Source organism: Streptomyces sp. NPDC002403, assembly GCF_053593015.1.
The window spans coordinates 332,944-390,614 of record NZ_JBSFBQ010000003.1; the positions used below are offsets into that span (position 1 = coordinate 332,944).

The 57,671-nt window shown below is 70.3% G+C and carries 42 protein-coding genes, 2 pseudogenes and 1 riboswitch (2 of these 45 only partly in view); of the genes and pseudogenes, 24 read left to right on the forward strand and 20 right to left on the reverse strand.

Translation table 11 applies throughout. From position 1 onward, the window contains the following. On the forward strand, positions 1 to 457 hold the 3' portion of the coding sequence (locus tag ACWCPY_RS06130) for an ABC transporter substrate-binding protein (RefSeq protein ID WP_451263133.1). Its footprint begins 581 nt before the window's first position; 457 of the gene's 1,038 nt are visible here — the last part of the coding sequence; the start codon falls outside the window, past its left edge; the stop codon is at positions 455 to 457. Positions 458 to 528: 71 nt separating this feature from the next. Here ACWCPY_RS06130 and ACWCPY_RS06135 read toward each other — a convergent pair whose 3' ends face one another. Both ACWCPY_RS06135 and ACWCPY_RS06140 read right to left on the reverse strand, forming a co-directional pair. Next, positions 529 to 1,830, reverse strand: coding sequence for a hypothetical protein (locus ACWCPY_RS06135; protein ID WP_451263134.1), 1,302 nt, complete (start codon positions 1,828 to 1,830; stop codon positions 529 to 531). After that, on the reverse strand, positions 1,827 to 3,941 hold the full coding sequence (locus ACWCPY_RS06140; protein WP_451263135.1) for a transglycosylase domain-containing protein: 2,115 nt from the start codon (positions 3,939 to 3,941) through the stop codon (positions 1,827 to 1,829). Before ACWCPY_RS06140 ends, ACWCPY_RS06135 begins: the two co-directional genes overlap by 4 nt. A gap of 422 nt (positions 3,942 to 4,363) precedes the next feature. Between ACWCPY_RS06140 and ACWCPY_RS06145 the strand changes: the two genes are divergently transcribed. Beyond that, entirely contained in the window at positions 4,364 to 5,578 is a 1,215-nt protein-coding gene (locus tag ACWCPY_RS06145) for an MFS transporter (protein ID WP_451263136.1), read from the forward strand. A gap of 27 nt (positions 5,579 to 5,605) precedes the next feature. Here the strand turns inward: ACWCPY_RS06145 and glpK are convergent, their stop codons facing one another. The 3 genes from glpK to ACWCPY_RS06160 form a co-directional block, all read right to left on the reverse strand. Then, positions 5,606 to 7,123: a glycerol kinase GlpK gene (gene glpK, locus ACWCPY_RS06150; RefSeq protein WP_451263137.1), complete on the reverse strand. Its 1,518-nt coding sequence runs from the start codon at positions 7,121 to 7,123 to the stop codon at positions 5,606 to 5,608. Between the two features lie 46 nt (positions 7,124 to 7,169). Next, positions 7,170 to 8,015, reverse strand: a complete 846-nt coding sequence (locus ACWCPY_RS06155) for an MIP/aquaporin family protein (protein ID WP_451263138.1) — start codon at positions 8,013 to 8,015, stop codon at positions 7,170 to 7,172. A gap of 136 nt (positions 8,016 to 8,151) precedes the next feature. Then, entirely contained in the window at positions 8,152 to 8,625 is a 474-nt protein-coding gene (locus tag ACWCPY_RS06160; RefSeq protein WP_451263139.1) for a MarR family winged helix-turn-helix transcriptional regulator, read from the reverse strand. A gap of 57 nt (positions 8,626 to 8,682) precedes the next feature. Here ACWCPY_RS06160 and ACWCPY_RS06165 point away from each other — a divergent pair, with 57 nt between their 5' ends. Beyond that, positions 8,683 to 9,522, forward strand: a complete 840-nt coding sequence (locus ACWCPY_RS06165; protein WP_451263141.1) for an alpha/beta fold hydrolase — start codon at positions 8,683 to 8,685, stop codon at positions 9,520 to 9,522. A gap of 17 nt (positions 9,523 to 9,539) precedes the next feature. On the opposite strand, the gene ACWCPY_RS06170 is transcribed toward ACWCPY_RS06165, so the two are convergent. Then, positions 9,540 to 9,941 (reverse strand): ArsR/SmtB family transcription factor, encoded by a 402-nt coding sequence (locus ACWCPY_RS06170; protein WP_451263142.1) that lies wholly within the window; start codon positions 9,939 to 9,941, stop codon positions 9,540 to 9,542. Positions 9,942 to 10,044: 103 nt separating this feature from the next. On the opposite strand from ACWCPY_RS06170, the gene ACWCPY_RS06175 reads away from it, so the two are divergent. From ACWCPY_RS06175 to ACWCPY_RS06185, 3 genes are all read left to right on the forward strand, one after another. Next, positions 10,045 to 12,024, forward strand: a complete 1,980-nt coding sequence (locus tag ACWCPY_RS06175; RefSeq protein WP_451263144.1) for a heavy metal translocating P-type ATPase — start codon at positions 10,045 to 10,047, stop codon at positions 12,022 to 12,024. 105 nt (positions 12,025 to 12,129) lie between these two features. Continuing rightward, positions 12,130 to 12,549: a hypothetical protein gene (locus ACWCPY_RS06180; RefSeq protein ID WP_451263145.1), complete on the forward strand. Its 420-nt coding sequence runs from the start codon at positions 12,130 to 12,132 to the stop codon at positions 12,547 to 12,549. 103 nt (positions 12,550 to 12,652) lie between these two features. Beyond that, on the forward strand, positions 12,653 to 13,327 hold the full coding sequence (locus ACWCPY_RS06185; protein ID WP_451263146.1) for a DUF305 domain-containing protein: 675 nt from the start codon (positions 12,653 to 12,655) through the stop codon (positions 13,325 to 13,327). Positions 13,328 to 13,409: 82 nt separating this feature from the next. On the opposite strand, the gene ACWCPY_RS06190 is transcribed toward ACWCPY_RS06185, so the two are convergent. After that, positions 13,410 to 15,080 carry an ABC-F family ATP-binding cassette domain-containing protein gene (locus tag ACWCPY_RS06190; RefSeq protein WP_451263147.1) on the reverse strand — a complete coding sequence of 557 codons (1,671 nt, stop codon included), beginning with the start codon at positions 15,078 to 15,080 and terminating at the stop codon, positions 13,410 to 13,412. Positions 15,081 to 15,684: 604 nt separating this feature from the next. Continuing rightward, positions 15,685 to 15,916, forward strand: a riboswitch (cyclic di-AMP (ydaO/yuaA leader). Between the two features lie 2 nt (positions 15,917 to 15,918). Between ACWCPY_RS06190 and ACWCPY_RS06195 the strand changes: the two genes are divergently transcribed. Beyond that, the gene (locus ACWCPY_RS06195) at positions 15,919 to 16,416 is read left to right on the forward strand and encodes a transglycosylase SLT domain-containing protein (RefSeq protein ID WP_451263148.1); all 498 of its coding nucleotides are present in this window, start codon (positions 15,919 to 15,921) and stop codon (positions 16,414 to 16,416) included. On the opposite strand, the pseudogene ACWCPY_RS06200 reads toward ACWCPY_RS06195, so the two are convergent. Further along, positions 16,410 to 16,697, reverse strand: a pseudogene (locus ACWCPY_RS06200) (FAD-dependent oxidoreductase); the annotation flags it as partial. The gene ACWCPY_RS06195 and the pseudogene ACWCPY_RS06200 overlap by 7 nt on opposite strands. Here ACWCPY_RS06200 and ACWCPY_RS06205 point away from each other — a divergent pair. Continuing rightward, a pseudogene (locus ACWCPY_RS06205) lies at positions 16,697 to 16,925 on the forward strand (TetR family transcriptional regulator); the annotation flags it as partial. The pseudogenes ACWCPY_RS06200 and ACWCPY_RS06205 overlap by 1 nt on opposite strands. A 49-nt stretch (positions 16,926 to 16,974) precedes the next feature. Here the strand turns inward: ACWCPY_RS06205 and ACWCPY_RS06210 are convergent. Then, entirely contained in the window at positions 16,975 to 17,292 is a 318-nt protein-coding gene (locus ACWCPY_RS06210) for a hypothetical protein (protein WP_451263149.1), read from the reverse strand. Between the two features lie 348 nt (positions 17,293 to 17,640). On the opposite strand from ACWCPY_RS06210, the gene ACWCPY_RS06215 reads away from it, so the two are divergent. The 4 genes from ACWCPY_RS06215 (at position 17,641) to ACWCPY_RS06230 (ending at position 22,263) form a co-directional block, all read left to right on the forward strand. Continuing rightward, the gene (locus ACWCPY_RS06215; RefSeq protein WP_451263150.1) at positions 17,641 to 19,038 is read left to right on the forward strand and encodes an APC family permease; all 1,398 of its coding nucleotides are present in this window, start codon (positions 17,641 to 17,643) and stop codon (positions 19,036 to 19,038) included. A gap of 129 nt (positions 19,039 to 19,167) precedes the next feature. Further along, complete coding sequence (locus ACWCPY_RS06220; protein ID WP_451263151.1) at positions 19,168 to 20,232, forward strand: NAD(+)/NADH kinase; 1,065 nt, start codon at positions 19,168 to 19,170, stop codon at positions 20,230 to 20,232. A 380-nt stretch (positions 20,233 to 20,612) separates the two neighbouring features. Further along, positions 20,613 to 21,485, forward strand: a complete 873-nt coding sequence (locus ACWCPY_RS06225; RefSeq protein ID WP_451263152.1) for a hypothetical protein — start codon at positions 20,613 to 20,615, stop codon at positions 21,483 to 21,485. Positions 21,486 to 21,852: 367 nt separating this feature from the next. Then, positions 21,853 to 22,263, forward strand: a complete 411-nt coding sequence (locus tag ACWCPY_RS06230) for a hypothetical protein (protein ID WP_451263153.1) — start codon at positions 21,853 to 21,855, stop codon at positions 22,261 to 22,263. A 252-nt stretch (positions 22,264 to 22,515) separates the two neighbouring features. Here the strand turns inward: ACWCPY_RS06230 and ACWCPY_RS06235 are convergent, their stop codons facing one another. Then, positions 22,516 to 22,983 carry an NUDIX hydrolase gene (locus ACWCPY_RS06235; protein ID WP_451263154.1) on the reverse strand — a complete coding sequence of 156 codons (468 nt, stop codon included), beginning with the start codon at positions 22,981 to 22,983 and terminating at the stop codon, positions 22,516 to 22,518. Between the two features lie 117 nt (positions 22,984 to 23,100). Here ACWCPY_RS06235 and ACWCPY_RS06240 point away from each other — a divergent pair, with 117 nt between their 5' ends. The 3 genes from ACWCPY_RS06240 (at position 23,101) to ACWCPY_RS06250 (ending at position 26,029) form a co-directional block, all read left to right on the forward strand. Continuing rightward, positions 23,101 to 23,259 carry a hypothetical protein gene (locus tag ACWCPY_RS06240; protein WP_451263156.1) on the forward strand — a complete coding sequence of 53 codons (159 nt, stop codon included), beginning with the start codon at positions 23,101 to 23,103 and terminating at the stop codon, positions 23,257 to 23,259. Positions 23,260 to 23,358: 99 nt separating this feature from the next. Further along, positions 23,359 to 25,044, forward strand: a complete 1,686-nt coding sequence (locus ACWCPY_RS06245; protein WP_451263157.1) for a hypothetical protein — start codon at positions 23,359 to 23,361, stop codon at positions 25,042 to 25,044. A 97-nt stretch (positions 25,045 to 25,141) separates the two neighbouring features. Beyond that, positions 25,142 to 26,029, forward strand: coding sequence for an aminoglycoside phosphotransferase family protein (locus ACWCPY_RS06250; RefSeq protein ID WP_451263158.1), 888 nt, complete (start codon positions 25,142 to 25,144; stop codon positions 26,027 to 26,029). A 72-nt stretch (positions 26,030 to 26,101) separates the two neighbouring features. Here ACWCPY_RS06250 and ACWCPY_RS06255 read toward each other — a convergent pair whose 3' ends face one another. Then, on the reverse strand, positions 26,102 to 26,692 hold the full coding sequence (locus ACWCPY_RS06255; protein WP_451263159.1) for a lytic polysaccharide monooxygenase auxiliary activity family 9 protein: 591 nt from the start codon (positions 26,690 to 26,692) through the stop codon (positions 26,102 to 26,104). Between the two features lie 255 nt (positions 26,693 to 26,947). Here ACWCPY_RS06255 and ACWCPY_RS06260 point away from each other — a divergent pair, with 255 nt between their 5' ends. The 7 genes from ACWCPY_RS06260 to ACWCPY_RS06290 all read left to right on the forward strand — a co-directional run bounded on the left by ACWCPY_RS06260 (position 26,948) and on the right by ACWCPY_RS06290 (position 45,082). Beyond that, complete coding sequence (locus ACWCPY_RS06260; RefSeq protein ID WP_451263161.1) at positions 26,948 to 28,456, forward strand: glutamate synthase subunit beta; 1,509 nt, start codon at positions 26,948 to 26,950, stop codon at positions 28,454 to 28,456. Between the two features lie 510 nt (positions 28,457 to 28,966). Further along, positions 28,967 to 29,833 carry a sterol desaturase family protein gene (locus ACWCPY_RS06265; protein ID WP_451263163.1) on the forward strand — a complete coding sequence of 289 codons (867 nt, stop codon included), beginning with the start codon at positions 28,967 to 28,969 and terminating at the stop codon, positions 29,831 to 29,833. Positions 29,834 to 29,935: 102 nt separating this feature from the next. Continuing rightward, on the forward strand, positions 29,936 to 39,349 hold the full coding sequence (locus ACWCPY_RS06270; RefSeq protein WP_451263194.1) for a non-ribosomal peptide synthetase/type I polyketide synthase: 9,414 nt from the start codon (positions 29,936 to 29,938) through the stop codon (positions 39,347 to 39,349). Continuing rightward, positions 39,339 to 41,021, forward strand: coding sequence for a phytoene desaturase family protein (locus tag ACWCPY_RS06275; protein ID WP_451263164.1), 1,683 nt, complete (start codon positions 39,339 to 39,341; stop codon positions 41,019 to 41,021). The genes ACWCPY_RS06270 and ACWCPY_RS06275 overlap by 11 nt, the downstream gene beginning before the upstream one ends. 20 nt (positions 41,022 to 41,041) lie before the next feature. Then, positions 41,042 to 42,766, forward strand: coding sequence for a phytoene desaturase family protein (locus ACWCPY_RS06280; protein ID WP_451263166.1), 1,725 nt, complete (start codon positions 41,042 to 41,044; stop codon positions 42,764 to 42,766). After that, entirely contained in the window at positions 42,763 to 43,818 is a 1,056-nt protein-coding gene (locus tag ACWCPY_RS06285; RefSeq protein ID WP_451263167.1) for an MDR family NADP-dependent oxidoreductase, read from the forward strand. Before ACWCPY_RS06280 ends, ACWCPY_RS06285 begins: the two co-directional genes overlap by 4 nt. Positions 43,819 to 43,921: 103 nt before the next feature. Next, positions 43,922 to 45,082: a cytochrome P450 gene (locus ACWCPY_RS06290; protein ID WP_451263195.1), complete on the forward strand. Its 1,161-nt coding sequence runs from the start codon at positions 43,922 to 43,924 to the stop codon at positions 45,080 to 45,082. Between the two features lie 25 nt (positions 45,083 to 45,107). Here the strand turns inward: ACWCPY_RS06290 and ACWCPY_RS06295 are convergent, their stop codons facing one another. The 5 genes from ACWCPY_RS06295 to ACWCPY_RS06315 form a co-directional block, all read right to left on the reverse strand. Beyond that, positions 45,108 to 45,983, reverse strand: coding sequence for an NmrA/HSCARG family protein (locus tag ACWCPY_RS06295; protein ID WP_451263168.1), 876 nt, complete (start codon positions 45,981 to 45,983; stop codon positions 45,108 to 45,110). Between the two features lie 180 nt (positions 45,984 to 46,163). Then, on the reverse strand, positions 46,164 to 47,420 hold the full coding sequence (locus ACWCPY_RS06300; RefSeq protein ID WP_451263169.1) for an MFS transporter: 1,257 nt from the start codon (positions 47,418 to 47,420) through the stop codon (positions 46,164 to 46,166). A 43-nt stretch (positions 47,421 to 47,463) separates the two neighbouring features. Then, a complete protein-coding gene (locus tag ACWCPY_RS06305) occupies positions 47,464 to 47,925 on the reverse strand; it encodes a hypothetical protein (protein ID WP_451263170.1) in 462 nt (153 codons plus the stop codon). Positions 47,926 to 48,158: 233 nt separating this feature from the next. Next, positions 48,159 to 49,580, reverse strand: coding sequence for an NAD(P)/FAD-dependent oxidoreductase (locus ACWCPY_RS06310; protein ID WP_451263171.1), 1,422 nt, complete (start codon positions 49,578 to 49,580; stop codon positions 48,159 to 48,161). 86 nt (positions 49,581 to 49,666) lie between these two features. Then, on the reverse strand, positions 49,667 to 50,272 hold the full coding sequence (locus ACWCPY_RS06315; protein WP_451263172.1) for a TetR/AcrR family transcriptional regulator: 606 nt from the start codon (positions 50,270 to 50,272) through the stop codon (positions 49,667 to 49,669). Positions 50,273 to 50,476: 204 nt separating this feature from the next. Here ACWCPY_RS06315 and ACWCPY_RS06320 point away from each other — a divergent pair, with 204 nt between their 5' ends. Continuing rightward, positions 50,477 to 51,892, forward strand: coding sequence for a purine-cytosine permease family protein (locus ACWCPY_RS06320; RefSeq protein WP_451263173.1), 1,416 nt, complete (start codon positions 50,477 to 50,479; stop codon positions 51,890 to 51,892). Between the two features lie 66 nt (positions 51,893 to 51,958). After that, positions 51,959 to 53,602, forward strand: coding sequence for an amidohydrolase (locus tag ACWCPY_RS06325; protein ID WP_451263174.1), 1,644 nt, complete (start codon positions 51,959 to 51,961; stop codon positions 53,600 to 53,602). A gap of 103 nt (positions 53,603 to 53,705) precedes the next feature. On the opposite strand, the gene ACWCPY_RS06330 is transcribed toward ACWCPY_RS06325, so the two are convergent. The 4 genes from ACWCPY_RS06330 to ACWCPY_RS06345 all read right to left on the reverse strand — a co-directional run. Then, positions 53,706 to 55,703 carry a discoidin domain-containing protein gene (locus ACWCPY_RS06330; protein ID WP_451263175.1) on the reverse strand — a complete coding sequence of 666 codons (1,998 nt, stop codon included), beginning with the start codon at positions 55,701 to 55,703 and terminating at the stop codon, positions 53,706 to 53,708. Positions 55,704 to 55,810: 107 nt separating this feature from the next. Beyond that, on the reverse strand, positions 55,811 to 56,677 hold the full coding sequence (locus ACWCPY_RS06335; RefSeq protein WP_451263176.1) for a carbohydrate ABC transporter permease: 867 nt from the start codon (positions 56,675 to 56,677) through the stop codon (positions 55,811 to 55,813). Continuing rightward, positions 56,674 to 57,636 (reverse strand): carbohydrate ABC transporter permease, encoded by a 963-nt coding sequence (locus ACWCPY_RS06340; RefSeq protein WP_451263177.1) that lies wholly within the window; start codon positions 57,634 to 57,636, stop codon positions 56,674 to 56,676. The genes ACWCPY_RS06335 and ACWCPY_RS06340 overlap by 4 nt, the downstream gene beginning before the upstream one ends. A gap of 4 nt (positions 57,637 to 57,640) precedes the next feature. Beyond that, positions 57,641 to 57,671 carry the 3' portion of an ABC transporter substrate-binding protein gene (locus ACWCPY_RS06345; RefSeq protein ID WP_451263178.1) on the reverse strand. Its footprint extends 1,232 nt past the window's final position, so 31 of the gene's 1,263 nt are visible here — the last part of the coding sequence; its start codon lies off the right edge, out of view — the gene reads right to left on this strand; the stop codon is at positions 57,641 to 57,643.

Consider the following 57,671-nt stretch of genomic DNA (forward strand, 5'->3'; position numbering starts at 1 on the left):
CGGCATGACCACCGACCCGACGGTCGCCACCATCCTGGACAAGAAGCTGGGCAAGATCCTCATCGACATGCGGACACCCGAGGGGTCCAAGGAGGCGCTCGGCGGGCTCTACCCGTCGTCCAGCCTCTACATGCAGACCGAGTGGGTCGACAGCCACAAGGAAACCGTCCAGAAGCTGGCCAACGCCTTCGTCAGGACGCTGAAGTGGATGTCCACGCACAGCGCGGACGAGATCGCCGCGAAGATGCCCGCCGACTACGCCCAGGGCGGCGGCAAGGCCCTGTACGCACAGGCCATCAAGAGCACGCTGCCCATGTTCACCAAGGACGGCGTGATGCCCGCGGACGGTCCCGCCACCGTCGAGCGGGTCCTGAAGGCCTTCAACCCGAACCTGAAGGATGCCGAGGTGGACCTCGCCAAGACGTACACCACGGAGTTCGTCGAGAAGGCGAACTGACCGCGGGCCGACGGCACCCGCTCCCACGGGCAGCGCGACTCCGGCCGGAGCCGCGCTGCCCGTGCGTACGGCTACTGCTTCCAGTTCGGGGGCTGGGCGGGGTCGAGGGTCCGCCACTGGGCGAGGACCTTGGGGTCCTGCGCGTCGAGCCAGTCGGCCAGTTCGCGGAAGGACACGCAGCGGACCTCCTTGCGGGGGCAGACCTCGCGCATGGTCTCCTCGGCGGCGTCCATGTAGATGCCGCCGTTCCAGTCCTCGAAGTGGTTCCCGATGAACAGCGGCGCCCGGCTGCCGTGGAAGACCCGGTCGAAGCCCGCGACGTACGCGTTCCGTGCCTCCTCGCGCCAGGTCGCGTACTTCGCCGGGTCGCCCTCGGTGCTGCCCCCGGACTGGTTGTAGAGGAAGTTGAAGTCCATGGACAACACCTGGAAGTCCTTGCCGGGGAACGGCAGCATCTGGAGCGGGAAGTCCCAGACACCGTCCTTCTTGGAGGGCCAGATCTGGAAGTCGCCCGGGGAGCTCGCGTCGTAGCGCCAGCCGAACGGCTTGGTCGCCGGAAGCAGCGTCTTCTGGCCCTCCAGACAGGGCGCACGGCCACCGACGACCTCACGGGTGGGGTCGAAGGGGAGCGGGTCGAGGTCCTTGTAGCCGGTGTTGGTCTTCCAGTTCTGCACGAAGGAGTAGAACTGGCTGATCTCGCTGATCCACTCGTTCCTGCTCCAGTCCCCACCGCCCTTCTTCTCGCAGAAGTGGCCGTTGAAATGGGACCCGATCTCGTTGCCCTCCTTCCAGGCACCACCGAGCTGGTCCAGCGTCATCCGGATGTGCTCGCGCGTCGGGTACGAGATCGCGGCGGCTCCGGTCCTGTGCTGGGGCGGCTGGTAGAGGTCCCGCTTCTCCTTCGGGAGGAGGTAGATGCCGGTGAGGAAGAACGTCATGTGGGCATTGCTCTCCTTCGCCGCACGGCGGAAGCGCGAGAACATGTGGTCGTCACCCTCCAGCGCGCCGTCCCACGAGAACACCACGAACTGCGGAGGCCGCTCACCTGGCTTGAGCCGCTCGGCCTTCAGCCGGTTCGGCTGCGGCCCGGTGTAGGACGTGGAGCCGTCCCCCAGGATCTTGACCTTCCCGTCCCAGTTCTCCTCCTCCGCATCCGCCTTGTCCCCGCGGTGCTCGGTGGCGGTCGGCTTCGGCGCGGCGACGGTGCGTGTGCCCTGCTGCGGGGTCCGGCCGTCCGTGTCCTCGTCGGACATCAGCGGGAGGAGTGCCGCGGAACCCGACACCACGAGACATGCCGCGATCCCGAGGACGACCCGGGGCGTGAGCCGGGCCCGTATACGGCGAACAGTGGACTTACCTCTGGTGTCTGTCACTTCGTCATGGCTTCCGTGTATGTGGTCCAGATCTGGGCCGGGAGTTTCCCGTCGTCCGCCGGACCACCGGCCAGCCCCTTGAGCGGCAGTGGCGCGAGGCTCTTCGTCAGGTCCATGCGGTAGACGACGACGGCGGTGGACGCGGCGGGGCCGTATCCGACGTACCAGCGGGCGGTGTCGTCCTCGGTGGTTCCGGTCTTGGCGGCGACCGGTGCGGCGGAGGCGGCACCCTTGCGTCCGTCGGACCGGTCGAGCGCCGCGGTGACCTCGTCGGCGACATCGGAGCGGACGGCGCGCCTGGGCCGGGGCAGGTCGAGCCGGACCGGCTCGCCGTTGCGGGTGACCTTGCGGACCGAGTAGGGGTCCGTGTGCACGCCGTGGGCCGCGAACGTTCCGTACGCGTCGGCCATCCGGATGGCGCTGGGTGTGGAGTTGCCCATCGCGAACGCCGGGACGGGCGGGCCGAAGCTGGAGGGGAGCAGCCCCGAGGCCTCGGCCGTGCCGCGGACCAGCTTCAGGCCCGTGTCCATGCCGAGTTGCAGGAAGGGGGAGTTCACCGACTTCGCCATGGCGTCGTGCAGGCTGATGCGGCCGTAGGAGGCGTCGCCGTCGTTGCGGCCCTTGACCATCTTCCCGCTGCGGTCCCAGTAGGGGCCCTCGGGTGTCATGACGGGGATGTCGTCGTCGCCGTCGTACTCGGTCGACGGTGTGACGGTGGAGCGTGGACCGTTGCGTCCGTGCGTGACCCCGTGCTGGAGCCCGGCGGCGTAGACGAAGGGGGTGAACGCCGAACCGGCCGGTACGGTACCCGCGTTGGACTCGTTGAACGCCTGCCGCTCGAAGTCGGGTCCGCCGTAGACGGCGAGGATCCGGCCGTCCGGGGCGACGGAGGCGGCTCCGAACCGCACGAACCGGTCGGCCTTGCGCTCGTCGGGGTCGAGTGCGCCGCGTGCGTCGCGGACGGCCCGGGTGAGGGCGGTCATCCGCGGCTTCTCGAACGTCGTGTAGATCTGGTAGCCGCCGAGGTCGAAGCGTGCGTCGGAGATGTGTCCGGCCCGCTTGGCGTACGACTCGGCGAGCTGGACGAGATAGCCGTCCTGCCCGCCCGCGCTGTTCGGCCGGTGCGGGGGCTTCGGCTCGGGGAAGGTGGTGTATGTGGCCCGCTCGGCCGGGCTGAGCCTGCCGATCTCCACCATGCGGTCCAGCGTCCACCGCCACCGCTCGACGGCCCGTTCGCGGTTGCGCGGGTTGACGGCCGGGTCGTACAGCGAGGCCCCCTTGAGCAGGGAGGCGAGGAAGGCGCCCTCACTCGCGTTGAGTTGGGTGACCTCTTTGCCGTAGTAGGCCTGCGAGGCGCGCTGGAGGCCGTAGGTGCCGCGGCCGAACCAGCTGGTGTTCAGGTATTCCTGGAGGATCTTGTCCTTGCTCAGGCGGCGGTCCAGTTTGACCGCCATCAGTATCTCGGTGAACTTCCGGGAGAAGGACTGGTCCTGCGACAGATAGACGTTCTTGACGTACTGCTGGGTGATGGTGGAGCCGCCCTGGGTGTCACCGTCACCGACCGTGCGCCACAGCGCGCGGGTGATCCCTTGCGTCGAGATCCCATGGTCGGAGTAGAAGTTGGCGTTCTCCGCCGCGAGTACGGCCCAACGGACGTGGTCGGGGATCTTCGACAGGGGCATCTCCTGGCGGCTCACCCAGCCGGTCCGGGCCATCGGTGTGCCGTCGGCCCAGTAGTAGACGGTGTCCTGCTGGGTGGCGAAGGCGTTGAGGTCCTCGGGTATGTCCGTACGCGCGTAGGCGATGCCCACCACGGTCGCCAGTGTGCCGGTGAACATCAGGACCGAGCCCAGGACCAGCCGCCAGGAGGGCACCCATCTTCGCCAGCCCTGCCGGCCCGCGCGCGGGAAGTCCGGTCTGCGCAGCAGGCGGGTGAACGGGCGCTTCGTCTGTTTCCGGCGCCCCGTTCCCGGGACCAGCACCGTTCGTGCGGCCCGGGCCGTCCTGCTGAATATGTTGTGCTGTGTCATTCCGTCCAGCCATGACAGGCCGGGCCGGCCGCAGACCGCGACCGTGCCCGTGCAGTGGTCATTGAGCGTCAGCCGCCACATGCCGGCACGTCGACTCCACCGGAGTAAAGGCCAAAGCCTGACCGAGAGTTCCGGCGCGAAGTCACGTAAAGATAACAGGCCGCCGGGAGAGCTCCTGCCGGGTCGGCTCTGCTCGTGGCAGCGGCCCGGTCATCGGCCGTTCTGCCGTCCGGGCCACCCGGCATCGAACCGGCCAATTCGATTCACCGTGCCCGCCCGTGCCCGCCGGCACACCGGGCCGTTCCCGCGACCGGCCGGGCCCGGCGACGGCCGGAGGACGGGGACGACGGAGCGTCAAGCGCGTTCCGGCCAAGCGCGGCGAGCGCGCGCACGAGTGCCGTGGTGACACCGGGACCACCCGCCTAAGGTCTGATGGCGCGCTGCTGGGGCCCGCCGGTCGACGCATCGCCGAGTCGGTCGACGTATCGCGCAGGGGGGAAGCAGTGTCCCGTGTGGAACTGGTCTCCGGCCACCGGCAGTACCTGCCGCTGGTGCAGGGCGCCACGCTGATCGAATGGACCGGAACGGGCCTCTTCCTCGCCGTCTCGACCATCTACTTCGTCAAGGTCGCCCATCTCAGCACCTCGTCCGTCGGCACCGGCCTGACCATCGGCGGGGCCGCCGCCGTCGCCTCAGCCGTGCCCATCGCCCGCCTGGCCGGACGCTTCGGGCCGAAGCCCGTGCTGATCGTTGTGATGCTGCTGCGCGCACTGGCCACCGTCGGCTACCTCCTGGTGGACAGCTGGTGGAGCTTTCTCCTCGTGGTCGCCGTCATCGCCGTCACCGAGCAGTCCTCACCCCCACTGGTCCAGGCGTACGTCGGGGCGCGTACCCCGGAGAGCCTGCGCGCGAAGGTCATGGCCGTGCAGCGCACCGTGGTCAACCTCGGGATCAGCCTGGGCGGGCTGATCGCCGGAGTCGCCCTGGGCTCCGGCGCGCCGGGAGCCTTCCGGCCGTTGCTGATCGGGGGCGCGGTCGCCTACGTGGCGGTCGCCGCGGTGTACGCCACCGCGCGGCGGGAGGAGGAAACGGCGGCGACGGCGGTCGGGAGCGCCCGGGTGGCGGACCTGCTCAAGGACCGCCGGCTGCTCGGCTTCACCGCGTACAACGCACTGGTGTCGCTCTGGATGCCGGTGCTCAACGTGGCCTTCCCGCTGTGGCTCGTCACCGAGACGGACGTACCGGAGCGCTGTGTCGGCATCCTGTACGCCGTCAACACCGTGCTCTGCATCGCCCTCCAGTACCCCCTCAACCGCTGCTACGGCACCACGCGCCGGGCCTGGCTCTCGTACGCGGCCGCGGCCCTGCTGCTCAGCTGCGGCGCCCTGGCCTTCGCCGCCGCGCCCGGCCTCGGGACTCGGGAGGCACTGCTGGTGCTCGGCGCGGCCGTCGTCCTGCTGACGTTCGCCGAGCTGCTCCAGGTCGGAGCCTCGTGGACCCTCTCCTTCGACCTGGCACCGGAACAGGCGCGCAGCGCCTACCTGGTGCTGTTCAACACCAGCCGGACAGTGGCCAACCGGGTCGCGGGCCCGGTGCTGATGACCGGCGTCGTCCTCGCCCTCGGCACGGCCGGCTGGATCGCACTCGCCGGTGTTCTGCTGCTCGGCGCGCTCGTCCCCTTCGTGATCCTCCGCTCGGCGGGCACCACCGGCGCCTGAGCCCGCTCCCGCGCGGCGCGTCGACCGTCACTCCACGCTGACCCAGTCGAGGGTGCGCTCCACCGCCCGCTTCCAGTTGGCGTAGCCATCCGACCGCTGCTCCTCGCTCCACCGGGGCTCCCACCGCTTCGACTCCTGCCAGTGCTCCCGCAACTCGTCCTGGTCCCGCCAGAATCCGGTGGCCAGCCCGGCTGCGTAGGCGGCACCGAGCGCGGTCGTCTCGGCGACGACCGGACGGCTGACGGGTACGCCGAGAACATCGGCCTGGATCTGCATGCAGAGGTCGTTCGCCGTGACCCCGCCGTCGACCTTGAGCACGTCGAGATGGACGCCGGAGTCCTGTTCCATCGCCTCCACCACGTCCCGGCTCTGGTAGCAGATGGCCTCCAGGGTGGCCCTCGCCAGATGGCCGTTGGTGTTGTACCGGGCCAGGCCGACGATGGCACCCCGGGCGTCCGAGCGCCAGTACGGGGCGAAGAGGCCCGAGAACGCCGGTACGAAGTACATCCCGCCGTTGTCCTCGACCGTCCGTGCGAGGTGTTCGCTCTCGCTCGCGTTCGAGATGATCTTCATCTGGTCCCGCAGCCACTGCACCGCGGACCCGGTGACCGCGATGGAGCCCTCCAGGGCGTAGACCGGCGGGCTCTGCCCGAACCGGTAGGCGACGGTGGTGAGCAGGCCGTGCTCGGACCGGATCAGTTCCGTGCCGGTGTTCAGCACGAGGAAGTTGCCGGTGCCGTACGTGTTCTTCGCCTCGCCCGGCTCGAAGCACACCTGCCCGACCGTGGCCGCCTGCTGGTCGCCGAGCACGCCGGTGACCGGGATCGCCGCGCGCAGCGGCCGGGAGGTGCGCGTGCGGCCGTACGCCTCGGCGTCGGAGGAGGGCCGGATGGCCGGGAGCATCGCCCGGGGGACGCCGAAGATGTCCAGCAACTCGTCGTCCCAGTCCAGTGTCTCCAGATTCATCAGCATCGTCCGGCTGGCGTTGGTCACGTCGGTGGCGTGGATCCCGCCGTCGGGGCCGCCGGTGAGGTTCCACAACACCCAGCAGTCCGTGTTCCCGAACACGGCGTGTCCCTGTTCCGCGGCCGCGCGGACCCCTTCGACATTCTCCAGGATCCACTTGATCTTCCCGCCGGAGAAGTAAGTGGCCGGAGGCAGACCCGACTTGCGCCGGATGACCTCGCCGTACCCCTCGTTCTCCAGGGCCTTGGCGATCGAGTCGGTGCGGGTGTCCTGCCACACGATGGCGTTGCAGTGGGGCCGGCCGGTGCGGGGGTCCCAGACGACCGTCGTCTCGCGCTGGTTGGTGATACCGATGGCGTCGAGATCCGTGCCGCTCAGACCTCCGGTGCGCAGAGCGGTCTGCATCACCGAGTTGGTGCGCTCCCAGATCTCCACCGGATCGTGCTCCACCCAGCCCGGCCGGGGCAGGATCTGCTCGTGCTCCAACTGGTGTCTTGCCACTTCGTTGCCGCCGTGATCGAAGATCATGAAGCGGCTGCTGGTGGTGCCCTGGTCCACTGCGCCGATGAAGTCCGCCATGGCATGCTGCCTCTCCTGAGTCCGGGCTCGGTGATGGGGCCGGGCGTCACTTCTCCGGGAGTACGGGGATGGTGCCTTCCGGTTCCTCCTCCGCCGAGGGCAGGAAACGGCCGATGAAGGCCTTGTAGACGAATGCTCCCACCAGGCCGCCGACGAACGGGCCCACGATCGGCACCCAGAAGTAGAAGTTCCCGTACTGGTCCCGCCACGCCCCTCCGTAACCGGTGAGGAAACTCGCCAGCCGGGGGCCGAAGTCACGGGCGGGATTGATCGCGTACCCCGCGTTCGTCCCGAACGCCATGCCGATGGCCACCACGATGAGGCCCACGATGAACGGGCTGAGATTGACGCCCGGCGGGGTGTTGAGGAGATCCGTGACCGCGAAGATCAGCAGTATGAGAATGGCGGTGCCGATGACCTGGTCCCGGAACGCTCCCCACTCGTGGACCGGAAGTGCTGGGTTTCCGTTGGCGGGCAGGGTGGAGAACACGGTCTGTGTCTTGATCGTGTGTCCGGGGTCGGCCTTGGCCAGCGCCTCCGTGTAGTTCCAGCGCACCAGCAGGGCCGCGACGAACGCCCCCGCGACCTGCGCGAGGGAATAGGGCGCCACTTTCTTCCAGGGGAAGTCCTTGAACGCGGCGAGTGAGAGAGTCACGGCGGGATTGAGATGAGCTCCGCTCAGTCTGGCCGCCACGTAGACACCCAGCGTGACTCCGAGACCCCAGGCCCAGGCGATGCTGTCGTGATTTCCGAGGCCGCCCGGCGGGTCGGTGAGGGCACCGCCGGCCACGACCTGCGCCACGACACCGCAGCCGAAGAGGATCAGAATCATCGTGCCGAGGAACTCCGCCGAGAGTTCCCCGGCGATTCCGGACTTCTTGAGCCGCTCCATGGAGATCTCGCTTCCTGTCGACCGACGACTCCTGGCGGCATAGATCCACATCCGAGCGTAAGCGGCGGGAATTGGTTCCGCATGCGGTGGCGGACGCGCCGTTTCCGCAGGTGCCGGGGGAGTGCCCCGTGCGGTCTCAGTCCACGTCGACCTGGTCGAAGAGGTCCAGCATCCTGCCGAGCACCCGTACGCAGGCCGTCACCTCGGCGTCGGTCAGATCTCCCTCCACCCTGCGCAGCAGGGACTGCTCGCGGGTCAGGGCGGCGGTGATCGCCGCCCGGCCGCCCTCGGTCAGCCGGACCAGGGAGGACCGCTGGTGCGCGGGGTTGGGGATGGTCTCGGCCAGCTGTCCGGCCACGGCGTCATTGACCATCCGCTGCACGAACTGCCGGCTCAGTGCCTGTGCCCGGCCCATCTGCGGAACCGTCATCGGGCCGTGCTCACGCAGCAGGTCCAGTACGGCGCGGACTCCCACGGACAGGCCCTCGACCGGGGCGGCCTGCTCCACCTTGCGCTGCACACGCCGGTAGAGCGGGCCGACCAGGGCGAAGACCTCCGTGAGCCGGTGGGCCAGTTCCTCGGGTGCCAGGGGCGGATCGGTGTCGGTCATACGGTCATCATGACACCTTGGTTGCCAATGTGGCGAGTAGATGGCACCTTGGTTGTCATGAATGCTGCCTCCGAGTTGAAGTTCTTCGAGACCGACGACGGCCGCCTCGTCTACCGCGACACCGGCAAGGGCCCGCTGGTGGTGCTGTTGCACGGTGGATTCCTGGACCATGGGATGTGGGACGACCAGGTGCCGGAGCTCGCGCGGGACCACCGTGTGATCGTGCCGGACGCCCGCGGGCACGGCGGATCGTCCAACGCGAGCAGGCCCTTCCGTCACACGGACGACCTGGCCGCCCTGCTGCGCCGGCTCGACGCGGGCCCCGCCGTCCTGGTCGGAGTGTCGATGGGCGGGGCCACCGCGCTCGACACCGCGCTCGAACATCCGGGTCTGGTGCGCGCGTTGGTCGTCAGCGGGGCGGGGACGAGCGAGCCCGAGTTCCACGACTCCTGGTCCCGCCGGGTCCTGGCCGAGCAGGCCCGTTCCCTGGCCGCCGGTGACATCGCGGGCTGGATCGACGCCTTCATGCTCTTCGCGGCGGGACCGCACCGCACACTCGACGACGTCGACGGCACCGTCGTGCGACGCCTGCGCGCGATGACCGAACGGACGCTGGCCAAGCACACCGCGGACGAACCCGAGCTGCTCGTGCCCGTCCCCGACACCTGGGCGCGGGCGGCGAAGGTCGGCGTCCCGGTGCTGACCGTCACGGGTGGCATCGATTGCGACGACCACCTCGCCATGGCCCGGCGCCTCGCGCGGACCGTCGCCGACGGCCGCGAGGCAAGCGTCGAAGGGGTGGCGCACTATCCCAACATGGAGCGGCCGGATGCCTTCGGCGAGATCCTCGGGAACTTCCTGACGGACGTGTCCGCCCGGGCGGCCGACGCCGTGTGACGCACGGCCCCAGGGGCTCAGCGCACGGCGGACACCGTGTCACCGGCCTTGGCGGCTCCCTGCACCGGGGCGTCGTGGAGGCCGAGACGCAGATGCTCCACATGGAAGAGAGCCTGGTCGAGGAGTTCGGCCACGTGGTTGTCGTACAGCGCGTAGATCACTGAGCGGCCGCGCCGCTCGCCGGTGACGAGGCCGAGGTTGCGCAGCAGCCTCAACTGGTGGGAGCAGGCGGACTGCTCCATGCCGACCGCCTCGGCGAGCTCGGTCGCGGGGCAGGGGCCCTCCTGGAGGCGGGCGAGGATGCGGAGCCGGGACGGGGTGGCGAGGGCCTGGAGGGTGGACGCCACGTCGGTGGCCCCCACCGCGTCGAGGCGCTCGCGCGCGGTGGCAGCGGTCTTCGCGTCAACTCCGTGGCCCATGCCCTCATCCTACGGAGATGTATACATGAATGCGTGTTCATGTGATCCTGTATCGTGAGAGGGTCCGAGCACTCCGCCTTCTCGCGTGAAGGATCACCCCCCCATGTCATCCACCGTCACCCGCCCGGCCCCCTCGACCGGCCCGGTCCGGGGCGCGGGGGCGGCCGAGCGGCGCACCCGGATCCTGGCCCTTCCGGAGGCCCGCTGGGCCGCGGCCGCGCTGGTGCTGTTCCTGGCGGCGCTGCCGCTGCACCTGCTCGGCACCCCGTGGTGGGCGTGGGGCCCGCTGTACGCACTCACCTATCTCGCCGGCGGCTGGGAGCCGGGCCGTGAAGGGATGCGGGCGCTCGGCCGGAGGACGCTGGACGTCGACCTGCTGATGGTCGTCGCGGCTCTGGGCGCGGCGGCGATCGGACAGGTGCTGGACGGCGCCCTGCTGATCGTCATCTTCGCCACCTCGGGCGCCCTGGAGGCATTCGCCACCGCCCGCACGGCGGATTCGGTACGCGGACTGCTCGACCTCGCACCCGCCATGGCCACCCGGATCGGCGCAGCCGGTGCCGAAGAGGCCGTGCCCACCGAGGAGTTGACAGTCGGGGACGTCATCCTGGTACGTCCCGGCGAGCGCGTCGGGGCCGACGGGCGGGTTCTCGACGGGGCGAGCGAGGTGGACCAGGCGACCATCACGGGCGAGCCGCTGCCGATGCCCAAGGAGCCCGGCGACGAGGTCTTCGCAGGAACCCTGAACGGCACCGGGGCGCTGCGGGTGGCCGTGGAGCGCGACCCGGCCGACTCGGTGATCGCCCGGATCGTCGCCATGGTCGAGGAGGCCTCCGCGACGAAGGCCCCCACCCAGCTCTTCATCGAGAAGGTCGAACAGCGGTACTCGATCGGCATGGTGGCCGCCACCGTCGCCCTGTTCGCCCTGCCGCTGGCCTTCGGTGCGGCACTGCAGCCGACACTGCTCCGGGCGATGACCTTCATGATCGTCGCATCGCCGTGCGCCGTGGTCCTGGCCACGATGCCACCGCTGCTGTCAGCCATCGCCAACGCCGGACGGCACGGGGTGCTCATCAAGTCCGCCGTGGTGATGGAGCGGCTGGGCCGGATCGACGCCGTGGCGCTCGACAAGACCGGCACCCTGACCGAGGGCACCCCGCATGTCACCGACATCCGTCCGCTCACGTCCTCGGGCCTGACCGAGGACGCCCTGCTCACCCTCGCGGCGGCGGCCGAGCACCCCAGCGAACACCCCCTCGCACGCGCCGTCACCGGAGCCGCCCGGGCCCGTGGCCTCGTCCTGCCCCCGGTGGAGGACTTCGACTCCACCCCGGGCATGGGCGTCACCGCCACCGTGGACGGCCAAAGGGTCGCGGTCGGCAGCCCGGCCCGTCTGCGGGACGCCCGGACCGGCGCCGAAGGAGCGGCCGCCGGGCTCGCCGCCCGGCTGGAGGAGGACGGCCGCACCGCCGTACTCGTCGTACTCGACGGCACGCCCGTCGGCGTCCTGGGCATCGCCGACCGGCTGCGCCCCGATGCCCGGACCACCGTCGCCCGCCTCAGCGCACTCACCGGCAGCACCCCGGTGCTGCTGACCGGGGACAACCCGCGAGCCGCCGCCCGCCTGGGCGCCGACGCCGGGATCGTCGACATCCGGGCCGGACTCCTGCCGCAGGACAAGGTGCACGCGGTCAAGGAGATGGAGAGCGCCGGGCGGAAGGTGCTCGTGGTCGGGGACGGAGTGAACGACGCCCCGGCACTGGCCGCCGCCCACTCGGCCATCGCCATGGGCAGGGCCGGCTCCGACCTCGCCCTGGAGACCGCCGACGCCGTGGTCGTCCGCGACGAACTCGCCACCGTCCCCACCGCGGTGGCGCTCTCGCGCCGGTGCCGCCGCCTCGTCGTGCAGAACCTGGTGATCGCGGCCGTCTTCATCACCGGCCTCGTCATCTGGGATCTCGTGGGCACCTTGCCACTCCCGCTGGGTGTCGCAGGGCACGAGGGCTCCACCGTCATCGTCGGCCTCAACGGCCTGCGCCTGCTGCGCGACGCCGCCTGGACGCGGGCCGGTGGCGACGCCTGAGCCCCACACCGGCACGGAGGCGGGGCGCCACGCCACGGGAAACCCGGTGGGGGTATCGTCGGGCCCGCACCGCACGACCCGTACGACCGAGCATTCGAGGCAGCCGTGGATCGCGGACGGACACGCACACCGGGCACGTCCCGGCTGCTCGTGCTGTGCGCCGTCCTGTGCGGGCTGTTCCTCATGCACGGCGCGCCGGCGAGCGCCGCGGAGGGCTGTCATGACGTGATGGGCACGAGCGCGGCGACGCCCATGTCCATGACGACCGCCGACGGCCACTTCGTGGTGCGGGGCGAGCACGGCTCCGCGCGCGTGGCCGCCGCCGTGCCCGCGACGAACGGGGAGTCGTGCGTCTTCACCCATGCCCGTGACCGGGTACTGCCGCTGCTGATGGCGTCGGGCCTGGTGCTGCTGGCCGTCGGGATGCTCGCCGGGCACCGCACGGCCGTACGCGGTCCGGCCCGGCGGGGACCGCCGTTCGCCGGCAGGGATCTGCTGCTCCAGGTGTGCGTCGCGCGGACGTGACAGGAATCCGCCGGTCCACGGACTTTCGGGCCCGGACCGGCCGGACGGCCCTGTACCTTTCGCGCGCCATGGATGTGGCGCGTCCACCTGGAAAGAACCTGTGATGTCCGCTTCCCTGTCCCTCGCCGCCCGCCGCCGCCCGCTCGCGGCCGCCGCAACCGTGGCCGCCCTCGCTCTGGCACTGGCGGCCTGCGGCACCTCCGACGGCTCGGAGTCCGACGGCTCGTCCATGCCCGGCATGAACCACGGCTCGGGCAGTGCCTCCGCACCGGTCACGCCCGGCGGGACGTTCAACGACGCGGACGTGAAGTTCGCGCAGCAGATGATTCCGCACCACCAGCAGGCCATCGAGATGGCGAAGCTGGCCGATGGCCGCGCTGCGGACCCCGAGATCAAGAAGCTGGCCGCCGCGATCGAGAAGGCCCAGGACCCCGAGATCAACACGATGAGGGGGTGGCTGACTTCGTGGGGCGAGCCGCTGCCCTCGGACTCGTCCTCGATGGGTGACATGCCCGGGATGGACCACGGCACGGACGGTTCGGGAATGCCCGGAATGATGTCCGACAAGGACATGAGCGACCTGTCGGCCGCCAAGGGCAAGGACTTCGACAAGAAGTTCGCCCAGCTGATGATCGGCCACCACCAGGGTGCGGTCACCATGGCCGAGGAGGAGCAGAAGAAGGGCGACAGCGCCGACGCGAAGAAGCTCGCCGGCGCTGTCGTCACCGCTCAGACCGCCGAGATCGAGCAGATGAACAAGATCATCGACAGGCTCTGATCGCAGCGCGGGTGCGGGCCTTCGCACGGCCCTCCGGAGGGAGTCGTGCGAAGCCCCGCATCCCCTGGGCCTTGCGTTCGGATCACACCGGGCTCGTGTGTTCCGGAGCCGCGAGCAGAGCGACCACCTCCTGAGCGGTGGTCTCCCGGAGTTCCTCCCCGACCAGCAGCCACCGGGTGATGCCGAGCGATTCGAGGAAGGGCAGATCGTGACTGGCGATCAGGAGCGCCCCCTCGTAGGACTCGAGCGCACCGGTCAGCTGCCGCACGCTGGCGACGTCGAGGTTGTTGGTCGGCTCGTCCATCATCAGCAGCTGCGGCGCCGGTGCGGCGAGCATCGTCGCCGCGAGGGCGGCACGGAAGCGTTCTCCGCCCGAGAGGGTGCCCGCCGGCTGCTCCGCGCGTCTCCCCTGGAACAGGAAGCGCGCGAGCTGGGCACGGATGTGGTTGTCGGTGACCCCGGGGGCCATCCGGGCCACGTTCGCCGCGACGCTCAGCTCCTCGTCCAGCACGTCGAGCCGCTGCGGAAGGAACCGCGTCGGAACGAACGTCCTGGCCTCGCCGGACAAGGGGGACAGCTCACCGGTGAGGGTGCGCAGCAGCGTCGTCTTCCCGGCGCCGTTGCGGCCGACGAGCGCGATCCGCTCGGGCCCCCGTACCTGGAGGCTGCCCTCACGGAGCCTCCCGAACCGCGGGCGCAGCTCGTGCAGGCTCAGCACGGTGCGTCCGGCGGGCACCGCGGTGCGGGGAAGGTCCACGCGGATCTCGGCATCGTCACGGATGGCCTCCGCGGCCTCCTCACGGCGCTCGCGCGCCTCGCTGAGCCGCTCCTCGTGGACGCCGCGAAGCTTGCCCGCCGACTCCTGCGCGGACCGCTTGCGGCGGCCGGCCAGGATCTTCGGGAGGCTTCCTTCGGCCTCGGTCCTCCTCCCGTTTCTCTGGCGTCGGGCCAGCTTCACCCGGGTCTCCTCCAGTTCGCGTTTCTGGCGGCGAAGATCGGCCTCCGCGGCCCGCAACGTCCGCCCGGCGGACTCCTGTTCAGTGGCCACGGCTTCCTGGTACGCGGACCAGCCACCCCCGTACCAGTTCACGGATCCGGCGCGCAGTTCGGCGATGCGGTCCACACGCTCCAGCAGTTCGAGGTCGTGACTGACCACGACCAGCACGCCCGAGCGCCAGGAGTCGACGGCCTCGTAGAGCCTCCGGCGGGCGAACACATCGAGGTTGTTGGTGGGCTCGTCCAGCAGCAGCACGTCGGGACGGTCCAGCAGCAGTGCGGCCAGGCGCAGCAGCACGGTCTCGCCACCGGACAACTGGCCGACCGTGCGGTCCAGTCCGATGTCCCCGAGCCCGAGCTGGCCCAGGGTCGCCAGGGCCCGTTCCTCGACGTCCCAGTCGTCGCCGATCGTCTCGAAGTGCTTCTCGTCGACGTCTCCGGACTCGATGGCGCGCAGCGCCTCGCGCCGCTCGGCGATGCCCAGGGCCCGGTCCACCCGCAGTGTGGTGTCGAGGGTGATGTTCTGCGGAAGGTGGGCGAGGCTACCACTGACGGTCACCGACCCCTGGGAGGGGCGGAGTTGACCGGCGAGCAGTTGCAGCAGTGTGGACTTTCCCGCGCCGTTGGTACCGACGAGGCCGACGCGGCCCCGGCCGATGGCGAGCGAGAGTCCTTCGAAGACGGTCGTGCCGTCCGGCCGGCTGAAGGACAGGGCCGAGCAGGTGAGGGAAGCGCCGGGGGTGATGGGTGTCGCCATGGTGTTCCTCGCATTCGCAAGCGCGGTGAGTGGGGGCTTCGTATGCGAGCACCACGCGGCGACCGAGCAGCGGAGGAAGGTACGGCGGCCCTGGAGATCGAGGGACGGCTCATGCACCGAGGTCGCATCCACGCGGGGTCACGGGCAGTGCGGAGCACTGCTACGGCGTGACAGGCGTACGGGCGGTGCCGTACGGCGTGATGTTCGCAGACCTCAGATGCGCAACGTCCACCTCTATCGGAGACAACAGGACATCAGCACCATAACGGTGGAGGGGGAGGGATGGCAATGCCTCCGGGCGTCGGGCAGGGCCGGCGAGGTGAGCTCCCCGTCGCGATATATCCGTCCCGTTATGGGTGGTTCGAGCGAATTGCCCTTTTAAATGCTTGGCGAAATGCACCTTTTGTGAATTCGTGGCGCGAGTCACTTTCCATCCTCCCGGAGTCGCGTCACGCGATGCGGAGCCCTTTCCGCGCAAGGAGGGGGGAGTGCTCGATGTGAGCTGGATTACCACTGTTCCCGTGACTTGATCTTGTAAGTGAATTGCGTGTGGAAATCAGGGTCTTGTCCCTTTCGGTCCCTCTCGCCTACGGTCACCGTCAATCCGGACGGAACGCCGAATCCTGCCGCCGCCCGGACATCCGACCCACTCGTGTACGGCAGGAGCGGGGGACCCAGGTAAGCCGCCGGCCCGGTATCCGGAACGGCTGGGGTCTTTCGTCTGGATCCGGCCTGATCCAGACGAAAGGCCCCTGGGGTGAAGCCGCGCTCAGCGCGGCCAGGCATCTCCAGCCTGAACCCGACAGCTCACCTCGCAGGCGACGGAGAGGAATTCATCATGTCCGCAACGCCTACCTGCCGTCGTCGTAGGTCCACCTCGCTGACCCGGGGCTTCATAGCCGTGGGCACGGGTGCGGCCGCCCTCCTGCTGCCGTTGACCGGCGCCGCCACGGCCTCCGCGGCGCCGGCGCAGTCCGTCAGCGCCGTGGCGCCCGCGGCGCAGCCCGTGACGTACACGAACAATCTGGACGGCTGGATCAAGGAGTCGCTGGCCGTCATGGCCAAGCACGGCATTCCCGGCAGCTACGACGGCATCCACCGCAACGTGATGCGCGAGTCCTCCGGCAACCCCTTTGCCATCAACAACTGGGACTCGAACGCCGCCGCCGGAACGCCGTCCAAGGGTCTCCTCCAGATCATCGACCCGACCTTCCGGGCCTACCACGTGCCCGGAACGGCGATGGACGCCTACGACCCCGTCGCCAACATCACCGCGGCGTGCAACTACGCGGCCCACAGGTACGGCTCCATCGACAACGTCTTCGGGGCCTACTGAGGTACGGAATCCAGCCGCGGTGGCGTCCAGTCGGCATGGCGCAGGATCGTGCGGACGGTGACGCGGGACGGTGCGAGGCGCAGTGCCGTGTTCCGCAGCGCGACGGCCGCCGGACGGGACAGCTGCTGACCCATCCGGCCGGCCCGGCGGGCGGCCCGGGCGACCGACTGGCTGCGGGGCCGGCGCTCGGCGTCGTAGCGGCCGAGCGCCGACTCGACGGTGGGTCCGGCGCGGAGCGCGGCGGCCGGCGTCGCCGCGTCCTCCAGTGCCTGGCAGGCTGAGCCTGCGCCACCCGGAGTTGCGCGAGATTCTCGTAACCGCGCGAGAACGCGGCACGCGAGGCCGTGCGGGCGTTCCTGGACGCGCGGGGCGTGGCCGACGCGGAGGGCCGGACGCTCACGATGCTGGCCTGTGTGGACGGGCTGGTGTTCGACCGGCTGGTGGGTGGCGGGGAAGTGCCGAGGGACGAGATCGCGGGACTGGTCGCCGCGGCGCTGCGCGGCGCCTGACCATCGCCGCGCGGGCACCTCCCCGCACCGGTTCGTCCGCGCGGGACCCTCACTCCGGGGCGCGCTCCACCGGCTTCGCCGGTCCTGAGCGGGGCATCACGGGAACGGTCGCCGCCGCCCCGGCCCGGACCGCCTGCACCACCGCGTCGTGCAGGCGACGGCTGTCCTCCTCCGAACGGCACGCGACGGGGCTGCCCGACATGGTGAACCAGTCGATCGCGCCGGTGTACTGCACAGTGACCTGGGCCATGTCCTGCGCCCAGGTCGTGTGAACGGTCAGGTCCCCGGACAGGACACCGACCTCCTCCGTCAGCACGCCACCGTGCCCGGAGAACACACCGCGAGTCGTCCATGACGCCCAAGCCATGACTCCAGGCTGGCATCAACACCGAGGATGCGCGACCCGCGGGCTCGCCGCCCCGTCCGTGCGGAAGGCGGCCCCGCCTTCCGGATGCTGGATACGGGCGAAACTTTCCGTCTGCCCGGGCTGCGGTTCCCGCACCCCCCGATCCCCGGACTATGACGCGTTGTTAACGCCAAACCGTCGGATTCGGCCCTCCGAACAACGAATTCCGAAGGTGAACGCCTCTTGACCTGCGGAACACGTCGGGATTGCATATCGCGCTGGGAGCGACGAAACCACTCACCACGTCCTCGTCTGGAGGCGATACCGCTCCCGTGCTCAGACACCGCACCTGTTGATCGGAACCGCACGATGACCGACACGCTCAGCGCTCCCCAGGCGCTCGCCCCAGCGACCGGCCCCACCCCCCAGAAGCTCAAGCGTTCCATCGGCGTCGTGGGCGGCACACTGCTCACGCTCTCCTGCGTGACGCCCGCCTCGACCCTCTTCGTGGTCGTACCGGACCTGTTCTCCACCCTCGGCACGTACACCGCCCTCACCATCGCCATCGGCTCGCTGCTCTGCATCGCGGTCGCCTTCTGCTACTCGGAGCTGGGCACGCTCATCCCCAGCGCCGGCGGCGAGTACGCCATGGTGTCGACCATGGCGGGGCGGCTCGCCGGGTGGCTCGTCTTCGTGCTCTCGCTGCTGGTCGTGATGATCGTTCCCCCGGTGATCGCCATGGGAACGGCCGACTACCTCGCGCCCATCGTGCACATCCCGGCCCCCGTCGCGGGTGCCGGCGTCATGTTGCTCGCCACCCTCGCCGGCCTCCTGGACCTGCGCGCCAACGCGTGGATCACCGGAATCTTCCTCGTACTCGAAGTGATCGCGGCAGGCGTCGTCGCCGTTCTCGGCTTCGCCCACTCCGAGCGAGGCGGATCGGCGCTGGTGCACGGGTCGGTCGCCTCCTCCGGCGGCACGAGCTCGACCGTCACCGCGATGATGGTGGTCTCCGGGCTCGCGATCGCGCTCTTCATCACCCAGGGCTTCTCCACGGCCGTCTACCTCTCCGAGGAACTGGAGAACCCGCGGCGCAACGTGGCCCGCACCGTGCTCGCCACCCTCGCCATATCCACGGCGGTCATCCTCGTCCCGGTCATCGCGATCACCCTGGGCGCCCCGGACCTGGAGGCCCTGACCTCGGGCGACCTCAACACGATGGTGGCCGCCTGGTCCAACTCGGCCGTCGGCACCTTCGTCAGCCTCTGCGTCGCCCTCGCGATCATCAACGCGGGCATCGTGATGGTCATCCAGAACTCCCGGGTGCTCTTCGCCTCCGCCCGTGACAAGGCCTGGCCCGCACCGATCAACAACGCCCTCGCCCGGCTCGGTCGGTTCGGTTCCCCATGGGTGGCGACCCTGGTCGTCGGCATCCCCGGCGCGGCGCTCTGCTTCGTCAACCTCGACACGCTGTACGGCGTCACCGGCGTCTCCGTCACCGCCATGTACCTGCTGGTCGCGGTCGCGGCCCTGCTCTGCCGCCGCGGTACGCACCGCGAGGCGCCGGCCTGGCGGATGCCACTGTGGCCCGCGATCCCCGTGCTGCTGATCGCCGTGCTGACGTACATCCTCACCCAGCAGGAGACCGAGTACCTGCTGTGGACCGGCGGGATCACGGCAGTCGCCACGCTCTACTGGGCGTTCTACCTGCGGCCTCGCCGGGAGACCCGCTGGCTGGTCAGCATTCCGGAGGACGCGCAGTCCTGACCCTCCCCGGACGCGTTCCGCGCGGTGTCCGGCCCGTCGGCGAAAAGCGGCCGCCGACGGGCGAAGACACCCCCGATGCCCTCACAGTGGAGTGAGGGACGTCATCGGAACACGGGGAGTCGTGGCGGGATGAGTGTCGAGCGGGTCGGAGTCGTCGTTCACCAGGGCCGTCCCGAGGCCTTCGTCGCGTCGGGAGTCGTACGCGACTGGTGTGCCCGCGAGGGCATCCCGTGCACGGACATCGACGTATGGCGCGACGACGAACGCAGACGCGGCGGGCGCGAGGAGGCCGATGTCGCGGGCAACCCCGATCTCATCGTGACGCTCGGCGGCGACGGGACCTTCCTGCGCGGTGCCAGGATCGCCGCCAAGAACGACGGCGCCGTCCTCGGGATCGATCTGGGCCGTGTCGGCTTCCTCACCGAGGTACCCGTCGAGGACGTGGTCCGGGCGCTCGACGCCGTCCACCGGGGCAGGGCGGAGGTCGAGGAGCGCATGACCCTGACCATGAGAGCCTCCCGCGTACTCGAAGTGCCCCCGGACATCGACGCCCTGATGGGCTACGGACAGCGCCCCATGCTGCCGCCTCCCCAGGTCGCCCTCGACGAGGAGGCCGCGGCGGAGGGCTGGGGCGTGGCACTGGATGTCACCGCACTCAACGATGTCGTCGTGGAGAAGCTCGCCCGCGACCGGCAGGTGAGCCTCGGCGTGTACATCGGCGGCCGGCTCCTCGCCTCGTACTCCGCCGACGCGGTCATCATGGCCACCCCCACCGGCTCGACCGCCTACAGCTTCGCCGCGGGCGGCCCGGTCGTCTCACCGCGCATGGACGCCGTCCTCTTCACGCCCGTGGCGGCTCACATGACCTTCGACCGCACCGTGGTCGCCGCGGCCGACGAACCCATCGCGGTACGGGTCCTGCCGCACTCGGGACAGGGCGCGGTGACCATCGACGGCCAGCTGCGCGGCGTACTGGCCGCCGGGGACTGGCTCGGCGTGTACGCGGCACCGAGCCGCCTGCGGGTCATCAGGCTCGGCCCGAACGACTTCTACGGACGGCTGCGCACCCGCCTCCGCCTCACGGACGCCCCGGCCACGGCGGCCGACGGCGAGAGCGCACCGCTCTTCCGTCACGACGGACCGGTCCCGCACGACCTGGCCCATCTCCATCTCTCCCCGGCGGTCAGGGAGTAGGGCCCGCCCGGCGGATCAGGGCAGCAGGGCCGAAGTGCCGTACGACATGGCAGTTCTCAGGCCCGACAGCGCCGGTCTCCCCACGTCCACCGCCCTGCCGGTTCCCGACACCGCACCGGCCTCAGCGGCAACCCGGTCGGAGCGTTACGTGCCCGGGTTCGAGCGCGGAAACTCCGTGGGCACGATACTGGATTCCGCCCGGCCCGAGTGACGGCAACGAACAGGACTCGCGCCCTGGTGGAGACGGCACCCGTCGTTATAGTTGGCGCCTACAGGAAAGTGACGGTGCGGAGGAGGGCCGTGCGGGATCAGCGAGTCCGGCCACGCCACGCCCCTCGCCCCTCTCGCCGTTCCTCCGCCACCCACGGAAGGGCCACGCGATGCCGGCCGTCCTCGTCCTGCTGCTCTCCGGAACCTGGCTGCTCTCCGGTGCCCTGGTCACCGGAACCGATCCGCTGATCGTCGCCGTGGGCCGGACCGCCGTGTGCTGCGCGGTGCTCACCGCCGTCGCCGTCTCCACCGCGGACGGCCGGGCCGACCTGCGCCGGGCCGCCGCCCGGCCGGCCACCGTGTGGCTGCTGGGCCTGCTCGGATTCGCCGGGTACGCGGCAGGGACCCTCCTCGCCATCCCGCGCATCGGGACCTCGCTCACCAATCTCGTCGTCGCGCTGATGCCGTGCGCCTCGGTGGCGGTCGGCGCCTTGTTCTTCGCCGAACGGTCCGGGCCGCGCAGGGCGGCGGGGGCGGTGCTGGCCTGCGCGGCGGCCGCCGGATACGCGGCGCTCGGCGCGGACGCGGGCGATGCGGACGGGGTGGGGCTGCTGCTCGTGGCGGCGGCGACCGTGGCCTTCGCCGTCTACGGATTCCTGTACCGGGCGCGGCTGTCGGGACTGCCGCCGCTCGCCGTGCTGCCCGTGCTGCTCGCGGCCGCCACCTGTCTGCTGCTCCCGATGGCCCTGCCCGCGCTGATCGCCCACCCGCCGACCCCTGCCGCGACCGGGGGCATCGTCGTGCTGGGCGCGGCCGTCTACGCACCCGCCTATCTCGTGCAGCACCGGCTCATCCTGGTCCGCGGTCCGGTCTTCACGGCCGCCGTGCAACTGGCCGTTCCCTTCACCGTCCGACTGGGCGACTGGGCGCTGAACACCGCGCCCGCTCCCTCTCCCGCCGAGCTGCTGCTCCTCGCGGTGTGCTGCGGCGGGATCGCGCTGGTCACCGTCCAGCCACAGGCCCGACTCGCCACCGCCGAATGACCGCGGGACGGTTGCCGGGGGACGCACCGGGACCGGCGCGGGCGGAACGGGCACCGGCGGAGGAGGGACCGGCTCAGATCCGGGGCTGATTCCCGGCTGTCGTCGCGCCGACCACCAGTGTGCACGGGTGGGCGTGCATCCCGGGTGCGTCGCGTCCGTCGGCCACCTGGGACGCGGCGGCGGCGCCCAATCCGGCCAGCGGGAATACGGTCCCGCCGCCGGCCACCCGCACTTTTCGTGCCACCGTCGACGGAGCCTCCGCCTACGCCGCCCGGCCCGTCGAGGTGACCGCGAGACTCACGGACAAACGCACCGCACACGACAGCGACTCCTTCGGCCTCAGCCCGATCGCCAGGGCCACGCCGCGGTGGACGGCCGGCTCACCGGACTGGAGAATGTCCCGAAGGCGGACCTCTCCGAAGTCGGCTCGTACAACGGCATCGAACCCTTTGCCGCCGACGGCGACATGTGGGCAACCTGGGACGACAAGAGCCTCTACGTGTCCGCGGTCGTCCGGGAGAGCGACCACCGGACGGCGCGGAAGATCGCCTGGCTGCCCGCCGGTGACAGCATCGGGATCGGGGTACAGCCGGGCGAACCCGGAGAAGGTCCGGGTGCCTGGGGTGCGCACTGGTACATGCTCTACGCCGGTGACACCGTGGCGGAGGGCCGGGTGTATTCGCTGAATCCCTGCCGAAGGACTGTCCGGTGGGGTCCGCGGAGAGCGCCGACGTCCGGGTCGCCCGCGGCGTCGGGGCCGGGACGACGACCTGCCTGATCGCCGTGCCATGGAAGCGGATCGCCCCGCTGCCGCCCGGCACCCCTCGTTCTCGCTGACCTGTCTGTAAGCACTTGTTTTGGCTCCAGTGCACGGATCTGTTTTGGCTCCATGGGCAGGCTGGAGGGGCGTGAGGCGGTGTGATTCACGCCGCTGTAGCAAGGTGATCTGGCTCCACTTCGACCGAGTGGTTCCGCTGGCCTTGAGCACGTCGCAGACCTGTCCTCCGGCCCACTCGCGAACAGTGGTGCCTCAGTTCTGGATCAGGCCGCCGACCGGGACAGGAGCGACGTGGCCGGTTGCCGGAACGGTCTGTGCTAGGTCGAGGCCGACATCGACTAGCGATGACCGGCGCAGGCAAGCGACATCGGGGATCGGAGTCCAGACGGACTCGGCGATATCGCCGTTCGGCTCAGGCCGCAGTTGGCCGCCGGTGATGCGGACCTGGTAGTAGATGCCGACATTCTGGTGCTCGATTCCCCTACGCGCGGCGACCGCGGGGATCAGCCTCGAGTCCACGCCCAGCAGGCGTTCAACCACCGCGTCGCAACCGGTCTCCTCGGCGACCTCCCGGATCACCGCATCGAACGGATCCTCCCCGTGCTCGACCCGACCGCCCGGAAGGGTCCAGATGCTCTCACTCTTCGGTTGTACGCAACGGGCGAGCAGCACACGCCCGTCCTCGACGCACACGGCGTACGCCGCCAGCCGGAAACTCATCCCCCACACCCCTGTCCAACGTCCAAGATCCGCGCATCACTATGAGCGCAGAGTGGAGCCAGATCAACTTCTTACGCCCTGGAGCCACTTTCATTCCGTGCGGTGGAGCCCAAAGAAGTGCTTACAAACACGCTGACCCTGACGGTCAACAAGAACGACGGTGTGCAGCGGGAGAACAACTACCGCTCGCTCGGTCTGGACGGATGGCAGACCTGGGGCGACGGGCTCAACAACTGGAAGCTGGTGCGCTATCAGCAGGTGCAGCTGACACGCTGACCCGCACCCGGCCGGTGGGCGCCGCGACAGGCCGCGCCCACCGGCCGTCGTTCCCGGCAACCGTGACGTCCACCATCAGCAGCGAGAGGCGAGACCACCATGACCCGCACTGCCATCGGCACCGACGACGTGTCCGGCCCCCGACGCCGCAACCGGCCAGGTCCACCCCGGCGCTCACGCTCCGCCCGCATACCGGCCCTCGCAGTCGCGTCGGCCCTCGCACTCTCCCTGCTCGTGGCCCTTCCCCCGTCCGCCCCCGCCGCGACGCACACCCTGTCGGTCACCTCCCCGAGCCTGATCTTCCAACAGGGTCAGGGAGGAGTGGAGTTCGGCTCATCGGCGGCTTCGGTGTCCTGGGCGATCACCGATGAACAGGGAACCCGGGTACGCGGCGGCACCAGCCGGCTCTCCGGCGGGAAGGCCACGATTCCCGTCGCCGACCTCGCCCCCGGCTACTTCGAACTCTCCCTGCACGCGGGCTCCTCCACGGAACCGACCGACCTGCGCACCTCGTTCGCCGTCATCGAGCCGGTGCCGGACGACGTGGTCGGCCCCTCCTCCCCGTTCGGCGCCGCCGTGCACATCGGACGCGCCGGCTGGGGCCTGAACGTACTGGACGAGGCGCGCAGGACAGGCATTGCGCACATCCGTGAGGACGCCTGGTGGAACCGGTTCGAGACCACGAAGGGCAGCTACACCTTCCCGGCCGCCTTCTCCGCCGAGATGGCGCGCGCCCGCGCGCTGGGCATCACTCCGATGATCATCGCGAACGGCGCCAATCCCCTGTACGACAACGGCCGTACGCCGAGCAGCCCCGAAGGCATCTCCGCCTTCGGGAAGTTCGCCGCAGCGGTGCTGAAGCAGTACGGCCGGAGCAATGTCGAGGTGCTGAACGAGTACAACGCGGGCACCTTCAACAACAGTGCCTGCGGGAAGAGCGCCGCCTGCTACCTGGACGTACTCGAAGGGGTGTACCGGGCGGTGAAGGCCGCGGACCCGGGCGCCTCGGTCGTCGGCCCGGCCACCATCGGCATCGGCAACTGCGTGGCCGCCGAAGGCACCAAGTGCTTCGCGCCGGACCTGATCGACCGCGGCGCACTGAACTCGATGGACGCCTACAGTGTCCACCCCTACCACTACCCGGGCGGACCGGAGTGGCTGGGCGGCTCCGGCGACACCGTCGCCGGCCTGCGGCAGCGGATCCGCGCCGCCAATGGCGGCAAGGACAAGCCGATCGTCCTCAGCGAGATGGGCTGGCCCACCGACACCGCACACGGCACCACCGAACGCCAGCAGGCCGACAACCTGATCCGGCTCTACGCGATCGGCCTGGCCAACGGTGTGACCCGGGTCTACTGGTACGACCTGGTCGACGACGGCAGCGACCCCGCCGAAAAGGAACAGAACTTCGGAATGCTCCGGCAGCCCGTGACCGCCACCACCGCGAACCCCGTCTCGGTCACCGCCAACGCCCCGAAACCGGCCGCGGTCGCCCAGGCCGTGGTGGCCCGGATGCTCGGCGGCAGGACCTACGCGGGTACCGATGGCCTCTCCGCACCGGCCTACTCCCTCCGCTTCACCGGCAGCGGCACGACCCGCGTTGTCTGGGCCACCACCGCCCGCGACCTCACGGTGTCCGCGACCGGTCCGGTCACCCTGGTCGACTCCTGGGGCCGACGCACCGTCAGGCAGCCGGCGGACGGCCGTCTCACCCTGGAGGCGGGCCCGTCCCCGGTGTTCGTCGAGGGCCCCGTGACCGGAGTCGGAGCCGTGACTCCGCAGTGAGACCGGCAGGGAAAACGAGTCGACAGACGAGTGCCGGGCACGCTGTGATGGCCGGCACTGCCCGCCGCACGGAGCGGGCCGGAGGCAGGAGCCGGCCTTGACCGCCGAGCGAACGGTGGACATCCACCCCACGATCGACACCGCACTCGTCCGGCGTCTGGTCGACACACAGTTCCCCCGGTGGGCGGGGCTGCCGCTGAAACGGCTCGACCGGGCCGGCTCGGACCATGTGATCCACCGGCTCGGCGAGCGGCTCTCCGTCCGGCTGCCCCGGCGCGCCGGGGCGAGCGGGCAGGCCCGCAAGGAATCCACGTGGCTGCCCCGGCTCGCCCCGCGCCTGCCGCTGGCCGTCCCCGTGCCGATGGCGGTGGGGGAGCCGGACTTCGGCTACCCGTGGCCCTGGGCCGTGTCCCGCTGGCTGGACGGCGAGGTGGCGACCGTCGAGGGCCTCGCGGACTCGGCGGAAGCCGCCGTCGGGCTGGCGGGGTTCCTGGCCGCGCTTCAGCGGACCGAGCCGGGTGAGGATCGCGAGGGCCTGGCCGCGCAGTCGCTGGCCGACCGGGACGGTGCGACCCGGGCCGCCATCGCGGAGGCCGACGGTACGTTCGACGCGGCGGCCATGACCGAACTGTGGGACGCGGCGCTCGACGCGCCCGGATGGGACCGCCCGCCGGTCTGGTTCCACGGCGACCTCCACACCGGCAATCTGCTGACCACCGACGGCCGGCTCAGCGCAGTCATCGACTTCGGCGGGCTCGGGGTCGGCGACCCGTCCTGCGATCTGACCATCGCCTTCACCCTGATGTCCGCGGGCAGCCGGGCCGTCTTCCGCGAGGCACTGGACGTGGACGAGGCCACCTGGACCCGGGGGCGGGGCTGGGCGCTGACCACCGGCCTGAACGCCTACACCTCGTACGCCGACGACGACCCCCGGATCGCCGCGCAGACCACCCGCCAGATCACCGAGGCCCTCATCGGCCGGTGATCACCGGACGGTCCCGATGCCGGGGCGGGGGCCCACCCCGGGCATCGGACACCATGCGGATGCGTACCGGGCTCAGAAGGTGACGTCCGAGCAGGCGTAGAACGCGTTGCCGGTGTCGGCGATCGTCCAGACGCCGAGAATCAGGTGCTTGCCGGACTTCTGCGGCAGGACTCCGGCATGGGTCACGGTGGACCCCGGCAGACGGCCCCCGAAGGGCACGGTCAGGAACGGCTGCGGCTCCAGGTCGGCCCGGGTGAGCGGCTTGGTGGGGTCGTAGCCGTCCTTGGTGATGTAGTAGCGGAAGTCGGTCGTGGCGTGCCGGGCCTCGATGCGCCAGCGGAAGGTGTAGCTCTGCCCGCCGGTCACCTGCGTCGCGGGCCAGGCGCCGCCACGCGGGTCGTCGAGCTCGGAGAACCGGCCGTTGCCACCGGCGCAGATGGTGCCGTCGACCGGGCCCCGGGCGGGGAAGCCCTTCGGGCCCTCGACGCTCGGCGGCTCCCACTGGATCTGGCCGCAGTTGCGCACGGTGCCGTTGCCGCAGAGCTGCTGACGGCTGATGGGGGCGTCGGTGTAGCCATGGCTCTGTGCGCTGCCGGTGGTGACGAGTAGGGAGGCCCCGGCGATTCCGAGACCGAGTATTAACGAGGTGATCCTTCTGCGCATGCTTCGCTCCTGAGGGAGGTGTGGGGGCGCTGCGAGACGAGTGGGGTGGGCGCTCCACCGCACTAGGTCTAGACCAACTGCGAGATTAGCCAGGACATTTGGTCATGTCCATACCAGCAATGCGCCGCCGCGCGACCCGCCGGTAACCGTTCCGGCCGGACCGCTGGGGCGCCAGCGGCACACTGGGCCGGTCGGCAAAGCAGGCGTATGCTGACAAAAACGCCTGCACACCGCGAGTGAGCGATGGAGGCGGCCATGACCGACCCGCACGGCTTCCTCAAATTCCCCCGCCGGCCCGTCCCGGCACGGCCGGTCCAGGAACGGCTGCGCGACTGGAACGAGGTCTACGCGGGACAGGCGAGGCTCCCGCTCGTGTCCGAGCAGGCCGGGCGCTGCATGGACTGCGGGATCCCGTTCTGCCACAGCGGCTGCCCGCTGGGAAACCTCATCCCCGAGTGGAACACGTACGCCGCACGGGCCGACTGGCGGGCCGCGGCCGAGCGGCTGCACGCCACGAACAACTTCCCGGAATTCACCGGCCGGCTGTGCCCGGCACCGTGCGAGGACGCCTGCGTGCTGACCATCAACGCCGACCCGGTGACCATAAAGAACGTCGAGCAGGCCATCGCCGACCAGATCTGGGAACGCGGGTACGCGTCACCGCGGCCGCCCGAGCGGCTCAGCGGGAAGACCGTCGCCGTCGTCGGCTCCGGTCCCGCGGGCCTGGCCGCGGCGCAGCAACTCACGAGAATCGGCCATACCGTCGCCGTCTACGAGCGTGCCGACCGCATCGGCGGACTGCTCCGCTACGGCATCCCCGAGTTCAAGATGGAGAAGCGCCATCTGGACCGCCGCATCGAGCAGATGCGGGCCGAGGGCACCAAATTCCGCACCGGGGTGGACATCGGCAACGACCTCGACGCCGCCGAGCTCACCGAACGGCACGACGCGGTCGTGATCGCGGTCGGCGCGCGAGGACAACGGGAACTGCCCGTCCCCGGCCGTGAGCTGTGCGGCATCCATCAGGCCATGGACTATCTGACCCTCGCCAACCGCGTCACCGAGGGCGACTGCGAAGCGCCCGCCGTCACCGCCGAGGGCAAGCATGTGGTGATCGTCGGGGGAGGGGACACCGGCTCGGACTGCATGGGGACCGCACTGCGCCAAGGGGCCCTTTCCGTGGTGCAGTTGGACATCAACCCGGAGCCCGGTGACACCCGGTGCGACAGCGAACCCTGGCCCGTCCGCCCGAAGGTCTACCGGATATCCCATGCCCATGAGGAGGCCCGGGGGCGGGAGGGGCGAGACCCACGGGTCTTCGCCTCGGCCACTCTCCGCTTCGAGGGCGACCGCTCCGGACGGGTGCGGGCGCTGCGCCTCGCGGAAGTGGAACCCGAGGGCCGAAGTCCCCGCCCGGAGACCGGGCGGAGCATCCAGGCGGACCTGGTGCTGATCGCCCTCGGCTTCTACGGCCCCGAACACGGCACCGGGCTGATGAGACAGCTCGGACTCGCACTGGACGACCGGGGAAACTTCGCCCGGAACGCCGGCTTCGGGGCCGAGGCGAGGGAGTTGTCCGGGTGTCCGGCGCACACCCGGACGGAAGGGATCTTCATCGCCGGAGACGCGGGGCGGGGCCAGTCCCTCGTGGTGTGGGCCATCGCCGAGGGGCGGTCCGCCGCCGCGGCGACGGACCGCTACCTGAGCGGTTCCACGGTGCTTCCGGCCCCGATCACACCCGAGGACCGGCCCCTGGTGGCCTGAGTGGCCGGGTGCGGCCCCGGGCGTTCCCCGCCGTTCCTCGCTGTTCGGTGATCGGCGCCCGGAAGAATCAAAAGGACTCGTCGGTATTACTAGTAATTCATATTCACGGCGGATCGGGCGATTCGGCTGTCAGTCGCTATTCTTGCCGTGGTCGCCGCTGCCCATCGCCGGGTATCGCGACGAGGCTTGAATTCGACGGTTGAGGTCGCCGGGTAGGGAAAAATTAGTAGAGCGGGCCCACGGCGACAGCAGCTGGGGTCCGCGGGGCCCACGAGACGGCTCGCACCACACTTCATCCCACATTCCCCGCACGTGACCGGTGGCGTCCAGTGCCCCGGTCCCGTGCGTCCGCAGGTATTCATCAGTTTCTCTTTCACGGTCCGTGCGCTCTGCCGTGCACGTTTCCGTGCTGGTTCCTTTCGTGAAGGTGCTTGAGTGGAAAGTTGCGAGCCGCTGCCCGGCGGTGATCCGGAGGTGAATTCCGGTCGGGCCCGGAGGTATGGGGCACCGATGCCCTCCGTGCGCGCTGTCGTGCGCGTATCGGCGTACCCGTTCCTGCTGATGGGTACGGTTTCGGTGGCCGCGGCGGCGTTGTGTCTCGACTGGGATCCCGATCGTGTGAGCCCGCTCTTCCTGCTCGGTGTCATTTCCTATCTCACGGCGCTCGAACGCCTGATTCCGCACCGGCGGTCCTGGCACCCGAACGCCGGTGAGTGGCGTTGGTACGGCATCTATTTCCTGCTGACGATGGTGGCCAGTGCCTTTGCGCAATATCTGGTCTCCGCGGTCGTCTCCGTGGTGTCGCCGAGCGAGCCGGCACTCAATCTCTGGGCGGAAATCCCCGCGGCTCTGCTGACCGGCTCACTGGCCAGTTATCTGGTACACAGGCTCGGCCATACCAACGCGATACTGTGGCGTGTGCACGGTGTGCACCATGTGCCGGAAAAGGTCAACGTCGCCAATAACGGCGTCAACCACGTACTCGATATCGTGCTCGCGCAGGGAACCGTCCAGCTGGCTCTGGCCCTGGTCGGCTTCTCCCGTGGCTCGGTGCTCGTCGTGGGCCTTTTCGTGGCTGCCCAGGGCTATTTCGTCCACGCCAACATCGACGTGCGTATCGGCCGGCTCAACCATGTTCTCGCCAGCCCCGAGCAGCACCGTCTGCACCACAGCACCGAACTGTCCGAGGCGGGCCACTACGGCTCGGACCTGTCGATCTGGGACCACTTCTTCGGCAGTTACACCTGGCGGCCCGGCCGTGAACCGGCCGCGGTCGGCCTGGGCGACCCCGCGTCCTTCCCCCGTACCGGGGAGATCGTTTCCAGCCTTCTCCACCCCTTGCGCCGCGCGAAGGGGCCCGGGACCGGCTCTGCCTGAACTGCCCTTCCATATGCCGTGCCGCGGCGCCACGACTCTAGGAGTACAGCCTTGCCCGACGTGAACAGTGCCTCTGTGAGCGACAAAGTAGCGATCATCGGCATGGGGTGCCGACTGCCCGGCGGTGCGTCCGACCACCGCGCGTACTGGCAGAATCTCATGGAGGGCAAGGACTGCATCACACCGACACCGGCCGACCGCTACGACGTCGGCAGCCTCGGCAGCAGACACAAGGAGAAACCCGGACGCCTGATCGGCGGACGCGGGGGATACATCGACGGCTTCGACGAGTTCGACCCCGCCTTCTTCGGCATCAGTCCGCGCGAGGCCGACCACATGGACCCCCAGCAGCGCAAGCTGCTGGAGGTCGCCTGGGAGGCGCTGGAGGACGGTGGCCAGCGACCCGCGGAGCTCGCAGGCAGCAACACCGCCGTGTTCGTCGGCGCGTTCACGCTGGACTACAAGATCCTTCAATTCTCCGACCTGGGCTTCTCGTCACTCGCCGCCCACACCGCAACCGGCACCATGATGACGATGGTCTCGAACCGTCTCTCGTACTGCTTCGACTTCCGCGGGCCGAGCCTTTCGATCGACACCGCGTGCAGTTCCTCCCTGGTGGCGGTGCATCTCGCCTGCCGGAGCCTCACCGACCGGGAGACCGACCTCGCGCTCGCCGGCGGTGTACTGCTGCACATGGCGCCGCAGTACACCATCGCCGAGACGAAGGGCGGATTCCTTTCGCCCGACGGCCGTTCACGCGCCTTCGACGCCAACGCCAACGGCTACGTACGGGCGGAGGGCGTCGGTCTGGTGGCGCTCAAGCGGCTGGACGACGCCCTGCGCGACGGCGACCCCATCCACGCGGTGATCCTCGGCGCGGGGGTCAACCAGGACGGCCGCACCAACGGCATCACCGTGCCCAATGCGGACGCCCAGGTCTCGCTCATCCGGCGTGTCTGCGGCGAAGCCGGCATCACGCCCGGCGACCTCCAGTACGTGGAGGCGCACGGCACCTCCACGCCCGTCGGCGACCCCATCGAGGCGAACGCACTCAGCCGGGCGCTGGCCGAGGGCCGCCGACCGGACGCCCCCTGCTACGTGGGCTCCGTGAAGACGAACATCGGGCACACGGAATCGGCGGCCGGCATCGCCGGGCTGATCAAGACCGTGCTCTGCCTCAAGCACCGCCTCATCCCGCCCCACATCAACCTGGAGCAGCTCAACTCCGCCATCGACCAGAGTTCCTCCCCGTACCGCATCCCGACCGAGCCGACCGCGTGGCCCCAGCACGAAGGACCCGCACGGGCCGGGGTGAACTCGTTCGGATTCGGCGGCACCAACGCGCACGTCGTGCTGGAACAGGCACCGGAGCGGGGCGCACTCCCGGCCGCAACCGGCGAACGGGCTTGGAACCTCCTCCCGTTGACCGCCCGTGTCCCGGAGGCCCTGCCGGAGGTCGCGGCCGGCATCCGCCGCGAACTGGCAGGCGTGGACGGGCCCGGGGTGTCCCTTCCCGACCTGGGCCACACACTGGCCCACCGCCGTCAGCACCTGGAGTCGCGGCTCTCCGTCGTGTACTCCTCACGGTCCGGACTGGACGAGGCACTCGCCGCCTTCCTGCGTGGCGAGCCGCACCCCGGGGTCGTCCACGGCAGGCAGCTCGATGCCGAACAGCGCGGCCTGGTCTGGGTCTTCACCGGCATGGGGCCGCAGTGGTGGGGGATGGGCCGCCAGCTGCTGGAGGGCGACGAGGTGTTCCGGGACGCGGTCACCCGCTGCGACCGGGCCATCCGCTCGATCGCGGGCTGGTCCCTCATCGAGGAGATGAAGGCCGACGAAGCCGGGTCGCGCATGGGCGAGACATGGCTCGCACAGCCGGCCAACTTCGCCGTCCAGGTGGGACTCGCGGCCATGTGGCGTCAGTACGGCGTGCGGCCCGACGCCGTGGTCGGTCACAGCACCGGGGAGGTCGCCGCCTTCTACGAGGCCGGGGTCTACACCCTGGAGGACGCGGTGAAGGTGGTCGTGCACCGCAGCCGGCTCCAGCAGAAACTCACCGGCACCGGCACCATGCTCGCCGTGAGCCTGCCCGAGGCGGAGGCGCAGCACCGGGTGGCGGCGTTCGGGGACCGGGTGTCCGTGGCCGCGGTCAACAGTCCCTCTGCGGTCACCCTGGCCGGCGACCGCGACGCGTTGGCCGAGCTCGCGGACGGGCTGCGCGCGGAACAGGTCTTCAACAAGTTCCTCACGGTGCAGGTTCCGTACCACAGCGCCGGCATGGAGTCGATCAAGGACGAACTGCTCACCTCGCTGGACGGACTCGACCCCCGTGCGGCCATGGTTCCGGTGTACCTGACCGGGCAGGAAGGCACGGCCCACGGCAGCGAACTGGACGCGGCCTACTGGTGGAAGAACGTCCGTCACCGGGTCCGCTTCCGCTCCGCCGTCGACCGGCTCGCCGACGACGGGTACGGGCTCTTCCTGGAGATCGGCCCGCATCCGGTGCTCGGCCACTCCATCCGCGAGTGCCTCGAAAGCCGGGGAGCGGCCGCACGGACCCTTCCGTCGATCCGCCGCCAGGAGAACGAACCGGAGCGATTCGCCGCCTCGCTGGCGGAGCTCCACAACCTGGGCGTCCCCATCGACTGGGACACCCTGCACCCGTCGGGCAGACCGGTGGTCCTGCCCCGCTACCCCTGGCGACGCGACCGCTACTGGACGGAGCCCGAGCCCGTCGCCCAGGTCCGTCTCGGCCGCGCCGACCATCCTCTGCTGGGCCGCCGCACCGACGACACCGAGCCGACCTGGCACGCCACGCTGGACACCGAGCGGCTGCCCTACCTCGACGACCACCGCATCCAGTCCACGGTGGTCTTCCCGGCGGCGGGCTACCTGGAGATGGCCACGCAGGCGGTTCGCGCCCTGACCGGCGGCACCCATGTCGTCCTGACGGACATCGAGTTCCGCAAGGCCCTGTTCCTGCCCGAGGGCGAGGACCGGGCCGTACGCCTGACCCTCTCCTCGCAGAACGCCGCATTCACGATCGCTTCGGCGAGTCAGGACGAGAGCGCCCGGTCGGTGCATGCGAGCGGCGTCGTGCGCTCGGGGCAGCCGCGCCCGGCCGGACCCCCCGCCGACACCGAAGCCCTCCGGGCGCGCACCCGGCGCCGGCTGGGCGGCGAGGACTGCTACGCGGCCCTCGCCGGCCTGGGCTACCACTACGGGCCGGCGTTCCGGGCCATCGAAGAGGTGTGGATCGGCTCCGGAGAGGTCCTCGCCCGACTCCGTCCGCCCACTGCGATCGGTGACGACGCCGCCGGACACCACATCCACCCCGTGCTGCTCGACGCCTGCTTCCAGTCGCTGCTGACGACACAGCTGCCCGACACCGGAGCCGAAGGCGCGGGTGAACCGGACCGGCGCTCGACCGGTATCCGCCTGCCCCTGGCGATCGACGAACTGCGCCTTGCCCCGGTGGGGGACCGGGCGATCTGGGTGCACGCGACGGTGACCCGCGGCGACGAGGACGAGCTGGTCGGGGACATGGCCCTCTATGCGGAGAGCGGCGAGCCCCTCGGCGGCATTCACGGCTTCCACGCGGCCGACGTGGAGAAGGCGTCCACGACGGTCGGCCTCGGCACGATCGATTCCTGGCTCGCCGAGACCGTCTGGGTCGAGAGCCCCTCCGAGTCCGCCGAGGAAGCGGCCGAGGACGGAGCCGTCCACGGCGACGGCTCCGTCTCCACCGGCGGCGACTGGCTGGTGTTCGCCGACCGTGAGGGCCTCGGCGACGCACTGAGCGACCTGCTCACCACGCGCGGCGAGCGCTGCCACCTCGTGCGTCCGGGTGACACCTACCGAAGAGGCGGCGAAGGCAGCGAGTTCACGGTCGTCCCGGGATCCGCCACGGACCTGGAGCGGCTCTTCGCCGACCTGGGCGAGGGAAGCGAGGGCAGCGGCGGCGGGGCCGTCGGCCACGTCGTGCATCTGTGGAACCTCGACCTGCCCCACCTCGCCGAGGCCTCACCGCAGGACCTCGTACGGCACGGCGGCAGCGGGGCGTACTCGCTGATCGCGCTCGCCCGCACGCTGCTGCGCCGCGAGGCGGTCGGCCGGCTGCACATCGTGACCCGAGGCGCGCAGAACGTCGAGCCCGGCGAGACCGTCGAGCCGCTGGGCGCGCCCGCGTGGGGAGTCGGGCGGGTGCTCCGGCACCAGGAGCTGCTTTCCCACCCCGGCAAGCTGATCGACCTGGACCCCGGCGCGCAGTGCGACGACGACGGACGCCGGGCCGAGGCCCGGGCGCTGTTGCGCGAGTTCCTGACCGACGACGAGGAGGAGATCGCGCTGCGTGGCGCGGGCCGCCTCACCTGCCGGATCAGGCAGGCCGAACAGCTGACGCACCCCCTACCGCTGCGACTGCGCACCGACGGGAACTACCTGGTCACCGGTGCTTTCGGAGCGCTCGGCCGGCTGCTCTGCCGGACCCTCGTCCGGCGTGGGGCGCGCAGCCTGATCCTGGTCGGACGCACCGTCCTGCCGGAGCGCTCCACCTGGCGGGCCCTGGACCCCGGCACCACCGAAGGCCGTGCCACCGCCTTCGTCAAGGAGCTTGAGGCGCTCGGGGCGCGGGTCGTCCTGGCACCGCTCGACATCACCGACGAAGCGGCGTTCACGTCCTGGCTGGATGCCCACCGGCGCACCGACCCGCTCCCGGTCCGCGGCGTGTTCCATCTCGCCGGCCAGGTCCGCGACACGCTCGTCGAGGACATGGACCGCCGGACGTTCGCCGAGGCCCACGACCCCAAGACCGTCGGTGCCTACCTGCTGCACCGCCACCTTCGGGACGAACCGCTGGACCACTTCGTGCTGTTCGCCTCGATCGCCTCCCTGCTGACCACGGCGGGCCAGACCAACTACGCGGCGGGCAACGCCTTCCTGGACGCGCTGGCCCACCACCGCCGGGCACTCGGGCTGCCGGGGCTGAGTGTGGACTGGGGCCCGTGGGCCACCGGCATGATCGAGGAGCTGGGGCTCGTCGACCACTACCTCCACAACCGAGGGATGAGCTCACTCGCCCCCGATGTCGGCATGGCCGTGCTGGAACGCGTCATCGGCCAGGACCGCGCCCAACTCCTCGTCGCCACGGTCGTCGACTGGCCGGTGTTCCTCGCCTGGTACGCCTCACCGCCCTCGCTGGTCGCCGATCTGGCGGAGGCGGCCCCCGCCGGTACGGCCACCGGGCCGGGTGAGGGCGTCCTCGACACGTTCCGCGACGCGGACCCGGTGGAACGACTGTCCCTGGTGACCGGACGTTTCATCGCGCTGACCGCCTCGGTGCTGCGGACGGGGCCCGAGCGGATCGACGCGCAGGCGGGGCTCAACGCGCTGGGACTCGACTCGCTCCTGGCGATGGAGCTGCGTGCCCGGCTCAGCTCCGAGCTCGGCGTCGCCCCGCCCGTGGTGGCCCTGCTCAGCGGAACTCCGGTTGTCGAGCTGATCACTCAACTCCACGACACGCTGGCCGAGTTGATCGCCCACCAGGCCGGAGACGCCGACACTGCCGCGGTGGAGCTGTTCGAGGACGAACTCCGCCACCCGCTGACGCAGAACCAGAAGGCCCTGTGGTTCCTCAGGCAGCTCAACCCCGAGGGCTACGCGTACAACATCGGCGGCGCGGTCGAGGTCCGGGTCGAGCTCGACCCCGACCTCATGTTCGAGGCTGTCCGCTGCCTGGTGGCGCGCCACCCCGCGCTGCGGACCAACTTCCTCACCGTGGACGGCGTCCCCATGCAGCAGGTGTCGCCGGCGGCGAGCGCGGACGTCGCTCTGTTCGACGTGCAGGACCAGGAGTGGGAGCAGATCCACGGCACGATCGTCGCGGAGTACCGCAGGCCGTACGACCTGGAGCGCGATCCGCTGTTCCGCTTCCGTCTCTTCAAGCGCGCCGACGACCGCTGGGTGATCATGAAGGCGGTGCACCACATCGTCTCCGACGCGATCTCCACCTTCACTTTCATCGAGGAGCTCCTCGCGGTGTACGAGGGGCTGCGCCAGGGGCGCGCGCCCTCGCTGCCGCCCGTCACCGCCCGCTACCTGGACTTCCTCAACGCCCAGAACCGCTTCCTGGCCGGGCCCGCCGCGCCGCGCATGCTCGACTACTGGCGCTCGCACCTGCCGGCCGAGGTCCCGACCCTGGAACTGCCCGTCGACAAGCCCCGTCCCGCGGTGCAGACGCACAACGGGGCGTCGGAGTTCTTCGTACTGGACACCGAGCTCACGGACCGGGTGCACACCCTGGCCCGTGAGCACGACGTGACCCCGTTCATGGTGCTGCTCAGCGCCTACTACCTGCTGCTGCAGCGCTATTCCGGCCAGGACCAGGTCATCGTCGGCAGCCCCGTGACCGGCCGGACCGAGCAGGAATTCGCCTCCGTCTACGGCTACTTCGTCAACCCGCTCCCGCTCCACGCGGACCTGTCCGGTGACCCCTCGGTCGCCCGGCTGCTGCAAGAGGTCCGAACGACCGTGCTGGGCGGCCTGGACAACCAGGAGTACCCGTTCGTCCTGCTGGTCGACAAGCTGGGACTGCAGCACGACCCCAGCCGCTCCGCGGTGTTCCAGGCCATGTTCATCCTGCTCACCCACAAGGTCGCCACCGAGAAGTACGGCTACCGGCTCCAGTACATCGAACTCCCCGAGGAGGAGGGTCAGTTCGATGTGACGCTGTCCGTCTACGAGGACGAGGCGGAGCGCCGCTTCCACTGCGTCCTGAAGTACAACACCGACCTCTTCCTGCCGGAAACCATGCGGCGGATGGCATCGCACTACACCGCACTGCTCGACAGCATGACGCGGGCCCCGGCGGACCGGCCCACTTCCCGGCTGGAGATGCTGGACGCCCGGGAGCGCGAGCTGCTGGTCGGCGAATGGAGCGGCGCCGGGCTCACCGCGCCGCCCCCGGGGACGGGAACGGGTGAGGCGGACGCCTTCCGGCCGGTGCACCGGCTGATCAGTGAGGTTGCCGCCCGGGTCCCGGACGCGGTGGCCGTCACGGCCCCGACTCCCCACGGGGCGACTCACCGGATGACGTACGGAGAACTGGACCGCAGGTCCGGGGAGCTGGCCCGGCGGCTGCGAGGCGTCGGGGCCGGCGCCGGCTCGGTGGTGGCGCTCTGCCTGGGCAAGTCGCCCGAGCTCGTCGTCGCGCTGCTCGCGGTCCTCAAGGCCGGCGGCGCCTACCTCCCGGTCCCGGCCGACCATCCGGCCGACCGCGTCGCCCAGACCGTACGGGCCGCGGGCGCCACCCTGGTCGTCACCGAGGACGATGCCGGCCGCGACCGGATGGCGGGACTCCCGGTTCCGACGCTGACCCTGCGCGAGCTGCACGGGGCCCCGCCCGCAACGGACGACCGGAGCGGGACCGAGTCCGGCGCCGAGGCCCCGGCCGGCCCCGACACGCCCGCGTACGTGATCCACACCTCCGGCTCGACCGGCATCCCCAAGGCCGTGCGGGTCAGCCACCGCAACCTCGCCTCGGCGTACGGAGCCTGGCTCCAGGAGTACCGGCTGGACCGCGATGTGCGGGTGCACCTTCAGATGGCCGCCCCGTCGTTCGACGTCTTCACCGGGGACGTGGTGCGCGCGCTGTGCTCGGGCGGCAGCCTGGTGCTGGTCGACCGGGATCTGCTCTTCGACACCGAACGCCTCTACACCACGATGCGCAAGGAGCGCGTCGACTGCGCGGAGTTCGTGCCCGCCGTCGTGCGCGGCCTCATGGACCACTGCGAACGCCGGGGCCTGCGACTGGACTTCATGCGACTGCTGGTCGTCGGATCCGATGTGTGGAAGGCCGGGGAGTACCGCAGGCTGCACGATCTGTGCGGGCCGGGGACCCGTCTGGTCAACTCCTACGGGGTCACCGAGGCGACCATCGACAGTGCCTGCTTCGAAGGGCCCGTCGACGACCTGGAACCCGGACGGACGGTGCCGATCGGACGGCCTCTGAGCAACAGCACACTCCATGTGCTCGACCGGCACGGTGAACCGGTGCCGCCCGGGGTGCCCGGCGAGCTGTGGATCGGCGGAGACGGCGTCGCCCTCGGCTACGCGGGTGACCCCGAGCTGACGGAGCAGCGCTTCGTCACCCGGACCCTGAGCCGGGAGCCGGGCGCGAGCCCCGTACGCCTCTACCGCAGCGGGGACGCGGCGCGCTGGGACGCCGACGGGCGGGTCCATCTGCTCGGCCGGGTCGACGGCCAGATCAAGCTCCGGGGCCACCGGATCGAACTCGGCGAGATCGAGGCCCACCTCGCCCAGTGGCCGGGCCTGGTCCGCGCGGTCGTCACGGTGCGTCCCGACGCCCGGGGCGAGGACGTCCTCTGCGCCTACTGCGTACCGGCCGAAGGAGCGGCACCGGACCGGCGTGCGCTGCGCCGGCACCTCGCCGACCGGCTGCCCGGGTACATGGTTCCGGCACACTTCGTCACCCTGCCGGAACTGCCGCTGACCGCCAACGGCAAGGTCGACCACGCCGCCCTGCCGTCGCCCCGGCTCGAGGCGGACGACGAGCCCGAGGAGAAGCCGCGCACACCCTTCGAAGTGAGCATGGCCCGGCACTGGAAGGAACTGCTCGGACTGGAGCGGGCCGGCCTGACACACGACTTCTTCGAGGTCGGCGGCAGCTCCATCAAACTGATCGAGCTGATCCACCGGCTGCGCAAGGAGTACGGCGTCGGCATCCCCGTCAGCCTGCTGTACCGGGTGACGACCCTGCACGGGATGGCCGCGTCGCTGGAGCGCATCGCCACCGGATCGGACTTCGAGGACCTGCCCTGCCTCAGCTTCAACAGTGATCAGGAACGGACCGTGTTCTGCTTCCCGCCGGCGGGCGGCCACGGACTCGTCTACCGGGAGTTCGCCGCCAGGCTGCCCGAGTACCGGCTGATCGCCTTCAACTACGTCCCCGGCGCCGACAAGGTGGCCCAGTACGCCGACCTCGTCGAGGCCGACCGGCCCGAGGGCAGATGCCTGCTGCTCGGCTACTCGCTCGGCGGCAACCTCGCCTTCGAGGTGGCCAAGGAACTGGAGGGCAGGGGACGCGAGGTCGCCCATGTGATCGTGCTGGACTCGCACCGCATCCTCGAACCGTACGTACCCGGCCCCGAACACATCGAGTTCTTCGAGGCGGAACTGGCCGAACACCTGCGCAAGCACACCGGATCGGACGCCGTCGCCCGCGAGACGCTGGACCACGCGGCGGAGTACCTGGCCTTCAGCGGCCGCACACCGAACCTGGGAACGGTGTCCGCGACCGTCAGTGTGGTCACCGACCAGGAGAAGAAGGACCTCTACGCCGCCGACGCACGCGGCACCTGGCACGGCAGCTCGATCACGGCCACGTCCGTGCTGCGCGGCTCGGGGATCCACGCCGACATGCTCGACCCCAAGCACGCGGCCCGCAACGCCGAGCTGGTGCGCGGCATCCTCCGGGAGGGCGGCGCCGATGCCCGATGAGGCGGCGGACGAGTGGAGCACCCGTGACCGGGCGGAGGGCGGCGGCCCCCGGGTCATCGTCATCGGCGCCGGCGTGGCGGGAATGTCCACCGGGTGCTACGCGCAGATGAACGGGATGCGCTCCCGCATCTTCGAGAAGCACGTACTGCCCGGCGGCTGCTGCACGGCCTGGTCGCGCGACGGCTATATCTTCGACTACTGCATCGAGTGGCTGATCGGCACGGCCGCCGGCAACGAGGCCAACCAGGTCTGGCGCGAACTGGGGGCGCTCGACGGCAAGACCATCACCAACTTCGAGATGTTCAACCGGGTCGTCGACGAGACCGGTCGCTCCGTGACCTTCTACAACGACCCCGACCGGCTGGAACGCCATCTGCTCGACGTCTCGCCCGCCGACGCCCGGCTGATCCGCTCATTCTGCCGGGATCTGCGCAGGTTCATCGACATCGAGCTGTACCCGTTCCTGACCGCCCCCGCCCTGCGGACCGTACGCGAGAGAGCGGCGCTGCTGCGCACCGTCCTGCCCGCGTTCCGGCTGTTCTGGCGCACGGCCTCGACGCCGATGCACGCGTTCGCCGACCGGTTCCAGGATCCGCTGCTCCGCCGGGCGTTCCGCAACATCTTCTTCCAGGACCCGGAGGGCTTCCCGCTCCTGCCGTACCTGTTCAACATGGCCGGCGCCCACCACAACAACGCCGGTTTCCCGCAGGGAGGTTCGCTGGGCCTGTCCCGTTCGATCGAGGATCGCTACACCTCGCTGGGCGGCCGGATCAGCTACCGGGCGCGCGTCGAGCGGATCCTGGTCGAGGACGGGCGCGCCGTCGGCATCGAACTGCGCAACGGCAGGCGGTACTACGCCGACCACGTCGTCTCGGCCTGCGACGGCCACACCACGATCCACGGCCTTCTGGAGGGCCGGTTCACGGGACCGCGGATCGACAAGCTGTACGACGAACTGCTGCACCGCCCCGGCACCCTGTTCCCCGCGGTGGTCTCCGCCTTCGTCGGAATCCGGGGCGAGCTGGGCCCCGGCCGTCCCCACAGCACCACCTATCTGCTCACCCCGCAGGACGCCGCGCGGCTGCCCGGCGCGCTCCAGAGCAGTGTGGTGGTGCAGCTGCGCTCCGACTACTCGGACGGATTCGCCCCGCCCGGCAGATCGGTCGTCCACTGCACCTACTTCAGCGACTTCGGGTACTGGAAGGAACTGCGAGCAGCCGACCGCAAGGAGTACCGCGAGAAGAAGCGCCAAGTGGCCGACTTCGTCAGGGGATTCCTGGAGCGCCGGCTGCCGGGGGTGGGGGAGCGCATCGAGCTGGTCGACGTCGCCTCCCCGGCGACCACCCGGCGCTACACCGGCAACCACGACGGCTCCATCCTGGCCTGGAAGGCGTTCTCCGAGGCCGACGACATCGCTGCCAAGCTGGTCGGCAAGGACCGCATGCGCCTGCCCGGCCTGAGCGGATTCTCCATGGCCGGGCAGTGGGTCGGCATGGGCGGACTGATCCGCGCCGCGTCCACCGGGCGATTCGTCGTCCAGTACCTCTGCGACGAGCTGGGGCGCGGGTTCACGGCGTCCGAGAGCCGGGGCACCGAGCCCTGGCACACCGGGAAGCTGGGCCGGCTGCCCCAGCTCGACAAGTGGTCCAGGCGTGGTGACACCCGCACATGAACACCGAGGAGAACAGGGACATGCCGCGTACCGAACGAGAGTCGATGATCATCATCGGCGCAGGGCTGGGCGGTCTCTCCACCGGCTGCTACGCCCGGATGAACGGCTACCGCACCCATGTCCTGGAGATGCACGAACTGCCCGGCGGCTGCTGCACCGCCTGGGACCGCGGAGACTTCAGGCTGGACCCCTGCGTCAGCTGGCTGCTGGGCAGCGGCCCCGGCAATGAGATGCACCAGATCTGGCTGGAGCTCGGCGCGCTGCAGGGCAAGGAGATCCGGCACTTCGATGTGTTCAACGTCGTACGCGGCAGATGCGGCCGGGCGGTGTACTTCTACTCCGACCCCGACCGGCTCCAGGCCCATCTCACGGAGCTCTCACCCGCCGACTCCGCCCTGATCAGGGACTTCTGCAGACAACTGCGCGCCTTCCGCAAATGCCTCGCCGTCTATCCCTTCCTCAGACCGGTCGGCCTGATGCCGCCGATGGAGCGCTGGCGGATGCTGGCCTCCTTCATCCCGTACTTCAACGTCGTGCGCAAATCCATCGGCGTCCTCATGACCGATTTCTCGGCCAGGTTCAAGGACCCCCTGCTGCGCGAGGCGTTCAACTTCATCCTGTACGAGAAGCACCCGGCCTTCCCCGTACTGCCGTTCCACTTCCAGCTCGCCTCGCACGCCAACCTCTCCGCAGGCGTCCCCGAGGGCGGATCGCTCGGACTGGCCGAGTCCATCGAGCGGCGCTACCGCGGGCTCGGCGGCGAAGTGACCTACAACGCCAAGGTCGAGGAAGTACTGGTCGAGGACGACCGCGCGGTCGGGGTACGGCTCAGCGACGGGCGTGAGCTGCGCGCCGACGTCATCGTCTCGGCCTGCGACGGACGCACCACGATGATGGACCTGCTGAAGGGCCGCTACCTCAACGAGGCCTACCACCGCCTCTACACCCGGACCATCGAACAGCCCGGCATGGTGTTCCCGGGATACTTCACACTCTTCCTCGGCCTGCGCCGGGAATTCCCCGACGCCGACCCCTGCACCACCTATCTGCTCGACGAGACCGAAGCGGCCGGACTGACCGGCATCCGGCACCCCAGCATCAACGTCCAGTTCCGCAACAGGCACTACCCCGAGCTCTCCCCGCCCGGGACGAGCGTCGCGTACGTCACCTACTTCTGCGACATCGCCCCCTGGCGTGCCCTGGACGAGGGCCCGGAACAGGCGACCCGGACCCGAGGCGGGAAGGAGCTCCACACGCTTCCGGTACGCCACGGCCGCGGCTACTACGCGGCCAAGCGCCGGGCCCGCGAGACACTCGTGGCATTCCTGGAGCGGCAGCACCCCGGCATCTCGGACGCGATCGCCGTGCGTGACGCGTCCAGCCCGCTCACCCAGGTCCGCTACACGGGCAACTACGACGGCACGGTGCTCGGCTGGCAACCGTTCGTGGAGAGCGGGGAAACGCTGGAGGAGCTCGTCAAGAAGCACGGCCCCGGCCTGCCCGGGCTGCGGAACTTCTACCAGTCCGGTGTCTGGGCCACCACGGGCGGTCTGATCCGCGCGGCGGCGGCCGGCCGGCACGTCATGCAGTTCATCTGCCGCGACGACGGGCGCGAGTTCACCGCGTCCGTCGACCGGAGCGGTCCGCCACCGACCCACCGGGTCATCGAGGTGGGGCCGCGGCCGGTGCCACGGCCCGTCGCAGAGGGCCGCCCGGCCCTCGTCGAGAGAGAGGGAACGGGATGAGGGCCAGGAAATGGGTGGTGCGCGAGCACATCGAGGGCGTCCCCGACGTCGAAAGGGTCTACGGACAGGTAGAGGAGGAGATCGACACCGAACTGGCCCCGGACGAGATGCTCCTGAGGACGCGCTACGTGTCGGTGGACCCCTACCTCCAGGGCATCGCGCTGGACACCCCGCTCGGGGCGCACATGGGGGCCGACTCGATCATGGAAGTGCTGGAAGCGGGTCCGCGGGCGGCCCATCGCCCCGGTGATCTGGTGCAGGGGTTCGGCGGCTGGCGCACCCATCTCGTGAGCAACGGCGCGCCCACCCCCTGGCAGACCGGGACGTTCCCGATGGTCTTCCCGGCCTACCGCCGTCTGGATCCCGGCTGGTACGACGACGCGCTGCCGCTCCCCACCGCGCTCAGCGTCATGGGCGGCCCCGGCATGACCGCCTGGGGCACCCTGACCAAGTTCATGTCGATCCGCCCGGGGGACACCGTCGTGGTCAGCGGCGCCTCCGGCTCGGTCGGCTCACTGGTCGGCCAGCTGGCCAAGCTCGCGGGCGCCCGGGTGGTGGGCACCACCTCGACGGCGGAGAAGGCGGACTACCTCGACGGGCTGGGATTCGACGCGGTCATCGTCTACCGCCACGGAGACAGCAGCGAGGCCGTCCGGGACGCCCTCCTGTGGGCCGCGCCGGACGGCGTCGACAAGTACTTCGACAACCTGGGCGGCACCGTCACCGACGCCGTGTTCTCCATGCTCAACATCGACAGCCAGGTGGCCGTGTGCTGGCAGTGGGCCACCCAGGTCGGCCGTGACGTCACGGGACCCCGGCTGCTCCCGTACATCATGTTCCCGCGCGCACATGTGCGGGGCATCTTCTCGCTGGAATGGTTCACCGACGAGAACTGGCGCGCGCTCCACGACGAGCTCGGGGGCCTGGTCCGGCGGGGCGAGGTTCGCTGCGGACACACCCTTCACCACGGCTTCGAGAACATCCCCGACGCCTATCGGAGTCTTTACCAGGACACCGGAGCCAGCCGGGGCAAGGTGCTGGTCGAACTCTGACGCCCGCCCCGCGAACTCCGCATCCCGCCCGTACCCGCGCAAGCCAGGAGGTCCCGTGTCCTGCCCCGCCGACGCCGAAGCCCACGTCAGCCCCGGCCCGCCGATGCCCCCGCTGCACGGTCTGGCGTTCGACCCACCCGGCCCGCCCCGGCCCGTCGAGTTACCCGATGGAACACGGGCCTGGCTGGTGAGCCGCTACGCCGACGTCCGCAAGGTTCTGACCGACAGCAGATTCGGACGCGCACGGCTGCACCCGCCGGACGCCCCCTCGCTGTCGGGCGAATCAGGGCTGGTGAGCAGCCTCGACCTGATCTTCAATCAGGACGGCGAGGACCATCTGCGCCTGCGTCGTACCATGCGGCGTGCCTTCACCCCGCGGGCCGTGGCCCGCTGGCGGCCCTGGATCGAGTCGATCGTCGAACAGTGCCTGGACGAACTCGCGGACGGCGAACGGCCGGTGGACCTGGTGACCGGCTTCACCCTGCCGCTTCCGGTCGCGGTGATCAGCAGACTGATGGGGCTCGACACTGGCGCCCGGGAGCAACTGCGTCACTGGAGCCAGTACGCCTTCTCCGACGGCTCCCACCCCGAGGAGGAGATGGCCTCCGCACTGTCGGAGTTCGCCGCCTTCGGAGCGAAGCTGCTCTCCGAGCGACGCAGCACACCGGGTGAGGACCTGACCAGCATGCTGGTCAGGGCGGCCGACGAGGAGGGCGGCATCCCGGAGGGACAACTCGTCGATCTGGTATGCGGGTTGGTCGTCGGCGGTCATGACAGCACCATGACGATGCTGGGCAATTCGCTGCTCTATCTGCTCAGTGAACGGCCGGAGGTCTGGCCCCGTCTCGGGGCGGACGAAAAGGCCGCCGGGGCTTTGGCGGAGCGGCTGCTGCATCTGATTCCGCTCGGTGACGACCGGGGGACCGCGCGCCACGCCGCCATCGACACGGAGGTCGGCGGCGTGACGATCCCGGCGGGTTCGGTGGTGCTCGCCGACTGCGGGGCGGCCAACCGCGATCCCGATGTGTTTCCGCCCCGGCCGCTCGACGACCTCTTCGCACCCCTGGCGGCGCCCACCCTGGCGTTGGGGGCGGGCGCGCACTACTGTCTGGGGGCCTGGCTGGCCCGGCTGGAGCTCCAGCTCGCCCTGCACCGGATTGCCGCCCGATTCCCCGGTCTGCGTCTGGCCGAGCCTGCCGAAGAGGTCGAGTGGCACCTGGGCACCACTTCCCGCAGCCCGCGGCGGATCGCCGTCACCTGGTAGGAGTGGCCGTTGGCGTGGGCGGGTGTCAGGCGGGCTTCGGCCAGTTCTGTGCGTCCGCCCACGCGGCGTAGGAGGTCCAGGGGACGGCGGGGAACTGCGTCCGTAGCGCCGCCATGTCCACCTGGTAACCGCTGTCCACGAAGAAGCTGTACATGGCAAACATATCGGGGTTCGCGGTGCGGAGGTCCTCCAGCGAAGACTGCCGGAACGCGACCGTGCCACCTGCGGCCCGCCCGATCTCCGCAGCCATCCGGACCGGTGTGGGATCGTCGCCCGCCACCTCGATCCGCTGCCCGATCCAGCGGTCCGGATCGGCGACGACCGCGGCCACGACACGGCCCAGGTCCTGTCGCGCCACCTGCTGGATGGGGGTGTCGCCGGGAACCGGCATGGTGAGCAGACCGGCGGCCACCTCGTCCATGGCACCCAGGGCGTTGTCGTAGAAGTAGGTCGGTGCCACCACTGTCGCCGGCAGCCCCGAGGCGGCCAGCAGCTTCTCGGTCCTGGCCTTGGTCTCGAAGTGCGGGACACCCGTGTCGCGGTCCGCACTGGCGACGGAAGCCATCACCAGATGCGGCAGAGCGACGTCCGTTGCGGCCCGTACGATCGCCGCGCCCTGGGCGACCTCGGCGTCCAGACCGTCCTGGAACGGGGTGGTGACGGCGAACGCGGCGCTGGTGCCCCGGAACGCATCGGCGAGCGAGGCCGCGTCGAACAGATCCCCCGGCACGACCTCCGCCCCGGCCGCAGCCAAGGCCTTGGCCCGTCCGCTGCCGGGATCGCGCACCACGGCGCGCACGGCGCGTCCCGCCTCCAGCAGGGCGGCAACCACCGCACCACCCTGGCCACCGGTCGCGCCGAGCACCGCAACGGACATGAGATCTCCCTGGTCGATCGACATGTGAACATGTTGGCCAGAACCGGCCTTGGCTGCCACCGGGATGGATCAACTGCCGGAAACGGCGGCGTCGCGCCGGACGGTGAGGCCCGGAGCCATGCACGTACTGGGGTGGTGCCGCTCGATCCGGGTGCCGGCGCCTTGCACGAGAACGGGCCGGCGGTGCCCGTTCCGGCCTCGTACTCAGAGCCGGGAGGACGCCGACGGCGGTGAGCCAGGTTGCGGATCCGGGTCGGGCGGCAGCCTGCGGGCCGCGTACGTGCCCGCGCACGCCGCCAGCAGGATCACACAGCCCGCGAAGATCAGCCCGGCCTGGCGCAGCCCGAGCCAGGTGGCCATGGCGCCGACCCCGACCACCGGCAGGGAGATCCCGCCGTAGGCGACGACGAAGAACGCCGAAATGGTGCCGCCGCGATGCTGCGCCGGAGCCGCGCCGCTGATCAGGGTGAGCGCGGCACGGAAGGCCAGGCCCTGGCCGGTGCCGCCGCACAGGGCGCCCAGGACCAGCAGGGGCAGGGACTCTGCGAGCAGTGACGACGCGACCAGCAGCAGGCCGACGACGAGGACGCCGCAGCCGACCGGGAGCGCGAGACGTGCGCCGATCCGCTCGGTCAGGGACTGCCCGGCGGTCGAGGCGAGGAAGACGGAGAAGACCACGGCGCCCGATACGGCCAGATTGTGCACACCCAGCGTCCGCGCGGCGAAGCTCGGTGCGACCGCGGTGAACAGGCCGAGCAGCGCGAATCCGGCGAAGGCCGCCAGTGAGGCGGGCAGGAAGACCCCCTTCACCTCGGGGGGAACGGACAGCCCCTGCGGCTTCAGGGGCGGGCGTCGCTTCGGCTCGGCAACGGTCTCCGGGAGGAGCCAGGTGACGCCGCAGGCAAGTGTCACCAGTCCCAGATGCACCCAGAACGGAAGCGTCAGTGGCCAGGGCGTGTACTGCGCGAGGATCCCGGAGAGCAGCGGCCCGCAGCCCAGACCGCCCATGTTCGCCGCGGTGGCGGCGAACCCCGCACGAGCCTTGTGCCCGGGCCCCGCCAGTTCGATGACGGCCGCCGTCGCGGCGCCGCTCAGCAGCCCGGCCGCGCAACCGGACAGCAGCCGCCCCGTGAAGAGCAGTGGCAGACCTCTTTCCAGCAGGAAACACCCCGCGCTCGCCGCCGACAGTGCCAGCGCGCACAGCAGCACAGGTCTTCGGCCGGCCTCGTCGGAGTAGTTCCCCGCCACCAGCAGCACCGTGATGACCGCGATGGCGTAGACGGCGAACACGACGGTCACCATCAGTTCGGAGAACCCGATCTGTTCCTGGTAGAGACCGTACAACGGGGTGGGCAGGGTGGTGCCTGCCATTCCGACGGCGAACACCAGCGCCGCTGCCACGTAGCCCGGCCGCCACCTCCCACCGGGAGGCTGTGTGCATTCGCGAACCCTCACGCGCATCACCTCACGGCCGGTGCCCCGTCGTGGCCGGGTCCGGGGCGGGTCAGTCCCAGAGTTCGTGGGTCATGACCCGCTCGGTGTACGCCGGCCTGCCTTCGGTGTAGACGAGATGGAGTCGGGTGAACTGCCGCAGTTCGGGATGGGACTGCCAGGTCTCCGGGCGGTCCAGCCGGATGATGACGGGGTACGAGTGGAACTTGCCGGCCGCGCAGTAGGGCTGACAGTCGTTCACCGCGTCGAGCGCCGTGCCCGTGGCGGAGTTCGGCCCCCAGCGGGACCAGTGGATGTCGATGAGGCGATTGTTGCCGTCCCCGCAGGCGAGCAGGAAGTCGCCGGGGCGTACCTGTGCGTTCGAGAAACAGTCGACGGCCACGGTGCGAGCCGATGTACGGGACTCCGTGGACGCGGGTGCTGATGCGGAAGCGGATGCCGGAGCGGGAATCGCCGCTGCGAACGCGGCGGCGGCGCACAGCATGACCGCTGTCCTGAGGTTGCGTAGTTGCATATCGGCTCCTCGGCTGCCTCATGTAGGGCCCACACCGCCCGGGGCGGTCGCCGGGTGTGACGCCCTTCTTCCAGCCGTCGTTCCTGAATCGACAATATGGCCACACCCAGTGATACACCACCCGTAAGGGTGGTAACAGTGCAAAAATGGTGCGAAAGGTGTTCGGCATGTCGCCCGGATGCTGTCGTTACCGGATGGCCCTATCTTCTGGTCACTCTGGTCATTGTGGGTGTTCAGGCAGTGTGGTCCGCGCATCCGGTGGCCGACTCCCACTCCGTACGTGCGGGGCCGTCGAACGCGGGCGAGAAGTCGGGATGTTCGTCGAGCCACTGCGCCAGCCGGGCACGTATCTCCTCGGTGCCGTATGCCTGATCGGCCGTCAGGACGAGATGGCGGACCTTCGCCCGTGCGCGCATGACCAGCGGGTCGTCGAAGGCGCAGGCGGCGAGGGCGGCCCGCTCGCGACCGGCCGCGGTGGCAGGTTCCGTCGCCGCCTGCGTGGGATCGCCGAGTCGAGCCGCATCGGCCCGGTCGGCGGCGACCTGGGCGTCGAACCACGGGCGCAGGTCGCGCGCCGCCCATCGGTGGTATCCGGCGGTGAACGACGCCGGGTCCGAGGCCGTGTCCGCATGGTGGGCCACCCACTGTCCCGCCCGCAGTGCCATGGCCACTCCCTGCCCCATCGTGGGATTGGTGTACGCGAGCGAGTCCCCGATGCCGACGAGACCGGTGACCACGGGGCCGGCGGCGTCGGTCAACGAGGTCCAGCGATTGTGCAGGCCGCCCATCGTGAGTACACCGGAGACCGGCTCGGGCTCCAGGCCCAGCCATGCCGCGATGGCGGGAAAGGTCCGGGCGGCTCTTTCGAACACGGCGGGGTCCCGCAGGGCCGCGCGGGTGGGATCGGCGGTGGAGACCGTCATGGACGCCGCGAAGATGCCGTTGTCCGACGGGAACACCCCGCCCACCGCGAAGGCCGAGACCGAGCCCGGTCTGATGCGTCCGGGATCGCGCGGCCCGTCGGCGCGCAGTCGGTACCAGCGGCAGAAGTACGCGATCGGGACGCGGTGGTTCTCCACGACCGCGTCCCGGCAGCCCTCCTCGGAAAGCCACCGGGGCACCGGGGACCGGCGCCCGCCGGCATCGAGCACCAGATCCGCATGGTGTGCCTGCGAAGCGGACCGCACCCCCGTGACCTGCGGGATGTCGCCGTGTCGGTCGACGATGAGCCCCTCGGCGGCCTCCCCGAGCCGCACATCGACGCCCGGTTCGCGGTGCACCGCGTCGTGCAGAGCGGCCTCCAGGACGATGCGCCGGGTCCGGACCGTCACCAGATCGTCGTCCCCCGGGCGGGCGGACGGACGCTCGGCGAACCAGTCGAGCTCGTTGTGTTCCCGGGCTCCCATGCGCAGCATCGTGCGGTACGCGTCCGGAGCCTCTTTGCGCAGCACGGTCCGGACGGGGGCCAGAAGGCCGTGAGGCTGGACCGCCTGCGGCACACCGGGACGGTTCCAGTCGAAGAAGTCCCTGTCGAGGTCACGCCCCGGCCGGTGGCCGTCCCGCTCGAAAACGGTCACCCGATGGCCCCGACGGCCCAGGAACAGAGCTGCGGCCAGGCCGCCGATCCCGCCGCCGACAATCGCAACCCGCGTCAATGTGGTTCCCTCCACGCCGTGTTGCCGACCCACCGTATCCCAGGGTCCCCGGGGGGGTGAGGCATCAGGGCGGGGCGATGGAGGGATCAGCTCCGTTCCACCAGCCGCTCGGTCGCCGACAGTGCCATGCGCAGCGCACTCGCCCGGTCCGCTCCACGCTGGCCCAGGACGACCCTCGTGCTCAACCCGTCGAGCAGGGCGAGGAGTTCGGAGGCACGCACCTGCGTATCGAGGTCCGCGGCGAATCGGCCCTGCCGCACGCCCCTGGCCAGGAGTGCTTCGAGGTCCTCCTGCCAGCCGCGGTCGATCTCGGCCTGGGCCTGTCGCAGCGGCTCGTTCGACGCCGTGCGCGCCCACAGCTCGATCCACAGCGTCCAGCGTGGATCCCGGGGCCCACGGGGGAGGTACAGCTCAAGGAACTGGGCGAGCTCGCGTTCGGTGCCGGCCCCGCTCGCCAGCAACGCCCGGCGCTCCTCGGCGAGCGCGCTCTCGCTCCAGCTCAGCACCTCCAGGAGCAGCCGGTCCTTGCTGCCGAAGTAGTAGAGGATGTGGCCGCCGCTGGTGCCGAGGCGCTTGGCGAGCGCCGACATGGTGAGTGCGGCCAGGCCGTCCTCGGCGATGGCCGTCATCGCCTCCTCCAGCATGCGTTCCCGGGCCAGATGCCCGTCCCGCCGTCGCGCCGTCGCCGCCACGCCACCCCTCCTCGTCCGTGAACCCCGGTGACGACCTTAGGCCCTGCCGTCGAACAGGGCCGAGCCCGCCTCGGCCCACTGATTTCGGCAGAGGTCTTGACGGACCCCCGCAGACGCATCTTGAATGCCGTTCTAACTTTTAGAACGGCATTCAAAGTACTGCTCCGGGACTCCCGGAGCGCGCACGGATGAGGGGCAGGCCGCATGACGCAGCAGGAGACGACCGCGAGGGCGCCCGGCGGGACCACGGCCACCGACCAGGCCTTCCAGGTCGAGACACACGGCATCGACCCGATTCCCGACGAGGAGCGCCACGGCAGCGCGAAGGACCTGTTCTGGCTCTGGTTCGGCTCCAACCTCACCTTCACCTACGTCATCAACGGCGCCCTGGCCGTCGCCTTCGGGCTCTCCTTCTGGCAGGCGACCGGTGTCGTCGTCATCGGCGGACTGGCGTTCTTCGCCATCAGCGCCGCCGGACTCAGCGGCGTACGCACCGGCACCGCCACCCTGGTGATCTCCCGCGCCCCCTTCGGCGTCCGCGGCAACTGGCCCGCCGGCATGCTCAACTGGGTGGTCAGCATCGGCTACACGATCCTCAACACGGTCGTCGGCACGCTCGCCCTCGAAGCGTTCCTCGCCGATCTGGGCTGGGCCTCCGGCCACACGGGACGCGCCCTGGCCCTGCTGATCACGCTTGCGCTGACCTTCTTCGTCGCCCTGTGGGGCCATGCCACGGTCCAGCTCGCCGAGCGCTGGATCGCCTACGTCCTCGCCGTCGGGTTCGCCGCCCTCCTCGTGTTCCTGCTGCCGGGCGCCGACACGGGCGGGGCGCCGGTCCACCCCGGCGCGTCCGGGTGGAGTCTCGCCTTCGTCGTGATGCTGGCCGGGCCGTTCTCGTACGTCCCCATGCCCGCCGACTACACGCGCTACCTCCCGAAGACGACCTCGATGCGCTCACTCACCTGGTACGGAGCCCTCGGTGGCTTCGTCTCCTCGGTGGCCCTGGGCGTGGCCGGGGTGGCGGCCGCCACACAGACGGACATGACCGACGCCGTGGCGGGCACCGAGAAGCTGCTGCCGGGATGGTTCCAGCCGCTCTTCCTCGCCCTCGTCCTCGGCGGCTCGGTCACCAACTCGATCGTCACGCTCTACTCGTCGAGCCTGAATCTCCAGGTGCTGGGCGTCCCCTGGAGCCGGTCCAAGGCGATCGTGATCAGCGCGGCCGTCACCGCGGCGGGCTCCCTCTGCGCGCTCTTCCTCACCGACTTCACCAGCTCGCTGCTGTCCTTCCTCTCCCTGCTCATCATCGTGTTCGCGCCCTGGGGCGGAGTGTTCCTCGCTGACATGATCATGCGCCGCTGCCACTACGACGCACCGGCACTGCACGCCGGACCGGACGGCGCCTACTGGTACCGATCCGGGTACCACCCCGCCGGCATGACCGCGCTGCTCACCGGAATGGTCTTCGCCGCGCTCACCTGCGACTCCGAGCTGTGGACCGGCCCGCTGGTCGCACCCCTGGGCGGCGCCGACCTCACCCTGCTCGGCGCCGCCGTCTCGGGCCTCGTCTACTGGCTGCTCGCCCGCCGGACCGTCGCACCGCACACCGGGTCCTCCTGACCGGCGGCCACGCCCCGCCCGAACCACCGACCGACCGCACGACCGCACCACAAGGAGTCACCCCATATGGCCAGCCCCGCCCACCTCGTCCTGCGCAATGCCCGCATCCACACCGTCGACCCGGCGTATCCCGAGGCACAGGCCATGGCGGTGGTCGACGGCCGCATCGCCCGGCTCGGCACCGACGAGGAGGCGAAGGGATGGACGGGGCCGGAGACGCGGGTGATCGACGCCGGGGGCAAGCTCGTGCTCCCCGGTTTCATCGACGCCCACAACCATGTCCGGCTCGGCTCGGACGACGCCTGCGTCCAGCTCTCCGGCGCCCGGACCCTCGACGAGGTACACGCCCGCATCCGCGCCTGGCACGGGGCCAACCCCGGTGCCGAGTGGATCGAGGCGGAGGCCTTCGACTACTCGGCCATCCCGGACGGCCGGATGCCCACCGCCGCCGACCTCGACCCGGCCACCGGCGACGTACCGGCCTTCGTGCTCAGCTACGACGTGCACACCGCCTGGGTGAACACCGCCGGCCTGCGCCGTCTGGGCATCGACCGCGACCACACCCAGCTGCCCTTCGGCGAAGCCGCCACCGCCCCCGCCACGGGTGAACCCACCGGATTCATCAAGGACTTCGCGGTCAAGGGCCTCTCCCGCGACGGCCACCGTGCGCTGCGGGAGCTCGGCGTGCCGTGGGCCTCGCCGGACCGGCAGTACGGGCGGCTCGCCAAGTCCCTCGACGACGCCATCGGCTTCGGCATCACCACGGTGGTCGAACCCCAGAACTCGCTCGACGACCTCTCCCTCTTCGAACGCGCTCGCGCCGAGGGCCGGCTCAAGTCCCGTATCGTCGCCGCCCTCTTCCACCCCCGCGGCACCACCGACGCCGATCTCGACGACTTCGCCGCCGCGGCCCACCGCCACGACGACGACCGGATCCGGGTCGGGCCGCTCAAGCTCTACATCGACGATGTCGTCGAGCCGCGTACCGCCGCCCTCCTGGAGCCGTACGCGGGCTGCCGCCACCACCGCGGCGACACCTTCTACCCGCCCGAGGAGTTCGCCGAGCTGCTGACGAAGCTGGACGCCCGCGGCTTCCAGTGCTTCGTCCACGCGACCGGCGACCGGGGGATCCGTACCGTCCTGGACGCCGTCGAACGGGCCCGTGCGGTCAACGGGGCGAGGGACGCCCGCCACCAGGTCGTGCACGTCGAATGCCTCGACCCCGAGGACACCCCGCGCTTCGCAGCCCTGGGCGTGGTCGCGTGCATGCAGCCCCGGCACAGCGCCCCGGAGGTCGCCGGCCCCGGCAAGGACTGGGCGCAGAACGTCGGGGCCGAACGCTGGCACAAGGCATGGCCCATGCGCAGCCTGCACACGGCGGGGGCCGTGCTCGCGCTCTCCAGCGACTGGAACGTGGCCGAGATGGACCCGATGATCGGCATCCACACCGCCGTCACCCGGCGCCCGCTGGGTGGTGGCGAGCCCTGGATGCCGCAGGAGACGATCAGCGTGGAGGCCGCGGTCCACGGGTACACGATGGGCTCCGCGTACGCCAACTTCCTGGAGAACGAACGCGGTTCGCTCACCGTCGGCAAGGCCGCAGACTTCGTGGTCCTCTCCCGGGACATCCTGCGCGCCGCGCCCGAGGACATACCCGGCACCGTGGCGGAGACCGTCGTGGTCGGCGGTGTCGTCGAGCACCGCGCGTAAGAGGCCCGGAGGCCTCCCGGACTCCACGCTGCCGCGTGTCCGGGAGGCCGTCAGGTCGTTCTGCGTTTCACGGTGCTCGGGACCGGCCGCGGATCAGGGCCGGTCAGGCGGCCTGGATCTCGTAGACCGCGAAGTTGCCCCACTGGAGATGGGCGTCGCGGACCGTCAGACGCAGGCGCTCGGTCGTGACCCGCTGCGGCAGGTCGATCGTGCGCTGCTCGACGGTCGCCGTGTTGCCGGACCAGGCCGGCTGCTGCCCGGCGACCTGCGTCACCCACGACGAGCCGTTCCACGTCTGCACGTCGAGCTGCTTGACGCCCTGTCCGGTGGCGAAGGCGGTGCGCAGAGTGACGGAGCCGATGCTGACGGGCTGCCGGTAGTCCACGTCGATGGTGCCGGGGAAGGTGATGCCTTCGGCGACGCTGCTCCAGGCGGTCGAGGCGTCGCCGTCGACCATCCGGTAGGCATGGCTGTTGCCCAGCGTGGGGTACGAAGTGGTGACGACCGGCCGGAACGGTGCCCCGGTGAACTGGTGGAAGCCCCGGTCGGGAGCGGTGGCCGGGACCGGGTTGCCGAAGTAGTCCTCGATGCCCTGCGCCACCGTCGCGCCGCGCCCCCTCGCGGGGGAGTCGGCCCGGAGCCTGTAACCCGCAGGGTCGGTGCCGATGGAGACCAGCTTCGGGTCCGCCTTGACCGCGTTGATGTCGCCGGACGGGGCGACGGGCGTGTCCGTGCCCCAGTAGAGGTTGGAGTCGTAGACGGTGGCGTTGGCGGTGTCGTAGCCGGCGGTGGTCCGGTTGTAGAAGATGTTGTTACGGATCTCGATGCCGCTCGCGTTGTTGTAGATGTGCACGATCCTGCCGAGCGGATAGTCGCCGGCCCCGGTGTACGGGGGATGCACGGTGACGACCCGGCCGCCCGCGTAGACCGTGTTGTTGTAGATGTAGGTGCCCGACGTCTCGGTGGAGAGGCTGAAGACCTCGTAGCCGTCGTCCTTGCTCAGGTTGTAGCGGACCACGGTGTCCTTGGTCGGCGCGCCCTTGAAGGAGACGGTGATGAAGAACCCGCCGTCGTTGTCGTGGCTGTAGTTGTACTGGACGACGCTGTGGTTGTTGTCGGCGTCCGCGTCGAAGCCGTGGCCGTCGGTGCCCGGCCCGTTGAAGCCGGTTCCTGACACCTCGTTGCGCTGCACGAGCAGGTCGTCGTTGCCCTGCCACCAGATGGCGACGTTGCCGCCCTTGGTGTTGAGCCGGCCGCCGGCGGCCTTGTGGACCCGGTTGCCCTCGACGACGGCGCCCTTGGTGTGCATGGGAGTGATGCCGCCGGCCGTCACGTCATGGACGTAGTTGTCGCGGATCGCGACGTTCGTGCTGGGCGTCCAGGTGACGACCTCGCTGTCGGGAATGCCGGTCTCCACCGGGTACAGGCTGGTCATGCCGTTGCGCCGGGACCAGGTGGACCAGGTGATGATCCCGTACGAACGGACCCTGCTGACCTCGTTCTTCTCCACCACCAGGTTGTCGAAGTACGTGGGTGTCCGGCTGCCGCGGATGGAGACCAGCAGCCCGGCCGAGCTGACGGTGCTGCCGCCCGGGCCGTCGATGTCGTGGATGTTCAGATTGCGCAGGGTGACGTTGGACAGCTTGCCCGCGTCCTTGGCGAAGAGGTTCACACCGGAGCGGGGGGTGATGCTGTCGCTCCAGTTGGTCACCTCGAGGCCGTCGAGGGTGAAGTCGTGGACGTTGTTGAGCTTGACGGCCACATCGGTCGTGCCGCCGCCCTCGATCACGGGCTTGGCGCCGCTGCCGTACGAGCCGACGAGCGCGGGGGAGCCGGCCGCCCCCGCGCCCTGGACGTCGAGCCGTCCCTTCCACCGTTGACCGGCCTTGAACAGCAGCCGGTCACCGGGGCCCAGCGTCAACTGGCTCGCCCTGGTGAGGGACTTCCAGGCGGCCGCCTCGTTCCGGCCCGACGCGCTGTCGTTGCCGGAGTCGGCGTCCACGTAGTACGTGGTGCCCGCCACGCGTGGATGGGCCCGGGCCGGGGACGCCGCCTGCGCGGGCCCCGCCGCCACCGCGGAGAGCGGGAGAGCGAGAGCCACCAGGAGCGCCCCTATGAGCCGCCTCTGCCGGGCGGGTGGGGTACTCGGGATACGTGAGGTACGCAAGTCTCGGTCCTTCCGATCGGATTGCCGGTCGCTGGTGCGCGTTACTTACCGATCCCCGCAGTCATGCCCTCGACGATGCGACGGCCCAGCCAGAGGTAGAGCACGATCATGGGATAGACCAGGATCACGATTCCGGCGAACAGGGCGCCCCAGTCGGAGCTGTACTGCATGGAGCCATAGAGGCTGAGGAGGGCCGCGGGCAGCGTCCGCTCCTCAGGCGTGGGGGTGATCAACAGGGCGAGCAGGGTCTCGTTCCACAGGCCGATGACATTGAGGATCAGCACCGTCATCACGCCCGGCTTGGCCACCGGCAGCACGACCTGGACGAAGGCGCGCAGCGGACCCGCGCCGTCCAGCTCGGCCGCCTCCTCGATCTCGTGCGGCAGCGAGCGCATGTAGCCGGTGAGCACGAACACGGCGAACGGCAGTGACAGCACCACCTGGAACACCAGGAGCGTGATGCGGTTGTCCCACCAGCCGGTCACCCAGTCGATCATGAAGGTGGACACGGACAGCTTGATCACGATGATCGGGATCACGATCGTCTGGACCGGGATGCTCAGCCCCATCGCGAAGTACCCGGTGAGCCGCCCTGCGGCGCGCCGGTCGGAGCGGGCCAGGACGTACGCGGCGGGTGCCGAGAGCGCGACGATCAGCAGCGATCCGACCAGGGTCAGGACGGTGCTGTTGAGCGCCGCGGCGGAGAAGCCGGCCGCCTTCCACGCCGCGGAGTAGTTGCCCCACTCGATGGTGTCGGGCAGCGCGAACGGCGAGAGCCAGACCTGCCCGGAGTCCTTGAGCGACTGGAGGCCGACCCAGGCGACCAGCGCGAGGTTGAAGACGACCCAGACCCACAGCGCGACGGCGGTCGCGCGCGGCACCAGGATGTCGCCGAACAGGCGCCTCATGAAAGCTCCACACGTTCGCGGCGGGTGACACGCCGGGTCAGTACGATGAGGATCGTCGTCACGATCAGGATGACGACGCCCATGGCCGCGCCCGAGCCCAGTTCGGGCACACCGCCGCCGGCCACCGAGGCGTACTGCTGCACCGCCACGGTGCGGGCCTGGATCGGCGGGCTGGCCGGGGTGCCGGCCGTGGTGAAGGCGATCACGATCTCGAACACCTTCAGGCTGTTGACCACCCACAGCACCGCCGACACCGCGAACACGTCCCAGGTCAGCGGCAGTGTGATGTGCCGGAACTGCTCCCACTTCGTGGCGCCGACCAGCTTGGCGTCCTCGTAGAGGTAGGGCGGGATGGAGTCGGCGGCCGACATCATCAGCGCCACGTAGAAGCCCGTGCTCGACCACACGAGCCCGGCGACGATGCACTTGAACACCATGTCCGGGCCCAGCCACGGCCGCCCCTCGACGCCGATCCAGCCCAGGACCGTGTTGACCGCGCCGTCGGGGTTGAGGAGGAAGCCGATGGCGACGCCGACCGCGATCACCGAGATGATCATCGGGAGGAAGATCACGGACCGGATGAAGGCCCGGCCCTTGAGCTGCCGCAGCACCATCATGGACAGGAAGGTGAAGGCGAAGACGAGGGCCCCGCCCCCGAAGGCCAGCACGAAGGTGTTGACGAAGGCGGTGCGGAAGGCCTCGCTGCGCGTCAGTTCGAGGTAGTTGCCGAGGCCGTTCCACGTCATCGCCGAGCCGGGCCCGGCCCATTTGTTGAAGCTGACCCAGAAGCCGAACAGCGACGGCAGGACGAAGAGGGCGGAATAGGCGATCAGCGCGGGGAGCAGGAAGGGCCAGAAGGCCCTCTCACGAGCCGGCCGTACCCCTCCGCCCTTCTTGCCCGCCTTCACCGCGGCGGGCGGTGCCGCTGTCGCGGGCGGGGTGAGTGTTGCTGTCCCCATGGGCTCAGCCCTTGCTGGCGAGGTAGTCGGCGGCC

Coding starts and splice junctions, on each gene's coding strand:
- ACWCPY_RS06185 (WP_451263146.1), top strand. CDS start 12,653: ATGTCCGCTTCCCTGTCCCTCGCCGCCCGCCGCCGCCCGCTCGCGGCC.
- ACWCPY_RS06280 (WP_451263166.1), top strand. CDS start 41,042: ATGCCGCGTACCGAACGAGAGTCGATGATCATCATCGGCGCAGGGCTG.
- ACWCPY_RS06155 (WP_451263138.1), bottom strand. CDS start 8,015: ATGGAGCGGCTCAAGAAGTCCGGAATCGCCGGGGAACTCTCGGCGGAG.
- ACWCPY_RS06245 (WP_451263157.1), top strand. CDS start 23,359: ATGACCCGCACTGCCATCGGCACCGACGACGTGTCCGGCCCCCGACGC.
- ACWCPY_RS06175 (WP_451263144.1), top strand. CDS start 10,045: ATGTCATCCACCGTCACCCGCCCGGCCCCCTCGACCGGCCCGGTCCGG.
- ACWCPY_RS06215 (WP_451263150.1), top strand. CDS start 17,641: ATGACCGACACGCTCAGCGCTCCCCAGGCGCTCGCCCCAGCGACCGGC.
- ACWCPY_RS06140 (WP_451263135.1), bottom strand. CDS start 3,941: ATGTGGCGGCTGACGCTCAATGACCACTGCACGGGCACGGTCGCGGTC.
- ACWCPY_RS06160 (WP_451263139.1), bottom strand. CDS start 8,625: ATGACCGACACCGATCCGCCCCTGGCACCCGAGGAACTGGCCCACCGG.
- ACWCPY_RS06275 (WP_451263164.1), top strand. CDS start 39,339: ATGCCCGATGAGGCGGCGGACGAGTGGAGCACCCGTGACCGGGCGGAG.
- ACWCPY_RS06195 (WP_451263148.1), top strand. CDS start 15,919: ATGTCCGCAACGCCTACCTGCCGTCGTCGTAGGTCCACCTCGCTGACC.
- ACWCPY_RS06220 (WP_451263151.1), top strand. CDS start 19,168: ATGAGTGTCGAGCGGGTCGGAGTCGTCGTTCACCAGGGCCGTCCCGAG.
- ACWCPY_RS06340 (WP_451263177.1), bottom strand. CDS start 57,636: ATGGGGACAGCAACACTCACCCCGCCCGCGACAGCGGCACCGCCCGCC.
- ACWCPY_RS06325 (WP_451263174.1), top strand. CDS start 51,959: ATGGCCAGCCCCGCCCACCTCGTCCTGCGCAATGCCCGCATCCACACC.
- ACWCPY_RS06300 (WP_451263169.1), bottom strand. CDS start 47,420: ATGCGCGTGAGGGTTCGCGAATGCACACAGCCTCCCGGTGGGAGGTGG.
- ACWCPY_RS06255 (WP_451263159.1), bottom strand. CDS start 26,692: ATGCGCAGAAGGATCACCTCGTTAATACTCGGTCTCGGAATCGCCGGG.
- ACWCPY_RS06260 (WP_451263161.1), top strand. CDS start 26,948: ATGACCGACCCGCACGGCTTCCTCAAATTCCCCCGCCGGCCCGTCCCG.
- ACWCPY_RS06335 (WP_451263176.1), bottom strand. CDS start 56,677: ATGAGGCGCCTGTTCGGCGACATCCTGGTGCCGCGCGCGACCGCCGTC.
- glpK (WP_451263137.1), bottom strand. CDS start 7,123: ATGGCGGACTTCATCGGCGCAGTGGACCAGGGCACCACCAGCAGCCGC.
- ACWCPY_RS06210 (WP_451263149.1), bottom strand. CDS start 17,292: ATGGCTTGGGCGTCATGGACGACTCGCGGTGTGTTCTCCGGGCACGGT.
- ACWCPY_RS06295 (WP_451263168.1), bottom strand. CDS start 45,983: ATGTCGATCGACCAGGGAGATCTCATGTCCGTTGCGGTGCTCGGCGCG.
- ACWCPY_RS06190 (WP_451263147.1), bottom strand. CDS start 15,080: ATGGCGACACCCATCACCCCCGGCGCTTCCCTCACCTGCTCGGCCCTG.
- ACWCPY_RS06290 (WP_451263195.1), top strand. CDS start 43,922: ATGCCCCCGCTGCACGGTCTGGCGTTCGACCCACCCGGCCCGCCCCGG.
- ACWCPY_RS06170 (WP_451263142.1), bottom strand. CDS start 9,941: ATGGGCCACGGAGTTGACGCGAAGACCGCTGCCACCGCGCGCGAGCGC.
- ACWCPY_RS06165 (WP_451263141.1), top strand. CDS start 8,683: ATGAATGCTGCCTCCGAGTTGAAGTTCTTCGAGACCGACGACGGCCGC.
- ACWCPY_RS06305 (WP_451263170.1), bottom strand. CDS start 47,925: ATGCAACTACGCAACCTCAGGACAGCGGTCATGCTGTGCGCCGCCGCC.
- ACWCPY_RS06320 (WP_451263173.1), top strand. CDS start 50,477: ATGACGCAGCAGGAGACGACCGCGAGGGCGCCCGGCGGGACCACGGCC.
- ACWCPY_RS06225 (WP_451263152.1), top strand. CDS start 20,613: ATGCCGGCCGTCCTCGTCCTGCTGCTCTCCGGAACCTGGCTGCTCTCC.
- ACWCPY_RS06235 (WP_451263154.1), bottom strand. CDS start 22,983: ATGAGTTTCCGGCTGGCGGCGTACGCCGTGTGCGTCGAGGACGGGCGT.
- ACWCPY_RS06270 (WP_451263194.1), top strand. CDS start 29,936: ATGGGGTGCCGACTGCCCGGCGGTGCGTCCGACCACCGCGCGTACTGG.
- ACWCPY_RS06265 (WP_451263163.1), top strand. CDS start 28,967: ATGCCCTCCGTGCGCGCTGTCGTGCGCGTATCGGCGTACCCGTTCCTG.
- ACWCPY_RS06285 (WP_451263167.1), top strand. CDS start 42,763: ATGAGGGCCAGGAAATGGGTGGTGCGCGAGCACATCGAGGGCGTCCCC.